We start from the raw sequence: 57,671 nt of genomic DNA, 5'->3' as shown, positions 1-57,671 counted from the left end.
GGGTCCGGGAACTGCTGCGCAGCGTCCGGGAGAGCCCCGCGCTGGAAGGGGCCCTGCTCCCGGTGGGCGACGGCCTGCTCTGCGCGGTCCGGCGCTGATCCCGCGCCCCGGCGGGGGCGGCGGTCGGCCCGGTCGGCCCGGACAGCCTGGACGGTGCCGGCGTCAGCGCAGCAGCGCGAAGGTGAGCGCGGTCGTGGCGCCGAGCACGGTGCCGGCCAGGACCTGGGCGGGCGTGTGGGCCTTGAGGACCAGTCGGGACCAGCCCACGGCCGCGGCGGCGGGCGCCGCGAGGAGGAGCGGGGTCCCGAAGGCCAGCACCAGGACCATGACGGTCCCGCCGGCCACCGACATGTGGACCGATATCTGCCAGCCGAGGGTGACCAGCAGGGACGAGACCAGCCCGACGAGCAGGGCGACGACCAGCGCGAACACCTCGCGCGGTGCCCCGAGGACATGGCCGAGGGCCATCGCCGCGGCCACCGAGACCAGGCTCAGCACCATCGGCACGACCCGCTGGCGGCGCACCCGGATGTGCTGGTCGGTCAGGGCGCCGCGCTTCACGCCGAGCCGGATGATCCCGATCGGCACCACCCCGCAGAACAGGGCGGCGAGCAGCCCCCAGCCGAGCCCGGACCACGAGCCGGTGCTGTGCCAGCCGACGGCCAGCAGCAGGGCGACGACGAGGTTGGCCGGGGCCAGGACGTCGGTGAGGACCCGGGCCGCCTTCTGGCGGGGGGTGCAGTCGGCGAAGGCGGGCGGGGCGGGGGCGGTGAAGGTCACGGCACGGCTCTCGGCTGGCGGCAGCCCCCGCGCCGCGCTGCGGACGGCGGGAGCGCGGACGGAAGAGGAAAGAAGGGAAGGAAGATCAGCAGGCGCAGGAAGCCCGGGAAGCCCGCCCAGAAGGCCCAGGAACCGCCGGAGGCTCAGGAGGGCAGGACGGGCGGGAACGGCAGGTCGACGGAACCGCTCACGCGGGGCGACCGGCACAACGCTGCCCCGGCCGCGGATCGCGGCGGCCGGGGCAGCGCAGAGTATGCAGAGTGTGCAGGTGGTGCCGACGGGTCAGCCGACGACCTTCTTCAGGGCGTCACCCAGGGCGTCCGCCTCGTCCGGGGTCAGCTCGACGACCAGCCGACCGCCGCCCTCGAGCGGTACGCGCATGACGATGCCCCGCCCCTCCTTGGTGACCTCGAGCGGGCCGTCGCCCGTTCGCGGCTTCATGGCCGCCATGCTCGTTCCCCTTCCTGAAACCAGCTCATCGTCAGCCGACGGCCCCCATTCAGGCGCCTGGAAGCCGGCATCGAACACATTGCTTCCCGGCCATTATCCCGCATGTCAGGACCCGATGACCAACATCGGCCGGGAACGCTTGCGCAACGCGCTCGGCCAAAACCACTCATTTCGGGGACCTGCCTGCGATACTGCGCCCGCTCTGCGGCGGCCCGCCGTCCGCTTTCTTTGACACACATCACATGCCCTGGAGCGGTCCGGTCCGCCATGCTGACCTTGTACCGGCCAGTACCGATCCGCTGGCCGGGTCCGCGACGGAGGGGACACCACCTGCCATGGCCGACACCGTGCTGTACGACGTGACCGACGGGCTCGCCACGATCACGCTCAACCGCCCGGATGCGATGAACTCGCTGAACACGGAGCTGAAGGTCGCCCTGCGGGACACCCTGCAGGCGGCGGGCGCCGACCCGGGCGTGCGGGCGGTCCTGCTGACCGCCACCGGGCGGGCCTTCTGCGTGGGCCAGGACCTGAAGGAGCACGTCGGGAACCTGGAGGCTGCCCGGCAGTCCGGCTCGGGCAACGCGCTGAGCACCGTGAGCGAGCACTACAACCCGATCGTGCGGGCGATCACGGAGATGCCGAAGCCGGTGGTCGCCGGGGTCAACGGCGTCGCCGCCGGGGCGGGCTTCGGCTTCGCGCTGGCCGCGGACTACCGGGTGGTCGCCGACACCGCGAGCTTCACCACCGCCTTCGCCGGGGTCGGGCTGTCCGCCGACTCCGGGCTGTCCTGGACCCTGCCGCGGCTGGTCGGCCCCAGCCGGGCCGCGGACCTGCTGCTGTTCCCGCGGTCGATCTCCGCGCAGGAGGCGGCGGACCTCGGCCTGGTGAACCGGCTCGTGACGGCGGCCGAGCTCGCGGACACCGCCGCCGAGGTCGCGCGGCGGCTGGCGGACGGGCCGACCGTCGCCTACGCCGGTCTGAAGGAGGCGCTGGCGTACGGGGCGGGGCGGTCGCTCGCCGAGGCGCTGGAGAAGGAGGACGAGCTCCAGACGCGGGCGGGTGCCTCCGAGGACCACGCGATCGCGGTCGCCGCCTTCCTGGCCAAGGAGAAGCCGAAGTACACCGGGCGCTAAGCGGGCCTCCCCGAGGCCGCTTAGCCCGTACGGGGCGGTGGCCGCGCCGGCCGGCCCGCCGCCGCCCGCCCCCGTCAGACGGCGGGGGTACGGGCCGTGCAGGCGGCCAGGTGGTCGTTGACCAGGCCGCAGGCCTGCATCAGGGCGTAGGCGGTGGTGGGTCCGACGAAGCGGATGCCGGCCTTCTTCAGGGCCTTGGCCAGGGCGGTGGACTCGGTCGTCACGGCCGGGACCTCGGAGATGTCCTCCGGGGCCGCGCGGCCCGGCTCCGGGGCGTGGGACCAGATCAGGGCGTCGAGCTCGCCGGGCTCCCACGCCGCGAGGACCTTGGCGTTGGCGAGGGCCGCCTCGATCTTGGCCCGGTTGCGGATGATCCGCTCGTCGGCGAGCAGGCGGGCGGCGTCCTGCGCGTCGAACCGGGCGACGGCCGCGATCTCGAAGTCGGCGAAGGCCTTCCGGAAGCCCTCCCGCCGCCGCAGGATGGTCAGCCAGGACAGCCCCGACTGGAAGGCCTCCAGGCACAGCCGCTCGTACAGGGCGTCGTCCCCGTGCACCGGGCGGCCCCACTCGGTGTCGTGGTACGCGATGTAGTCCTCGGTGGACAGCGCCCACGGGCAGCGCAGGCCCCCGTCGGGCCCGGCGAGGGCGGTCACCGGGCGTCCTTGGACAGGTCGACGGCCTTCGGCTCCGTCGGCCGGTCGTCGGTCGCGGCGGCGGCATTGGCTGTGGCAGCAGCGACGGCAGTGGCAGCAGTGGCGTTCGAGGCGGTGGCGGCCGCGGCCGGGGCGGCGCCGTGCGCAGCCGCGGCCGTCAGTTCGCCGATCCGCGCGTCGCGCTCGGCGAGCTCGGCCGAGAGCCGCTCCAGCACGTCGTCCACCTCGGCCATCCGGTAGCCGCGGGGCGCCACGGGCAGCCGCAGCGCGTCGATGTCGGCGGGCACCACCGGGCGGCTCTCGGGCAGCGCGTCGGCCACGCGGTCCGGCTCCGCCTCGGGCAGTACGGGCTCCGAGCCGCCGCCCACCACCGCCAGGGTGACCGCGGCGACGACCACGACCAGCGCGATCAGCAAGAACCAGAACACGATCGACTCCCTGAGAGACTCTGGGGGCACCTCCCAGCGGCAGCTGGGGACCACTCCGATCACCAGGTTAAGGTCACAGGCGCGGCGCACGGGCCGCCAGAGGAGGAAAGAACGGGATGCTGCGACTGGGCAGGCGCGAGTTCGACACCCACGAGCCGGTGATCATGGCGATCGTGAACCGCACGCCGGACTCCTTCTACGACCAGGGCGCGACGTTCCGTGACGAGCCCGCCCTGGACCGGGTGGAGCAGGCGGTGGCCGAGGGCGCGGCGATCATCGACGTCGGCGGGGTCAAGGCCGGTCCGGGCGAGCACGTGGACGCGGCCGAGGAGGCCCGGCGCACGGTCGGCTTCGTGGCCGAGGTCCGGCGCCGCCACCCGGACGTGGTGATCAGCGTCGACACCTGGCGGCACGAGGTCGGCGAGGCCGTCTGCGAGGCGGGCGCGGACCTGCTCAACGACGCCTGGGGCGGGGTGGATCCGAAGCTCGCGGAGGTCGCCGCCCGGTACGGCGCCGGCCTGGTCTGCACCCATGCCGGCGGTGTCGAGCCGCGGACCCGGCCGCACCGGACCGGGTACGGGGACGTCATGGCGGACATCCTGCGGATCACGGTGGGCCTGGCCGAGCGGGCCGCGGCGCTCGGCGTCCGGCGGGACGCGATCATGATCGACCCGGGCCACGACTTCGGGAAGAACACCCGGCACTCGCTGGAGGCCACCCGGCGCCTGGCGGAGATGACGGAGACGGGCTGGCCGGTGCTGGTCTCCCTGTCGAACAAGGACTTCGTCGGCGAGACCCTCGACCGGCCGGTCAAGGAGCGCCTGCTCGGCACGCTGGCCACGACGGCGGTCTCGGCCTGGCTGGGCGCGCAGGTCTACCGCGTCCACGAGGTCGCCGAGACCCGGCAGGTCCTGGAGATGGTCCGCTCGATCCAGGGCCTGCGGGAGCCGGCGGTGGCCCGCCGGGGACTGGCCTGAGCCGGCCCCCGGTCGGGCGGCCGGCCGCGCGGGTCCCCGCCGGGGCGGCGGCGGGCTCCGCTACTTGCCGACTTCCTTCGTCACGAGGCTGATCGCCTCTTCCACGTCGTCCGTGACGTGGAAGAGGTGGAGGTCCCGCTCGGAGGCCTTGCCCTGCGCGACCACCGTCTTGCGCAGCCAGTCGACCAGGCCGCTCCAGTACTCCGTGCCGAACAGCACGATCGGGAACCGGGTGATCTTCTGGGTCTGGACCAGGGTCAGGGCTTCGAACAGCTCGTCCAGCGTGCCGAGTCCGCCCGGCAGGACCACGAACCCCTGGCTGTACTTCACAAACATCGTCTTGCGGACGAAGAAGTACCGGAAGTTCAGCCCGAGATCGACGTGCGCGTTGAGCCCCTGCTCGAAGGGCAGCTCGATGCCCAGGCCGACGGAGATGCCATTGGCCTCCCGCGCGCCCTTGTTCGCCGCCTCCATCGCGCCCGGGCCGCCGCCCGTGATCACCGCGAAGCCGGCCTCGACGAGCGCGCTGCCGATCCGGACTGCGGCCTCGTACTCCGGCGAGCCGGCCGGAGTGCGCGCCGAGCCGAACACGCTGATCGCGGGCGGCAGCTCCGCCAGTGTGCCGAAGCCCTCGATGAACTCCGACTGGATGCGCAGGACCCGCCAGGGATCGGTGTGCACCCACTCGGTGGGACCGGCCGAGTCCAGCAGCCGCTGGTCCGTCGTGCTGCCGGCCTGCACCTGCCCCCGCCGGCGCAGTACCGGCCCGAGCTGCTGCTCCTCGGGACGTGGGCGAGCGAACCCGTCGGAATTGCGGTGGTTGCCCATGGTGTGCTCCCTCCTGCTGATCGTTGGCCCAGCCTAGGCGTACGAAGGTGAAGGGAAGCGGAATTCAGGAGGTCAGCCAGGCGCGGAGTCGTTCCTCGCAGTGCAGGATCGCCTTGGTCTCCACCCGCTCGTCGACCTTGTGCGCCAGCAGGGCGTCGCCCGGGCCGTAGTTGACCGCCGGGACGCCGAGCGCGCTGAAGCGGGAGACGTCCGTCCAGCCGAACTTGGGCATCGCGCGACCGCCGACCGCCGCCATGAAGGCGACCGCCGCAGGGTGGGAGAGGCCGGGCAGGGCGCCGCCGGAGGAGTCGTCGACGACGAACTCGGCGATGCCGCAGTCCGCGAAGACCTCCTTGACGTGGGCGAGGGCCTCGGCCTCGCTGCGGTCGGGGGCGTAGCGGAAGTTGACGGTCACCGTGCACGCGTCGGGGATGACGTTGTTGGCGACGCCGCCCTCGATGCGGACCGCGTTGAGGCCCTCGTGGTACTGGAGGCCGTCGATGACGGGCCTGCGGGGCTCGTACGCGGCGAGCCGGGCCAGGACGGGGGCCGCCGCGTGGACGGCGTTGGAGCCCATCCAGCTGCGGGCGGAGTGGGCGCGCTCTCCGACGGTGCGCAGCAGCACCCGCAGGGTGCCCTGGCAGCCGCCCTCGACCTCGGCGTTCGACGGCTCCAGCAGGACGGCGAAGTCGCCGGCGAGCCATTCGGGGTGGGCGGCGGCGACCTTGCCCAGGCCGTTGAGGTCGGCGGCGACCTCCTCCTGGTCGTAGAAGACGAAGGTGAGGTCGCGGTTGGGCTCGGGCACGGTGGCCGCGATGCGCAGCTGCACGGCGATGCCGGACTTCATGTCGGTCGTGCCGCAGCCCCACAGGACGCCGTTCTCGTCGAGGCGGGACGGGACGTTGCCGGCGATCGGCACGGTGTCGAGGTGGCCGGCGAGTACGACGCGCTCGGCCCGGCCGAGGTGCGTGCGGGCCACGACGTTGTTGCCGTACCGGTCGACCGTGAGGTGCGGGAGGCCGCGCAGGGCGTGCTCCACCAGGTCGGCGAGGACCTTCTCGTCGCCGCTCACGGACGGGATGTCGACCAGTCGGGCGGTCAGCTCGGCTGCGTCCAGGGTGAGGTCCAGCTCGGATTCGGACATGTCCCGACCCTAACCCGGGCGGCTGCGGCGAACGTCTCACGTCCGCTCACTGGACGCAGCACGTGGCTCAAGTACGGTGGGCCGCGTGTCCCAGAGCGATCTTCCCCGCCCCCGCCGCCGCCGTCGGCTCCGTACGGCCGCCGGCCTGTGCGTCCTGCTTGCGCTCGTCGGCTACCTCGTCGTGCGGTTCGAGTCGATGGGGGGCGGCGGAGCGCCGCACTGCACGGCCTCGGACGTGGCCGGGGACGCTCCCGGCGGGGACTCCCGCCGTACGTACGACATGACCCCGGAACAGGCGGCGAACGCGGCGACGATAGCCGCCGTCGGCGTCTCCAAGGGGCTGCCGGACCGGGCGGTCACCATCGCCCTGGCGACCGCCATGCAGGAGTCGGCCCTGCGCAACCTCGACCACGGCGACCGGGACTCCCTGGGGCTGTTCCAGCAGCGGCCCTCGCAGGGCTGGGGCACGCCCCAGCAGATCACGGACCCGGTCTACTCGGCGGGGATCTTCTACGACCGGCTGGTCCAGGTGAAGGGGTACTCGCGGCTGCCGCTGACGGAGGCGGCGCAGAAGGTGCAGCTGAGCGGGTACCCGCAGGCGTACGCGAAGCACGAGCCGGACGCGACCGTCCTGACGGCCGCCTTCGCCGGCGCCGGGGAGCTGACCTGCGGCGGGCCGGCACCGACGGATCCGGGCGACCCGCAGAAGGTCCAGGCCGAGCTGAACCGGATCTTCGCCAAGGCCGGACTGCACCGCAGCCCGGCGGAGCCCTCCCGGACCGGGGAGGGGCGGGGCGGGATCACGGAGCCCGAGGTCACCGTCGTCGAGAAGCAGGACGGCGGCGAGCCGGCGGTGCGCGGCAGCCGGGCGATAGCGGGCTGGGCGGTGGCCAACGCCCGCGGGATGGGCATCGTGCGCGTCTCCTACGGCCACCGGGGCTGGATCGCCGGGCAGAAGAAGGGCCGGTGGCAGGAGAAGGGCGGCGTCGGGAAGTCGGGCGACGGCGATCCGCACAACGCGTCGGACGGCGAGATCCGCATCTTCGTGAAGGGCTGAGCGGTCCCCGAGACCGCTGACACGCCGGGCCGGCGCCTCGTCCGTGCGTACGGGGCGTCACTCGCGCGGGGGTGAACCGAGAGGCCCCGCCGAGGGCCCCGGCAGGCACGGAATCCCTGGTCGGCGCACATCCAATGAGCTTGTCCCGGAAGCCGATTAAACGATGCGTTACCGATCCTTTACCAACCGGGTCCGCAACCCGCCCCGCCCCGGGAGCGGTTGTAGGGGCGTACTCAGCCGCTACCGCTTAGGAGCAACATGTCCCTCCCCCTGACCCGCCGGATCGCCCGTTCCGCGCTGCTGCTCGCGGCCGGGGCCGCTCCCGTGGTCGGTGCGGCCGGCGCGGCCAGCGCCGCGGGCCTGGACTCGGCCGTGCCGCAGCTGGGCGCGCTCACCGCCCCGGAGACCCTTGACGCGACCGCCACCGCGAACGACGTGGTCGGCACCGGCGGAGCCGCCGCGGCCTCGGCCGCGGACAGCGCCACCCAGGCCCTGCCCGGCGCTCCCACCGAGGTGGCGGGCACCGCGGGCGCCCTGCTCGGCGGGCTCCCGGCCAAGGGCCTGCCGACCGACGCGGTACCGGCAGGCCAGCTCACCGACGCGGTACCGGCCGGCCAGCTCACCGAGGCGGTACCGGCCGGCCAGCTCACCGGCGCAGTGCCGACCGACGCGGTGGGCGCCCTGCCGCTGCAGGGGCTGCCGCTGGGCGCCTGACCACCGCCCTGAAAGGCCCGAGGGGGCCGGGAGTTCGCACTCCCGGCCCCCTCGGGCTGTCTGCGGTCCCGCGCCGCCCGCGCGACGCCGCGGCCGCGTCGGGCGAGCCGCCCGAAGGCCGTCAGGCGAGCCGCTTGACGGCCGCCTCGACGCGCTCGTCCGTGGCCGTGAACGCGACCCGGACGTGCTGCCCGCCCGCCTCGCCGTAGAAGTCGCCGGGCGCGACGAGGATGCCGAGCTCGGCGAGGTGGGCGACGGTGTCCCAGCAGGGCTCGCCGCGGGTCACCCACAGGTAGAGGCTGGCCTCGCTGTGGTCGACCCGGAAGCCGTGCGCCTCGAGCGCCGTGCGCAGCGCCGCGCGCCGCGCGGCGTAGCGCGCGCGCTGCTCCTCGACGTGCGCGTCGTCGCCGAGCGCCGCCACCGTGGCCGCCTGCACCGGGGCGGGGGTCATCATGCCGCCGTGCTTGCGGATCTCCAGCAGCTCGCCGAGGACGTCCGCGTCGCCGGCGATGAACGCGGCCCGGTAGCCGGCCAGGTTGGAGCGCTTGGACAGGGAGTGGACGGCGACGAGGCCCTCGTACGAACCGCCGCACACGTCGTCGTGGAGGACCGAGACGGGCTCGGCCTCCCAGCCCAGCTCCAGGTAGCACTCGTCGCTGAAGACCAGGATCCCGTGCTCGCGCGCCCAGGCCACGATCCGGATCAGCTCGCCCTTCGGGATGACCTTCCCGGTGGGGTTGGACGGGGAGTTCAGCCACAGCAGCTTGATCCCGGCCGGGTCGAGCTCGGTCGGGTCGTCGTAGACGACGGCCTCGGCCCCGCACAGCCGCGCCCCGACCTCGTACGTCGGGTAGGCGAGCCGCGGGTAGGCGACCTTGTCCCCGGCGCCCAGGCCCAGCTGCGTCGGCAGCCAGGCCACCAGCTCCTTGGAGCCGACGACCGGCAGGACGTTGCGGTGTCCGGCGGCGCCGGCGCCGAGCCGGCCGCGCAGCCAGCCGGTGATCGCGTCGCGCAGCGCGGGCGTGCCCCACACGGTGGGGTAGCCCGGCGAGTCGGCGGCCGCGACCAGGGCGCTCTGGATCAGCTGCGGCACCGGGTCCACGGGGGTGCCGACCGACAGGTCGACGATGCCGTCCGGGTGCGCCGCGGCCGTCGCCTTGTACGGCTCCAGCTTGTCCCAGGGAAAGACGGGAAGACGTGCGGATACTGCGGCCACGGTGCTCTCTGCTCTCTCGTGCGTGCCGGACTGCGTGCCGGGACTGGGACAAACGGCTCGGTCCCGCCCGGCACGGGGGCCGTACGGGACCGAGAGTCGCGTTCCGCCGTGAGCGGCGGCCGTCAGTGGCCTTCGCCCATGGGCGGCAGCGCGGCGATGAAGGGGTGATCCCGCTCGATCAGGCCCAGCTTGGAGGCACCACCGGGCGAACCGAGCTCGTCGAAGAACTCGACGTTCGCCTTGTAGTACTCCTTCCACTCCTCCGGAGTGTCGTCCTCGTAGAAGATGGCCTCCACGGGGCAGACCGGCTCACAGGCACCACAGTCGACGCACTCGTCCGGGTGGATGTACAAGGACCGCTGGCCCTCGTAGATGCAGTCGACGGGGCACTCTTCGATGCATGCCTTGTCCTTGACGTCGACACAAGGCTCCGCGATGACGTAGGTCACGCTCTCGTTCCTCCTCGGTAGGGCTGTCCATATCGCGCGGGAGCGCGGCGTCGTCGATGCCCACGCCTAGTATCTCCGTTCCCGGGCACGATCCGAACAGGAGGGGCGGACAGAGCTGTGGAAATCGCGGCAGGCGGGCTGCTGGAGATTCGTATTACCCCGGCTGACGTGGGTAAACGAGTCTCTGTACGACGGGTGGAAGGCGACTCGAGCGCCTCGCCCGCGTTCACCGATACGGTAGGGGTTCTCACATCGTGGGAACAGGGTGTGCTGACGATCACACGAAAGAGCGGCGAGACCGTCCGCATCGCGGAATCGTCGCTGGTGGCGGGCAAGGTGGTGCCCGCCACGCCGGCCCGCAGGCGGGGCCCCGCGGCCTCGTTCGAGGAGCTGGCGCGGGTCGGGGCGCGGTCCTGGCAGCCGCTGGAGAGCGAGCCGCTGGGCGGCTGGACGCTGCGCGCGGCCGCCGGATTCACCCGGCGGGCCAATTCGGTGCTGCCGCTCGGCGACCCGGGGATACCGCTGGACGAAGCACTCGCGCGGGTGACGGCCTGGTACGCGGAACGAGGACTTCCGGCGTATGTGCAGGCCGCGACGGGGGCCGCCGGCACGCAGGAGATGCTGTGCGCCGACCTCGAGCGGCGGGGCTGGGTCCGCGAGGTGTCGGCCGAGGTCCGCGTCGCGGCCCTGGCGCCGCTCGCGGACACGGCCGCGGACACCGCGCAGGTCCTGCTGTCCCGCACCCCCGACGAGGAGTGGCTCGGACGGTACGGGCGGGTGGCCGACCCGGAGGTGGCCCGCCGGGTGCTGACCGCCGGGCCGTCGGTCTGGTTCGCGACGCTGCCCGGGCGGGCGATCGGCCGGCTCGTGGCCGACGGCCGGTGGGCCGCTTTCGCGGCCGTCGAGGTCGACCCGGCGCACCGGCGCACGGGCCTGGCGACGGCGGTGATGGCGGCGCTGGCGGCGCGGGCCCTCGAGGAGGGCGCCTCGGCGGCCTGGCTCCAGGTGGAGACGGACAACGCGGCGGCCCGGGCTCTGTACGACGGGATGGGCTTCGCGCCGCACCACACCTACCACCACTACCGGGCCGCGCGATGAGCGCACGGAACCGGGAGCTGTTCGCCGAGGAGGCCCGCTCGGAGCGGCCCGACCTGGCGGTGCTGTGCCTGCTGGTGGCGGCCGAGGCGGACCCGGAGCTCGACGAACGGGCCATGGACTGGGCGCAGATCGAGCTGGACCGGCTGGCGGGCATGCTGCCGTACGGGCTGCACGGCGCCCGGGCCTGGGCCTCGGCGGTGACCGAGCTCCTGGGCGGGCGGCTGGGCTTCCACGGCACGCCCGCGGACTACGGGAAGCTGTCCTCCTCGCTGCTGCACGAGGTGCTGCGGCGCCGCCGGGGCCTGCCGATCCTGCTGTCCGTGGTCTGGATGGAGGTCGCGCGGCGGGCGGGCGCCCATGTGTACGGGCTCGGGCTGCCCGGGCACTTCGTGGTGGGCTTCGGGGATCCGGAGGAGGGCGTCGTGGTGGACCCCTTCGCCGGCGGCGCGTCGCCGGGCACGGGTCCGGCGGAGCTCGCGGACGGCCCGCGCACCCCGGCCGGGACGCTGGAGATCGTCCTGCGGATCCTGAACAACATCCGGGCCTGGGCCTCGGCGCGGCCCGAGCAGTCGGCGGTCGCGCTGTGGTCGCTGGACCTGTCGCTGCTGCTGCCCTCGCACCCGGCGTCGCTGCGCTACGAGCGGGCCCGGCTGCTCGTGGAGCGCGGGGAGTTCCGGACGGGCGCGGCGGAGCTGGAGGCGTACGCCGAGGTGGTCGCGGCGGTGGACGCCGAGGCCGCGGCGCGGATCCGGTCTGAGGCCCTCTCGGCCCGCGCCCTGCTCAACTGACGGCCCGCGCGGTCCGGGCCGGCGCGGAGGCCGGCCACGCGCGCGGCCCCCGTCCCGGGTCGGAACGGGGGCGGGCCGCGGGCCGGCCGGGGAGCCCGGCCGGCCGGCCGTCAGCTGGGGTTGGTGTCGATCGTCGCGGTGCGCTCGGCGGCGGTCTTGCCGCGCAGGGCCTTGCCGAGGGCGCCGGCCACGTCCTGCGGGGTGACCGGGGTCTTGTCGCCGGTGCCGCGGGTGATCAGGACGCCGTCGAAGGTGTTGCCGTACGTGGTCTTGAGCGCTTCGAGGTCGTACTTCTCGACCAGGCGCCCCTCCACCACCTGCATGCTGAGGATCTTGGGCAGGGACTTGGGGCCGAAGGCGAGGGACTTGGGGCCCGCCTTGACGGTGGCGATGCCGGACATGGCCGGTTCGGCGAACTCCTTCATGGCCCGGTCCAGTTCGGCCTGGCCGACGGCCGGCTCCTTGTTGGTGGTGGGGAGTTCGACGGGGGCCGTCTTGCCGGTGGCGACCATCTCGCGGAAGGCCTTGGTGACGAGGTCGGCGGAGGCGCCCGCGTCGAGGGTGGTGCCGGCCTTGCCGGGGACGGCGACGGCCTTGCCCGTGTCGAACTTGATGGTGCCCTCGGTGACGGTGCCGGCGGTTCCGGCCAGCTCCTGGAGCGCGACCTGGAGCTTCTCCTCGTCGACGGGCAGCACGGGGTCGGCGACGCGCTGGTTGCCGAGGAGCGAGCCGATGACCGTGACGGGGTTGTAGTCGCTGCCGGCGGCGTTGCGGACGGTGGTCTGGGTGTCGAGGGACAGGCCGGCCTTCTCCGGCTTGAGCTCGACCTGCTTGCCGCCGACGGTGAGCTGGAGCGGGGCGGCGGCGCGGTTGCCGAAGGCCGTCTGGAGCTTGGCGACGGCCTCGTCGCGGCTGCCGCTGATGTCGACGCCGAGGACGGTGGTGCCCTTGGGGACGTCGGAGTGGTTCAGGAGCAGCCCGGCGCCGTAGGCGACGCCGAGCAGCGCGACGAAGCCGCCGCCGAGCAGGACCAGCTTGGAGCGGGCCTTGGTCACCTTGGTCGGCTTGGGGGCGGGCTTCGGCGCGGCCGGGCGCGCCGGGGCGGGCCGGGGGCTGCGCGGGGCGGAGGCGCCGGGCGCGCCCGGGCCCGGCGGGGGCACCGGCGCGGCCATCGGGTCGTCCATGCCCGGGCCGGGCCAGCGCGGGGCCTCGTCGGCGCGCGGGCCGCTCAGCGGAGTGCTGCCCAGGGCGGGGCCGCCGGTGGGGCCGGCCGGGCCTGCGGGGCCGCCGCGGCCCGCGGGGGCGTCGAAGGCGGGGAACGGCTCGGTGGCGGGTCCGCCGTCTCCGGGGAAGGCCGGGAAGCCCTGGGTGGCGTCGGCCACGGGACCGCCGGGCGCGCCGGGGCCGTCGAAGCCCGGACGGTCGAAGCCCGGGCGGTCGAAGCCGGGGCCCGCGGGGCCGGCCGGGGCGGGTGCCGGCCGGGCCGCGAAGTCCTGCGGCGGGGCGCTGGTGCGCGGGCCGGGGACGGCGGGCGCGCCCGGGGCGAAGCCGGCCGCCGGGGCGCCGACGCGCACGTCGGCGCCGGGCCGGGCCGGCGGGGCGGGCGTGCGGATCGGGAGCGGGGCCGGGGCGGGCCCGGGCGCGGCCGGGGTGCGGGTCGGCAGCGGCGCGGCCGGGGCGGGAGCGGCCGCCTTCGACTTGCGGGGGGCGAACCAGTTGCTCGCCGCGTCCTCCGGCTCGGCGGATGCCGCGGGCCCGTCCGGCGCGGCGGACGCGGCCGGGGCGGCGGGCAGCGCGCGGGGCGACGCGGGCGCCGACGCGCGCGCGGGCGCGGCCTCCGGCTCGGCCTGTGCGTCCCGGTCCTTGTCCGCCTCGGCGGCGACCGGCTTGCGTACGACCACCGGCGGGATCGGCCGCGAACCCGGGATGTTGATCCGGATCCGGGTGGTCAGGGTGGTCTCGGTCTTCGGCCCGTCGGTGTCGGGCGTGGACGGGTTCGAGGTCACAGAGTTCTCCTCCGAGGCAGTCGCAGTCGCCGCTGTGTCCGCGGACGGGTGCTGGCCGGTTCCGTACGGCTGGGTACCCGAGGGGTATGCGGCTCCTCCGCGCCCCTGGGGTCCGGAGGGCGGACTGTCGGTTTCACGACTCAAGGCAGGTTTCTCCCGGTTGGCTCCGCCGCCCGTCATACCGTGCGCGGGCAGCTCGGCGGCCCGACCACCATACTGGCCGCGGCCCGGACGCAACTGACCTAGGGGAATCCAAGGTTCCCCTTCGCCTCCTCCAAGCCCCCGGCGCGCACCGGGTGCAGCGGGCCCCAACCCCCGGCGGCGGGCACCCCGCCCGAGTTCAACGGCCTGTCACTTGGCGGGCGGGGCGGCCGAAACGGGCCGGTCGAACGGGTTTCTCAGGGTGGCGCACATCACAGCCGCGACGGTTCCACCCAAAAGGTAGACGTACATGCCGATTCCGGACGAACTCAGCAGGAAGTCGCCCTCGGGACGCGGAGTACCGAGGGCGACGTACGCCAGGAACCAGCCGGCCGCGGCCGCACCCACCCCGATGCCCGTCCCGGTCGCGATCCGGCCGCCGAGGAACAGCCCGAAGAGCGCGAGCAGCGCCAGCGCCACCCCGGCGGGGAACCAGAGGTCGACGACCGCCCAGCCGGCCAGGCCGGTCAGCAAGCCGACCGCCAGCAGGCCGAGGAGGACGGCGATCCGCCCCGCGGTCCATTCCCGGGTCATGCCCCGACCCCCGCGAACAGGTCCCGCTCGCGCTCCCCGGCGGGGGCGCCGGGGCGGCCCCGGACCAGCTCGTAGTACTCGCGGGCGAACAGGGGCTGCGCCAGGTCGTTGGAGAGGGCGAAGAAGGGCCCGTCCACGGCGATCTGGGTGGCGTGCGCCCGCATGGCGGCCGCCTTGGCCGCCACGACCGACTCGTCGGCGGCGATCTCCGCGGTGATGAGCCCGTCGTCGACGACGCCGGGCACGTCGTCCGGCGAAGCCAGCCCCGGGAAGGGGGTCTTGACGCCGGCCGCGCGCAGCCGGGCGAAGCCCTCCTCGACCACCGAGCGCGGCACCCGGTTCCAGTAGACCTTCCCGATCTGGTGCGGGTCGCCGAGGTCGCGCCGGTACGCGGGCTCGGCGGCCAGCTCCGCGGCGCGCATGGCGACCCGGTGGGCCTGGATGTGGTCGGGGTGCCCGTAGCCGCCGTTCGGGTCGTAGGTCACGAGGACCTGCGGGCGCAGCTCGCGGATGACCTCGACGAGGTACGCGGCGGCCTCGTCGACGTCGGCCGACCAGAAGGAGCCGGGGCGGCGGTTCTGCTCGACGCCCATCATCCCGGAGTCGCGGAAGCGGCCGGGGCCGCCGAGGAACCGGTGGTCGGTGACCCCGAGTTCCGCCATGGCCGCGGCCAGCTCGCCGATGCGGTGGGTGCCGAGGGTGTCGTCGCGGTCGGCCGCCAGGTGGGCGAGCCCGGGCGGGATGACCTCACCCTCCTCGCCGAGGGTGCAGGTCACCAGCGCGACGTGGGCGCCCTCGGCCGCGTACCTGGCCATGGTGACGCCGTTGTTGATCGACTCGTCGTCCGGGTGTGCGTGCACGAAGAGCAGACGACGGGCGGGAAGACCGTTCATGGGGCAAGACTAACGAGCAACGGCCTACAACTTGAGGCCACTGATCATGCTCGCCACATTCGTGGTCAGCTGGGTGAGCGTCGGCGCGATGGTCGAGCTCGCGAGATAGAAACCGAGGAGCACACAGACAGCGGCGTGTCCCGCCTTCAGGCCCGACCGGCGGACCAGCAGGAAGACGACGATCGCCAGCAGCACCACGGCCGAGATCGAGAGTGCCACGGCGTTTCACCTCCACGACGAGCGGACATCGGTACGCGTACTCGTACTCAGTGCTCGGCGGAGTCATACCCACCGTGCGCTACGGATCATAACTATCCGTACCAGCGCATCGATCGAATTCCGGCAGCACGAGGGGCGCACGCCGCGCATGCACAGGGTCACGGGGGTGGCCGGCCGGGGGGACACGGATGCCTCCCCGGCCGGTTGTCGGCACCCGCACGGCCGCACACAACCCAGGCTGCCGGGTCCATATCTCCGGACAGAAACGGTCAAGTTGCCTGCATGTAAACCCGGTTGGTCCGACAGCGGGCCGCGGGCGGCACCCTCGGAGCACGGGCGGCCGCCACGCGATGGAATCACCGCGCTGGCCGGAAATAACCGGTGGCGCGGGACTCCGCCGGTCGTGTCGCGCCGAATGCGTCAGAACGGGACGGGTTCGACGGATCGGATTCCGGCCCTCCGGACGGCGGCGCGATTCGCTCGCTCGTGCGCCCCGAACTGCGCCCCTGCGCCGGTCGATGCGCTCCGCCATTCGATCTTGGCCCTGTTCTACTGCCGTGCATGACCGAACAACTGCGCTGCACGGTCGTCCGGACCGGCAGCTACGAGGGAGTCCAGGGCGGCCGCTTCGGGGCGGGCATCAGCGCCCAGTCGGCCGGGGCCAAGGGGCTGTGCCTGCACCGGCTGGTGATGCCCGCGGGCAGCCGCGGCCGGCCGCACCTGCACGCCGGCCACGAGTCCGCCATCTTCGTCCAGTCGGGCCAGGTCGAGGTCTGGCACGGCGAGGACCTGGCCGAGCACGTCCTGCTCCGGGCCGGCGACTACATCCACATCCCGCCGGACACCCCGCACCTGCCGGTGAACACCGGCCACGAGGACATGGTCTGCGTGGTGGCCCGCACCGACCCGGACGAGCAGGAGGGCGTACGGCTGCTGGACCTGCCCGGCTGGCTGGAGTCCCGGGTCGGCGCGCTCCCGGTCGGCGCCGGCTGAGCCGCCGAGCCGCTACTCCGCCTCCGGCCGGGTCGGGGCGCCCGGCGGGGCGGGCGGCGGCGGCAGGTCGCCGGGCTGCGGCACCACCTGCTTCTCGGCCGCGAAGTGGCAGGCCGAGGGGTGGGCTGCGGGCCCCGAGGGGAAGACCGCCGGGACCGCCAGCAGCGGGACCTCGTCGGTGCAGCGGCGCTGGGCCTTCCAGCAGCGGGTGCGGAACGGGCAGCCCGACGGCGGGTTGGCGGGCGAGGGGACGTCCCCGGTGAGGATGATCCGCTCCCGGTGGGCCCGCGCCTCGGGGTCCGGGACCGGGACGGCCGACAGCAGCGCCTGGGTGTACGGGTGGGTGGGGTGGTCGTAGATCTGGGTGTCGGTGCCGATCTCCACCACCCGGCCCAGGTACATCACCCCGACCCGGTCGGAGATGTGCCGGACGATCGACAGGTCGTGCGCGATGAACACGTAACTCAGGTCGAACTCGCTCTGCAGCCGCTCCATCAGGTTGATCACCTGCGCCTGCACCGACACGTCGAGCGCCGAGACCGGCTCGTCCGCCACGATGACCTCCGGCCGCAGGGCGAGCCCGCGGGCGATGCCGATGCGCTGGCGCTGGCCGCCGGAGAACTGGTGCGGGTAGCGGTTGATGTACTCGGGGTTCAGGCCGACGACGTCCAGGAGCTCCCGGACCCGCCGGCGCCGGTCGCCCTTCGGGGCGGCCTCCGGGTGGATCTCGTACGGCTCGCCGATGATGTCGCCGACCGTCATGCGCGGGTTCAGCGAGGTGTACGGGTCCTGGAACACCATCTGGATGTTGCGGCGCACGGCCTTCAGGGCCCGGCCGGACAGTTTCGTGATGTCCTCGCCCTTGTACGTGATGGCGCCCGCGGTGGGGCGTTCCAGGTTGACCAGCATCCTGGCCACGGTGGACTTGCCGCACCCCGACTCCCCGACGATGCCCAGGGTCTCGCCGCGGCCGAGTTCGAAGGAGACGCCGTCGACCGCCTTGACCGCGCCGACCTGCTTCCTGAACAGGATCCCCTGGGTCAGCGGGTAGTGCTTGACCAGGCCGCGGACCCGGAGGACGGGCTCAGCCACCGAGGCACTCCTTCCAGAAGTGGCAGGCGCTCGCGCGCGGCGCGGGCGAGCCGGTGACCGGGTACAGCGGGGGCTCGTCGCTGCGGCACACCGGCTGTGCCATCGGGCAGCGGGGGTGGAAGGCGCAGCCGCGCGGGATGGCGAGCAGGCTGGGCGGCAGGCCCTTGATCGCGTACAGCTCCTGGCCCTTCTGGTCCAGGCGCGGGATCGAGTCGAGCAGGCCGCGCGTGTACGGGTGGGCGGGGCGCTTGTAGATGTCGTGGACGGGAGCCGTCTCGACGATCCGGCCCGCGTACATCACGGCGATCCTGTCCGCGACGTCGGCGACCACGCCCAGGTCGTGGGTGATCAGGATGAGCCCCATGTCCAGCTCCCGCCGGAGCTCGGCGAGCAGGTCCATCACCTGGGCCTGGACGGTGACGTCGAGGGCCGTCGTCGGCTCGTCGGCGATGATCAGGGAGGGCTCCAGGGCCAGCGCCATCGCGATCATGATGCGCTGGCGCATGCCGCCGGAGAACTGGTGCGGGTAGTCCCCCACCCGCTGCCTCGCCGCGGGGATCTTCACCCGGTCCATCAGCTCGACGGCCCTGGCCCGCGCGTCCTTGCGCGACATCCCGCGGTGGATCTCGTACATCTCGCCGAGCTGCGCGCCCACGCTGAGCACCGGGTTCAGCGCGGACAGCGCATCCTGGAAGATCATCGCCATCTCGGCGCCGCGGATCCTGCGCCGCTCGTCCTCCTTCATCCTCAGCAGGTCCTTGCCCTTGAAGAGGATCTCGCCGCCCGCGATCCGGCCCGGCGGCACGTCGAGGATGCCCATCACGGCCTGGGCGGTCACCGACTTGCCGGAGCCGGACTCGCCGAGCACGGCGAGCGTCTCGCCGGCGTCCACCGAGTAGTTCACGCCGTTGACGGCCTTGGCGACCCCGTCGCGGGTGCGGAACTCCACCTGGAGGTCCCGGACTTCGAGCAGCATGGGCCGGCTCCTCAGCGCAGCTTGGGGTCGAGGGCGTCGCGCACCGCGTCGCCGAGCATGATGAACGCGAGCACGGTCAGGCTCAGCGCACCGGCCGGCCAGAGCAGCATGTGCGGGGCGTTGCGGATCTGGGGGGCCGCGTTGGAGATGTCGATGCCCCAGGAGACCGTGGGCGGGCGCAGGCCCACGCCGAGGAAGGACAGGGTGGCCTCCAGGGCGATGTACGTGCCGAGCGCGATCGTGGCGACGACGATGACGGGGGCGACGGCATTGGGCCCCACGTGCCGCAGCAGCAGCCGGGAGTGGCCGGCGCCCAGCGCCCGGGCGGCCTGGACGTAGTCGTTCTGCTTGGCGGTGATGACGGATCCGCGGGCGATGCGGGCCACCTGCGGCCAGCCCAGCAGCACGATGAAGCCGACCACCGGCCAGACGGTGTCGCCGGTGACGACGGACAGGAAGACGAGGCCGCCCAGGACGACCGGGATGCCGAAGAAGATGTCGGCGACGCGGGAGAGGAGCGCGTCGCTCCAGCCGCCGAAGAACCCGGCGAGCCCGCCGAGCAGCGAGCCGAGCAGCGCCGCCCCGAGGGTGGCGCACACGCCGACGGTGATCGAGGCGCGCGCCCCGTACACGGTGCGGGTGTACACGTCGCAGCCCTGGGTGTCGTAGCCGAAGGGGTGGCCGGGCTCGGAGCCGGCTTGCGATTTGGACAGGTCGCACTGGAGCGGGTCGCCGCTCGCGATGAGCTGCGGCCAGATGGCGATGAGGACGAGGAAGAGGATCAGGAGGGAGGAGATGACGAAGACGGGGTTGCGGCCCAGCTGGTGCCAGGCGTCGGACCACAGGGAGCGGGCCTTCTCGGCCGGCCCCTTCCGGCCCGGCTCGGGATCCAGGGGCTTCTCCAGGCTTTCCGCCTCGTCGAGTGCCAGGTCCATCTGTCCGCCCTGTCCTGTGGGTGCGATGGCCTCGTTGTCGCCGGGCTCCAGCGGGTCGTACGCCGGCTCAGGCATAGCGGATCCTCGGGTCCAGGACCGCGTAGAGCAGGTCGACGAGCAGGTTCGCCAGCAGGAAGACGATGACGAGGATGGTCACGAACCCGACCACGGTCGGGGAGTTGTTGCGCAGGATGCCCTGGTAGAGCTGGTAGCCGACGCCGTGGATGTTGAAGATCCGCTCGGTGACGATGGCGCCGCCCATGAGGGCGCCGATGTCGGTGCCGATGAAGGTGACGACGGGGATCAGCGAGTTGCGCAGCAGGTGGCGGGTGGTGACCCGGCGGCGCGGCAGGCCCTTGGCGACGGCGGTGCGGACGTAGTCGGCCCGGGCGTTCTCGGCGATGGAGGTGCGCGAGAGGCGGGTGACGTACGCGAGGGAGACCAGGGCGAGGACGATGCCGGGCAGGATCAGCTCGTTCAGGGGGGCGCTCGGGGAGACGGTGGGCCGGACCCAGCCCCACTGGACGCCGAAGAGGTACTGGAGCACGTAGCCGGTGACGAACGTCGGAATGGAGATCACGATCAGGGTGAGGACCAGCACCCCGGAGTCGACGGCCCGGCCGCGGCGCAGGCCGCTGATCACGCCGAGGGTGATGCCGACGATGATCTCGATGACGATCGCCACGCAGGTCAGGCGCAGGGTGACGGGGAAGGCCGAGGCCATCAGCTCGGTGACGGGCTGGCCGTTGAAGGCCGTGCCGAAGTCCCCCTGGAAAATCTGGCCCATGTAGTGCAGGTACTGCTCCCACAGGGGGCGGTCGAGGTAGAGGTCCTTGCGGATGCGCGCGGCGGTGGCGGGGTCGGGGGCCTTGTCGCCGAAGAGGGCGGCGACGGGGTCCCCGAGTGCGTACACCATGAAGAAGATCAGGAACGTGCTGCCGATGAACACCGGGATCATCTGGAGCAGCCGCCGGATCACATAACGTCCCACTGGAGCGCTCCGGGGTGTCGGCGGGCCTTGCGGCTGCGGGTCAGCTGACCTTGATCTGGTCGTAGACGGGCACGCTGAACTGGTTGAGCGCCACGTCGGAGAGGCGTTCGGCGTATCCGGCGCTGCCGTTCTGGTACCAGAGCGGGATGGCCGGCATCTGGGCGGCGAGGATCCGCTCGGCGTCCTGGAACTTCGCGATGGCCTGGGCGGGGTCGCTCTCCTGGTTGGCCTCGTCGACGAGCTTGTCGAACTGCGGGTCGCTGAACTTGCCGTAGTTGGAGGAGGCGTCGGTGTAGTAGAGCGGCTGCAGGAAGTTCTGGATCAGCGGGTAGTCGGCCTGCCAGCCGGAGCGGAAGGGCCCGGTCAGCTTGTAGGAGCTCTGCTGGTTGCGGAAGTCGGCGAAGGTGCCGACCGGGTTGACCGTGCAGACGGGGCCCTGGCCGAGGGCGTTGTTGATGCTGTTGCAGACGGCGTCCATCCAGGCGCGGTGGGATCCGGTGTCCACGTTGGAGGTGAGGGTCATCCTGCCGCCGGGCAGTCCGCCGCCTTCCTGGATGAGCTGCTTGGCGGCCGCCGGGTCGTACGTGCAGGCGTCACCGCACAGCGTCGGGTTGAAGCCGCCCTTCTCGCCGAGGGCCGGGGAGGTCCAGTCCTTGGCGGGGGTGCGGGTGTCGCGGAAGATCTGCTTGGTGATCTCGTCGCGGTTGATCGCCATGGAGATGCCGCGGCGGACCTTCTCCGTGCCCTCCTTGCCCCACCGGGGGTCGTAGAAGGGGAAGGTGAGGGTCTGGATGATGAGGGCCGGCTGGTTGATGTACCGGTCGCCGAGGTCGTTCTTGACGTTCTTCAGCTGCGACGCGGGCACGTCGTCGACCAGGTCGAGGTTTCCGGAGATCAGGTCCGTGTAGGCGGTGTTGTTGTCGGTGTAGACCTTGAGGTCCACGCCGCCGTTGACCGCCTTGTCCGCGCCCGGGTAGCCGTCCCACCTGCGCAGCTTCATCCCGGTGCCCTTGGTGTACGAGTCCACGGTGTACGGGCCGTTGCCGATCGGCTTGTCCAGCCAGGCGGTGTGGTCGGTGAAGAAGGCCTTGGGCAGCGGGGAGAAGGCCTGGTAGCCGAGGGTCTCGGGCCAGGTGGAGAACTTCTTGTCGAGGGCGACGGTGAAGGTCCGGGCATCCTTGACGACCAGCCCGGACATCGTCTTCGCCGTGGGCTCGCCGGATGCCGGGTGGACCTCGTCGTAGCCGACGATGTCGCCGAAGAACGGGGCGTTGTTCTGCTTCTTGGTGACGTCCGCGGCGTAGTTCCAGGCGTCCACGAAGGACTGGGCGGTGACCGGCTCGCCGTTGCTGAACGTCCAGCCGTCCTTCACGGTGATGGTGAAGTTCTGGTTGTCGGTGGTCTCGATGCTCTCGGCGAGCATGTTGGTGGCCGCGCCGGTCTTGGGGTCGTAGCGCTTGAGCCCGCGGAAGATCATGTCGAGGACCTTGCCGCCCTGCACCTCATTGGTGTTGGCCGGCTCCAGGGGGTTCTGCGGGTCGCCCCAGGAGGAGCTGACGATCCCGGACTCGCCGCCTCCGCCGCTGTCTCCCCCGCCTCCGCAGGCCGACGCCGCCAGGGCGACGGCCACCGCCCCTGCGGCCCACTTGGCGTGGGTGGCTGCGCGCATCGAGTGCCTCCTTACGGCTACCGGGACTCACTTGGGAGCCAATGTCACCCCTCGCGGGGCCCGGTGCACTGCCGGTTGGACCGATTGCACCCCTGCGCCGGGCGCCTGTCACCCATGTGAGTGCAAGGGCAGCTCCCAGGTGTCAACGGCGTAGTGGAGCTTCATCCCGTGGGCCTCGTACAACCCGAGTGCGCCGGTCTCGTTCCTGATGTCCACACCCAGGCCGACGAGGTCCCGGCCGCGGGCCGCGTAGGCGGCGAAGCCGTGGCGCAGCAGGAACCCGCCGATGCCCCGGCCGCGTACGTCGGACCGTACGCCCAGGTGGCTGACCCAGCCCATGCTGGTGCGGTCGTCGCGGGTGAGCAGCACTCCCACGTCGCCGTGGCCGGGCAGGCTCGCGATCCACACCAGGGACCAGTCGAGCGCGCGGGCGTCGATGTGGTCCAGCCAGGCCTCGTACGGGCGGTCGACGTGCCCGAAGTGGGCGGCGAAGGTGTCCTCCACCAGGGCGTGGGCGCGGCGCCGGTCGGCCTCGTCTGCCCCGCAGTGGCGCAGGGCGATCCCCTCGGGAGGGGCGGGCGGCAGGTCGGCGGCCGCGGAGACGGGGCGGGTCATCACCTGGTAGCGGCGCACGGTGCGGTAGCCGCGCCCGGACAGCAGGGAGAGGTCGAGGGTGGGCTCGATGTTGAGCTGGAGCCGCAGCCGGCCCTCCGGCGCCCCGTCGGCCATCTCGCGGGCCCGGGCCTCCAGCCGCTCCAGCAGGGCGAGGGCGGCCCCGTCGTGGCCGGGCAGCACGTAGTGGTCGCAGTCGACCCGGCCCGGCCCGGAGTCCGCCCACACCAGGGCGTACGCCACGAGCCGGCCGTCCTGGAAGGCGAGCCAGGAGTCGGTGGCGAGGTCGACGCCGGGGTGGGACAGGTCGGCCTCGACGGCGGCGAGGTCGGTCTCGGGCCGGCCAATCTCGATCAGGTCGACGGCGTTGAGGAGGGCGCAGATGTCGGACGCGTCGCCCGGGCCGGCCGGGCGGACGGTCATCACGTCGGTCATCCGGACACTGTCCGACGGCGCCGGGTACGGCCGCAACCGGCTTTTCCCGCGATCGGATCGGGGGTGTCCGGCACCTCCCCGGACCTCCCCGCCTCCCCGCCTCCTCCCCGCCTCCCCGCCTCCGCGCCCGGAAGGGTCCCGGAACGCGCCGGGGCGCCCGCCGCCGGAGGGATCCGGCACCGGGCGCCCTGGAGGACGTACGCGGGAGGGTCAGACGGCCAGGACGGCGCGCTCCTCCGCGAAGTGGCACGCCGACTCGTGCGCCGCGAGGGTGTTCTGGCCCTGGTAGCGCTCCGGGACCGCCAGCACCGGCTGCTCGGTGGCGCAGATGTCCTGCGCCTTCCAGCAGCGGGTGCGGAAGCGGCAGCCCGACGGCGGGTTGGCGGGCGAGGGGACGTCACCGGTGAGGATGATCCGCTCGCGGGCCTCGCGCGCCTCCGGGTCCGGGACCGGGACGGCCGACAGCAGCGCCTGGGTGTAGGGGTGCGTCGGGTGGTCGTAGATTTCGGCGTCGGTGCCGATCTCGGCCATCTTGCCGAGGTACATCACGCCCACGCGGTCGGAGATGTGCCGGACGATCGACAGGTCGTGCGCGATGAAGACGTAGGACAGGTCGAACTCGTCCTGCAGCTTCTCCATCAGGTTGACGACCTGCGCCTGCACCGACACGTCGAGCGCGGAGACCGGCTCGTCGCAGATGATGATCTCCGGGTTGAGCGCGAGGCCGCGGGCGATGCCGATGCGCTGGCGCTGGCCGCCGGAGAACTGGTGCGGGTAGCGGTTGATGTACTCGGGGTTCAGGCCGACCACGTCCAGGAGCTCCTGGACCTTGCGGCGCCGGTCGCCCTTCGGGGCCGCCTCGGGGTGGATCTCGAAGGGCTCGCCGATGATGTCGCCGACCGTCATGCGCGGGTTCAGCGAGGTGTACGGGTCCTGGAACACCATCTGGATGTTGCGGCGGACGGCCTTGAGGGCCTTGCCGGACAGCTTGGTGATGTCCTGGCCCTTGTAGAACACCTCGCCGGAGGTGGCCCGCTCCAGGCTCATCAGGAGCTTGGCGACGGTGGACTTGCCGCAGCCGGACTCGCCGACGATGCCGAGGGTCTCGCCCCGGTACAGGTCGAAGGAGACGCCGTCGACGGCCTTGACCGCGCCGACCTGCTTCTTGAACAGGATGCCCTGGGTCAGCGGGAAGTGCTTGACCAGGTTGCGCACCTGGAGGATCGGCTCGCGCTCGCCCTTGGTGAGGTCAGCCATGGATCTGCTCCTTCCAGAAGTGGCACGCGCTGCCGCGGCCGGGCAGCTCGGTGCCGTCCTGCTCGGTCACCTGGTGCAGGACGGGCACGTCGGTGCGGCAGATGTCCTGCGCCTTGGGGCAGCGCGGGTTGAAGGCGCAGCCCGAGGGGATGTTCAGCAGGTTGGGCGGCAGGCCCTTGATCGCGTAGAGCTCCTGGCCCTTCTGGTCCAGGCGCGGGATCGAGTCGAGCAGGCCGCGGGTGTACGGGTGCGCGGGGCGGCTGTAGATCTCGTGGACCGGGGCGGTCTCGACGATCCGGCCGCCGTACATGACGGCGATCTTGTCGGCGACGTCGGCGACGACGCCGAGGTCGTGGGTGATCAGGATCAGACCCATGTTCATCTCGCGCTGGAGTTCCGCGAGCAGGTCCATGACCTGGGCCTGGACCGTCACGTCGAGAGCCGTGGTGGGCTCGTCGGCGATGATCAGTTCCGGCTCCAGGGCCATCGCCATGGCGATCATGATGCGCTGGCGCATACCGCCGGAGAACTGGTGCGGGTAGTCGCCCACGCGCGCCTTGGCGGCGGGGATCTTCACCCGGTCCATCAGCTCGACGGCCTTGGCCAGGGAGTCCTTCTTGGACATCCCGCGGTGGACGCGGAACATCTCGCCGAGCTGGGCGCCGACGGTGTGCACCGGGTTCAGCGAGGAGAGCGCGTCCTGGAAGATCATGGCGATCTTCGAGCCGCGGATCTTGCGGTACTCGTCCGCCGGGAGCTTCAGCAGGTCCGTGCCCTGGAAGAGGATCTCACCGGAGGGGATCTTGCCGGGCGGCATGTCGAGGATGCCCATGATGGCCTGCGCCGTCACGGACTTGCCCGAGCCGGACTCGCCGAGGACGGCGAGGGTCTCGCCGGCGTCCACCGAGTACGAGACACCGTTGACGGCCTTGGCCACGCCGTCGCGGGTGTGGAACTCGACGTGCAGGTCGCGCACTTCGAGCAGCGGGGTGCCCTCCGGCGCCGATCGGGGCGCGGGGACGTTCGAGGTCTTGTCGATGATGGTCAACGTACGCCCTTCCTCAGCGCAGCTTCGGGTCGAGGGCGTCGCGCACCGCGTCGCCGACCATGATGAACGCGAGCACCGTGATGCTCAGCGCGCCGGCCGGGAACAGGAGCACGTGCGGAGCCTGGAGCCAGCGGACGGAGGCGTCGCTGACCATGAGGCCCCAGGAAATCTCCGGGGGCTGGACGCCGATGCCGAGGTAGGACAGGGCCGCCTCGGCGGAGATGTACACGCCCAGGCTGATCGCACCGACCACGATGACCGGGGCGATGGCGTTCGGCAGGATGTGCCGCAGCGTGATGCGCAGGGTGCCGGCGCCGAGGGCGCGGGCGGCGACCACGTAGTCGTTGTTCTTGTTCTGCAGCACCGAGGACCGCATGATGCGGAAGATCTGCGGCCAGCCGAGGATCGCGAGCACCAGCGAGACCGACCAGGCGTTGCCCGGCAGCGCGGACATGATCAGCATGCCGCCGAGCAGCAGCGGGATCGCGAAGAAGATCTCGGTGAAGCGGGACAGGAAGCTGTCGAGGATGCCGCCGGTCCAGCCGGCCAGCAGGCCGAGCGCACCGCCGACGATGACCACCAGCGAGGTGGTGACGATGCCGACGATGACCGAGTTGCGGGCGGCCCACACCGTGCGGGTGTAGACGTCGCAGCCCTGGATGTCGAAGCCGAACCAGTGGTCCGCGCTCGGGGTCTTGAGCGAGTCCTGCAGCTTGCACGCGTCGGACGCGAACGGGCTGCCGTCCGTGAACCACTGCGGGAACGCGGAGATGACGAGCATGCAGACGACGAGGAACGCGCCGATCAGGAAGACCGGGTTGCGGCGCAGGTCGGCCAGCGCGTCCGACCAGAGGCTCGCCTCGCGGTCCTTCTTCTTCTTTCCGCCGTCCTTCTTGACCGCGGCGCCGGCGGAGGGGGCGCCGGCGATCTGGGTGTCGGTCGTCATCGAGTCCTCCACCGTAGTTGTGTCACGCATAGCGGATCCTCGGGTCGAGCACGGCGTACAGCAGGTCCACGAGCAGGTTGCCGACCAGGTAGACGAGGACCAGGATGGTCACACCGCCGACCACGACCGCGCCCTGCTTGAGGTAGACGGACTGGGCGAGTAGACCGCCGACCCCGTGGATGTTGAAGATGCGCTCCGTGATGACCGCACCGCCCATGAGGGAGCCGAGGTCGGCGCCGAGGAAGGTGACGATCGGGATCATGGCGTTGCGCAGCGCGTGGTTCATGACGACGCGGCGGCGCGGCAGGCCCTTCGCGGTGGCGGTGCGGACGTAGTCCGCGCGCATCGTCTCCATCAGGCTGGTGCGCGTCAGGCGCGCGACGTACGCCAGCGAGGTGGAGGCGAGGACGAAGGCCGGCAGCAGGTAGGCGCGGAAGCCGTCCGACTCGTTGAACGAGACGGGGAAGAAGTCGATGCCCCAGTTGTTCTTCAGCTGCACGCCGAGCGTCAGCTGCAGCACGAAGCCGGTGACGAAGACGGGGATCGAGATGACCATCAGCGTGGAGATGAGCACGAGCTGGTCGAGGAACTTGCCGCGGCGCAGGGCGGCGAGGACACCGGCGAGGACACCGACGACGGCCTCGATGACGAAGGCGACGAGGGCGAGGTTCACGGTGTACGGGAACGCCTCGGCGAACAGGTCGGCGACCTTGCGGCCGGTGAGGGTCTCACCGAGGTCGCCCTGGAAGACGCCGCTGATGTAGTTCCAGTACTGGAGCAGGAACGGGTCGTCGAGGTGGTACTTCTCGCGCAGCATCGCCGTGACGATGGGGTCGGCCTTCTTCTCGCCGGCGAGCAGCTGGATCGGGTCAGCGCCCGGCATGGCGAACGTCAGCGCGTAGATCAGGAACGTGGCACCGAGCAGGACAGGGATCGCCTGTATGAGTCGGCGGATGAGGTAGCGGCCCATCAGACCTCCAACAAGAACAGGGGGAAAGGGCGGGCAGACGGAAACCTGATTCCGTCTGCCCGCCCCCTGGAATTCCCCTAAGTGAAGAGGGGTGTTAGTTGAGCTCGACGTTGGCCAGGTCCATGCGGCCCTGGGCGTCGACCTGAACGTTCTTCACGGACTTGGAGTAGGCCGAAGAAGACATGTACGTGAACACCGGGATGTACGGCAGGTCCTTGATGATGATGTCGTCGGCCTGCTGGTACAGCTTCAGACCCTCGGCCGGGTCCGTCGCCTTGTCGGCCTTGTCCATCAGGGCCTCGAACTCGTCGTTCTTGTAGTGGCCGTAGTTGGAGCCGTTCTCGATCGCGACCTTCGAGAAGATCGGACGGAGGTAGTTCTCGGCGGCGGGGTAGTCCATCGACCACGCCATGCGGAACGCGCCCTTGTACTTGGCGGCGCCCAGGTCGTCCAGCATGTCGCCGAACTTGGCGTACGGCTTGGCGGTGACCTCGAGGCCGAGGTTCGCCTTCAGCTGGTTGGCGACGGCCTCGATCCACTCCTTGTGGCCGCCGTCGGCGTTGTAGCCGAGCTCCAGCTTGTTGCCGGGGATGCCGCCGGCCTGGGTGTAGAGCTCCTTGGCCTTCTGCGGGTTGTAGGTGCCCGCCTCGCCGAGGGCGCCCTTGCGGTAGCCGGGGATGATCGGGCTGATGAAGTCGTCGGCCGGCTTGCGGGTGCCGTTGAAGATGGTCTTCGTGATGGCGTCCCGGTCGATGGCCATCGAGATCGCCTTGCGGATCTCGAGCTTGCCGAAGGCCTCCGGGTTGGTCTCCAGCGGCATGCCGAGGTAGCCGACGCCCGACTCCGGCTTGTAGATGTAGCGGTCGCCGAACTCCTGGGAGACGGTGGCCATCGCGGAGATCGGGAGCTTGTCGACGATCTGGATGGTGTCGGCGCGCAGGTCGTTGTACGCCGTGTCCAGGTTGTCGTAGATCTTGAAGGTGACGCCTTCGAGCTTCGCGCGGCCCTCGGCCGGGAACTTGTCGTACCTCTTGATCTTGATCTGCTTGTTGTGCTCCCAGGCGCCGTCCATCTGGAACGGACCGTTGCCGATCGGGGCCTCGCCGAACTTCTTCGGGTCGGCCTCGAACGCCTTGGGCAGCGGGTAGAAGGCGTTGTAGCCCAGCATGGTCTTGAACTGGGAGAACGGGTCCTTCAGCGTGACGGTGAAGGTCTTCTCGTCGACGACCTTCAGGCCCTTGAGCTCGGTGGCGGTGGGCTTCTTGTCCTTGCCCGGCGCCAGCTCCTCGGAGCCCTCGATCTTCGCGAAGAACGGCATGCCCTCGGCGGCGTTGTCCTGGTTGGCGCCCCAGTTCCAGGCGCGGACGAACGACTGCGCGTCGACCTTCTCGCCGTTGTGGAAGGTGTAGCCGTCCTTGATCTTGATCGTCCAGGTCTTCGAGTCGGTGGTCTCGATGGACTCGGCGACCGCGAGCTTCGGCTCGTTGGTCTTGTTGTCGTAGTCGACGAGGCCGACGAACAGGGCGTTGAGAACCTCGGCGCCCTCGGACTCGGCGGTGTTCTGACCGATCAGGCCGTGCTGCGGCTCGCCGAGCACCACGGTGATGTTGCCGCCGGACTTGCCGGCGTTCGAGTCCTTGCTGGTGCTGCATGCCGTAGCGGCCATCGCCACGACGACGGCTCCGGCGACCCACTTGGCGCTCGTTGCTCCGCGCATGGGTTATTGCCTCCTCAGGAGTCACGGTGGATACGTGAAGGACCCGGCTCCGCTGACACCCCTGACAGCGAAATCCGGCCCCATTCGTGTGCTCGTGAGTCGACGCTCCCCACAGCGTGTGACCCATTGACCCGAGCTCAATGGAGCCATCCTCAGGGACACCCCCGGGCGTAAACCACACCTGCGTGGTCTCGTTTTCACAACATCGATCCGCGGCAGAAACCCGAAATCCGGACAAAAGGATCAGAGACAGACACGTGCGAAACGGACGGTTAGCTCAACTTCCGGAGTGTCACGGTCGGTATGCGGACACAAGAACGCAACAATCCCCTTGACAGACGTGAAAAAACGAACAGCCCCTCCCCGCACGGAGATCCGTGCCGGGAGGGGCTGTACGTCGGGCTCGCCGGGGGGTACGGCGCCCGCCAACTGCCGTGTTACTTGGCGGCCTTGGCGCGCGAGGCGGTGCGCGAACGCTCCTTCTGGTCCAGGACGACCTTGCGGATGCGGACGGCCTCCGGGGTCACCTCGACGCACTCGTCGTCGCGGCAGAACTCCAGGGACTGCTCCAGGGAGAGCTTGCGCGGCGGAACGATCGCCTCGAACGAGTCGGCCGACGAGGACCGCATGTTCGTGAGCTTCTTCTCCTTGGTGATGTTCACGTCCATGTCGTCGGAGCGCGAGTTCTCGCCGACGATCATGCCCTCGTACACCTCGGTGCCGGGGTCGGTGAACAGGACGCCGCGCTCCTGGAGGTTGGTCATCGCGAACGCGGTGACCGCACCGGCGCGGTCGGCGACCAGCGAACCGTTGTTGCGGGTCTGCAGCGCGCCGAACCACGCCTCGTGGCCCTCGTGGATGGAGTGGGCGATACCCGTACCGCGCGTCTGGGTCAGGAACTCCGTACGGAAGCCGATGAGGCCGCGGGACGGGACGACGAACTCCATGCGGACCCAGCCGGAGCCGTGGTTGGACATGTTGTCCATGCGGCCCTTGCGGACGCCCATGAGCTGGGTGACGGCACCCATGTGCTCCTCGGGCACGTCGATCGTCATGCGCTCGACCGGCTCGTGGACCTTGCCGTCGACCTCCTTGGTGACGACCTGCGGCTTGCCGATGGTCAGCTCGAAGCCCTCGCGGCGCATCTGCTCGACCAGGATGGCGAGCGCGAGCTCACCGCGGCCCTGGACCTCCCAGGCATCCGGGCGGTCGGTGTCCAGGACGCGGAGCGAGACGTTGCCGATCAGCTCGCGGTCCAGGCGGTCCTTGACCTGGCGGGCGGTGACCTTGCGGTCCTTGACCGCGGCCTTCGCGTCGGCGCCCTTGCCGGAGCCGCCGCGGCCGACCAGCGGGGAGGTGTTGGTGCCGATGACCATGGAGATCGCCGGCTCGTCCACCGTGATCAGCGGGAGGGCGACCGGGTTCTCCGGGTCGGCCAGCGTCTCACCGATCATGATGTCGGGGATACCGGCGACGGCGCAGATGTCACCGGGTCCGGCCACCTCGGCCGGCTTGCGGGTGAGCGCCTCGGTCATCATCAGCTCGGTGATGCGGACGTTGGAGATCGAACCGTCGCGCTTGATCCACGCGACCGTCTGGCCCTTGCGCAGCTCGCCCTGCTCGACGCGGAGCAGCGCGATACGGCCGAGGAAGTTGTCGGCGTCGAGGTTGGTGACGTGGGCCTGGAGCGGCGCGTCCTCCTCGTACGTCGGGGCCGGGACGTGCTCCAGGATCGTGGAGAAGAACGGCTCCAGGTTGTCGCTGTCCGCGGGGACGGTGCCGTCCTGCGGCTTGGTCAGCGAGGCGATGCCGTCACGGCCGCAGGCGTAGACGATCGGGAACTCGATCTGGTCCTCGTCCGCGTCCAGGTCCAGGAACAGGTCGTACGTCTCGTTGACGACCTCGTCGATCCGGGAGTCCGGGCGGTCGGTCTTGTTGATGCAGAGGATGACGGGCATCCGCGCCTGGAGCGCCTTGCGCAGCACGAAGCGGGTCTGCGGCAGCGGACCCTCGGAGGCGTCCACCAGCAGGACGACGGCGTCGACCATCGACAGGCCGCGCTCGACCTCGCCGCCGAAGTCGGCGTGGCCGGGGGTGTCGATGATGTTGATCGTGATCGGGGCCCCGCCGTCCTTGGGGTGGTACTTCACCGCCGTGTTCTTGGCGAGGATCGTGATGCCCTTCTCACGCTCCAGGTCGTTCGAGTCCATCATGCGATCGTCGAGCTGCTGGTGGGCGGCGAAGGCACCGGCCTGCTTGAGCATGGCGTCGACGATGGTCGTCTTGCCGTGGTCGACGTGGGCGACGATGGCGACGTTTCGGATGTCATGGCGCGTGGGCACTGCGGCGCTTCTCCCGGGATCGTGGATGGCGTCGCGTACGGTCCGGCACGCGAGCCTGCCGGGCGGAAAACCTGCCACGGCCTTACCCCATGGTACTTCGCGTGGCGGGAAGTGGCCGCCGGGGGGTCTGTCAAGAGGCCGGACGGCTGAGGAACGGCCGGGATGCGGGTGGGGGTCCGGCCGTCGGTTCGCAGGGATCCTGCGCAGCTGCTGCGGTACCGCTGCGCTGCTGCTCCGCTGCTGGTAGGGGTGCTCGGGCGCCTGCTGCCGCGGGGCCCGGGCGGGTGGTGCTCCGGGTCAATGGGTATGCACGACCTTGCCCGCCGGAGGTCCGGCGGGCAAGAGACTTGAGTCACTTCTGAGCTTGTGATCCGCGGGTCAACCTGACTGGCCCCGCTTTGTCACTTGTTCTTCTCCTTTTCTTCCTTGGAGCCCGTTTCCCGGCGCTGTGGGGCCTTCTTCCAGCCGATGTCCTGGTAGCGCGGACTGCCCAGGCCGAAGGCTCCCGCGTTGGCCACACCCGGCTTCGCCGCCACCAGCTCGGGGCGCTGGTAGAGCGGGACGGAGCCGGCCGCGGCCCAGATGCGGGCGTCGGCCCTGCGCATCAGCTCCCGGGAGGCCTCCTCGTCCAGCTCGGCCACGGCCTGGTCGAAGAGCTGGTCGATGTGGTCGGTGCCGACCCGGGTGTAGTTCTGCTCGACGAGCAGCGAACCGTCGGCGGCCGGCTCCGGCTTGGCGAAGATCGGGCGGGCGTCGGTGGCCGGGTAGGCGGTGGCCGGCCAGGAGTACAGCGCCAGGTCGTACTGGCCCGAGGCGATGTGGTCCCTGAAGAAGCTCTCGTCGGCCACCTTCGTCAGCTCGGTGGCCACGCCGACCTTCCGGAGCATCTTCGCGATCCGCTCCCCGACGGTGCGCAGGGACTCCGAGCCGGGCCCGGACGGCAGGACGAAGCGCAGGCTGAGCGCCTTGCCGTCCTTGGCCAGCATGTTCCCGGAGGTCCGGGCGGGCTGGGCCGGAGCCGGCGCCGGGCTCGCGCTGGCGCCGGAAGATGCCGCGGGGGTGCTGTCCGAGGCCGCCTGCCCGTCGTCGGCCCCGGGGGCCTTGCCGTCGTCGGCGGTGGTGGCATCAGTGGTGGTGGTCGTACTGCCGTCCGAGGCGGCCAGGGCCGCGGCCTGGGCGAGGAGGGCCTCCTCCTGCTGCTCCGCGATCGCGGCGGCGGCCTGCGGAAGCGGGATCCGCCCCTTCGGGAGCAGGGCGGGGCGGAGCCCGGGCAGCCCCCGCTCCAGGGCGGCGGCGCGGACGTCGCCGTTGCGCTCGTCCTCCTCGCCCACGACGTACAGGCCGTCCTCGCCCGTGCCCGGGCCGGCCGGGGTCCCGCCGTCGTCCTGCTGCCCGGCCTGCGGCTCCTCCTGCTGCTGCTCCGCCTCCTGCTCCTCCTGCTGCTGCTCCGCCTCCGGGCCGGCCTCCGGGCCGGCCTTCGCGCCCGCCGGCTGCGTGAGCACACCGCCCCGGTGCCAGCCGGCATCCGCGAGCAGCGCCTGCGCGGCCTTGGTGTCCTGGCCGCCGAGCGCGTCGCTGTTGTCCGCGTACGTCCGCTGCCCGGCCAGCGCCAGGTGGCTGCCCACCGGCCGCGCCGGCAGCCCCAGCGGCTTGAGCACGATCTCGGCCAGCTCCCGGCGGTCGATCGCCCGGGCCACGGCCCGGCGGACCCGCTCGTCGGCCAGCGGGCCGGAGGCCCCGTTCAGGGCGAGCTGGGTGTACGCCGGCTCGAGGGACTTGCGGACGGTGAAGGCACGCAGCGCCTCGCTCTCCGCGGTGGCGGCCCCCTGGGCCGGGGCCGCGGCCCCGCCCGGCGAGCGGGTGGCGTCCCGGCGGGCCTGGGTGATCCGGTCCGCGACCGCCCGGTCGACCTCCGCCAGGTCGACCTTGTCCGCGGCCAGGGCCTTCGCCCGCTCGGCCCGGGGCACGGCGGTGAGGACCAGGCTGTCCAGCTTGGCCGGCCGGCCCCACCAGCGGGCGTTGCGGGTGAGCGCGGCGGTGCCCGTCCCCTTGTCGATGGCCCCGAGGTTGAACGGGCCGGCGGTGACCTTGAGGGCGCCGCGGGCCCCCTCGTTGAAGGCGTCGGGGCTGCCGGTGACCTGCTTGGGGTAGAGCGGGGAGAACAGGGAGCGCCAGTCCGTGTAGGGCTTGGCGAAGGTGACCCGGACCTCCAGGTCGTTCCGGCCGCGCTCGATCTTCTCGATTCGCTCGTAGCCGGCGTTGCGGGCGGTCCAGTACGCCGAGTCCCTGCCGCTCAGGGCCCGCCACTGGGCGACGAAGTCCGGGGCGCCGATCTCCCGGCCGTCGCTCCACACGGCCTGCTGGTTCAGCCTGTACAGGACGACCTGCTTGGGCTCCCGCTCGACGATCTCCGCCTTCTCCAGGAAGTCCGGATTGGCCGTCGGCCGCCCCTTGTCGTCCAGCGTGAACAGTTGGGGCAGCACCGCCCCGGCGATCCGGGTGGTGGTGGCGTCGGCATCGGCCTGGAAGACGTTCAGGGTCTCGGGGAGGCCGTCCACGGCCCACCGCAGGACGCCGCCGTCGGCAACCAGGTCGCGGGCGGTCGCCGCGATGTCCGGTCCGGCGGCCGCAGGGCCTCCCTCGTCTCCCGCACCGCAGCCCGCGAGCAGCGGCAGTACGAGGACTCCCGAGGTCAGGAGCGCCAAGGATCCGCGCCTTCTCTGGGACATGGGTGGTACCTCCGGGGCGGGGCGTGAAGGGGCGTAAAGGTCGTGCGAGGGGGCGCACGGGTGCGCGGCTTGATCACGTTCGGCGGTATTTGCGGCTGATCACACCGGGTGCAGAACCACACTGAAATCCACGGCCCGCCGTGCCCTCCGCAGCCGCCCTCCGCCACGCCGCGAAGCCCACCCGTGCGGACCAATCCCGGTTGCGGCCGGGACGCGCGTTCCCTCGGGGGAGGGATGAGAATGGACGCAGGGAGGGGCGCACAGATCGCGCCTGCGCGCCCGCATTCGCTGCACGTCCCTTCACAACCGGGGACGGGAGGCGCGACACTCGCAGGCGCACATGAGCGTTGCCACCGCAACCTGCGGAAGTGAGGGCAAGTCATGTCCCTGCAGGACGATTTGAACGCCGTACGGCGCAGCCTGGACGAGCTCACCCGCAAGGTCGAGCAGCTGGAGAAGCAGGCCTCGCGGCAGAAACCGGCGGGCGGCCGGCCGGCGGCCCCGGACTCGTCCCGGATGGTGACCATCCCGGACGTCCCGTACGACAGCGCACTGTGGACGGACACCGACGACGAGGGACTCGGCGCCCGCGACCGCCGGGCACCCTGACCCCCAGCAGTCGTACCCCCGTCATCCACCCCATCGGACCCGGCCCCGCACCCGCGGCGGCCGGGTCTCCTGGGCCACCCCGACCACTCCTCCCGGAGTCCCCTTTGGCCACAGGCACCGAACCACCCCGGCAGCTCACCGGCGTCCACGAAGCCTCCCGGGCCGCGATCCGCGCCCGCCACCTGCGCACCGACCGGTGGTGGCTGGCCCCCGCCGGCACCGCGGCCGGGCTGCTCGCCTTCGTCGTCTACTCGACCTGGCGGGCCTTCGCGAACGCCGACTACTACGCGGCCCCGTACGTCTCCCCGTTCTACTCGCCCTGCCTGGCGGCGAACTGCGAGGAGATGCGCGACGGCCCCAATCTGGACCTCTTCGGCAGCTGGTGGGGCCTGTCCCCCGCCCTGCTGGTCCTCGTCTTCCCGCTCGGCTTCCGGCTGACCTGCTACTACTACCGCAAGGCGTACTACCGCAGCTTCTGGGCCTCGCCTCCCGCCTGCGCCGTCGCCGAACCGCACAGCGCATACACGGGCGAGAGCCGCTTCCCGCTGATCCTTCAGAACGCGCACCGGTACTTCTTCTACACGGCCCTGCCGGTCGCGGCCGTCCTCACGTACGACACCGTGCTGACCTTCCGCAACGACCGGTACGAGTGGGGCCACATGGGCCTCGGGACGCTGCTGTTCGTCCTCAACATCGTGCTGATCTGGGGCTACACGCTGTCCTGCCACTCCTGCCGGCACATCATGGGCGGCCGGCTGAAGCACTTCTCCCGGCACCCGGTCCGCTACCGGCTGTGGGGCTGGGTGAGCCGCCTCAACGGCCGGCACATGCAGCTGGCGTGGGCCTCCCTGATCAGCGTCGCCGCATGCGACCTGTACGTGTACCTGCTCGCCACCGGCGCGATCACCGACCCGAGGATCTTCTGACATGGCTGAAGTCGACCGGCAGCAGTGGGACGTGGTCGTGGTCGGCGCCGGCGGCGCCGGGCTGCGGGCCGCCATCGAGGCCCGCGAGCGCGGCGCCCGTACGGCCGTGATCTGCAAGTCCCTGTTCGGCAAGGCCCACACGGTGATGGCGGAGGGCGGGATCGCCGCCGCCATGGGCAACGTCAACGAGCACGACAACTGGCAGGTGCACTTCCGCGACACCCTGCGCGGCGGCAAGTTCCTCAACCAGTGGCGGATGGCCGAACTGCACGCGAAGGAGGCACCCGACCGCGTCTGGGAACTGGAGACCTGGGGCGCACTCTTCGACCGCACGCCCGACGGGCGGATTTCCCAGCGCAACTTCGGCGGCCACGAGTACCCCCGCCTCGCACACGTGGGCGACCGCACCGGCCTCGAACTGATCCGCACCCTCCAACAGAAGATCGTCGCCCTCCAGCAGCAGGACTTCGAGGAGACCGGCGACCACGAGTCCCACCTGAAGGTCTTCCAGGAGTGCACGGTCACCCGCGTCCTCAAGGACGGACAGCGGGTCGCGGGCGCCTTCTGCTACGAGCGCGAGTCCGGCCGCTTCTTCGCCCTCGAAGCCCCTGCGGTGGTCCTGGCCACCGGCGGCATCGGCAAGTCCTTCAAGACCACCTCCAACTCCTGGGAGTACACCGGCGACGGCCACGCCCTGGCCCTGCTCGCCGGCGCCCCCCTGCTGAACATGGAGTTCGTCCAGTTCCACCCCACCGGCATGGTCTGGCCGCCCTCCGTGAAGGGCATCCTCGTCACCGAGTCCGTCCGCGGCGACGGCGGCGTGCTGCGCAACAGCGAGGGCAAGCGGTTCATGTTCGACTACGTCCCCGACGTCTTCAAGGAGAAGTACGCCGAAACGGAAGAAGAAGGCGACCGCTGGTACGAGGACCCGGACCACAACCGGCGCCCGCCCGAGCTGCTCCCCCGCGACGAGGTGGCCCGGGCCATCAACGCCGAGGTCAAGGCGGGCCGCGGCTCCCCGCACGGCGGCGTCTTCCTGGACGTCTCCACCCGCATGCCGGCCGAGAAGATCAAACGCCGGCTGCCCTCGATGTACCACCAGTTCAAGGAACTGGCGGACGTGGACATCACCGCCGAGCCGATGGAGGTCGGCCCCACCTGCCACTACGTGATGGGCGGGATCGCGGTCGACTCGGAGACCGCCGCGGCACAGGGCGTCCCCGGCCTCTTCGCGGCCGGCGAGGTCGCGGGCGGGATGCACGGCTCGAACCGGCTCGGCGGGAACTCCCTGTCCGACCTCCTCGTGTTCGGTCGGCGCGCCGGCCTGCACGCCGCCGGATACGCGGCGTCCGCCGGCGGCCGGCCGGCCATCCCCCGGGAACAGATCGACGCCGCGGCAGCGGAAGCCCTGGCCCCGTTCCACGCCGCGGACGGCGCGGAGAACCCGTACACCCTCCACCAGGAACTCCAGACGACCATGAACGACCTCGTCGGCATCATCCGCCGGGAGGGCGAGATGGCGGAGGCACTGCGCAAGCTGGCCTCCCTGCGTACCCGCGCCGCCCGCGCCGGCGTCGAGGGGCACCGGCAGTTCAACCCGGGCTGGCACCTCGCCCTGGACCTGCGGAACATGCTGCTGGTCAGCGAGTGCGTGGCCCGCGCCGCCCTGGAACGCACGGAGAGCCGCGGCGGGCACACCCGCGAGGACTGCCCCTCAATGGACCGGGCCTGGCGCCCGGTGAACCTCCTCTGCCGCCCGGTGGAGCCCGCCCCCGCGGACCCGGCGGCCGACCGGATCGTCCTGGAGCGGGCCCGTACCGAGCCCATCCGCTCCGACCTGTTGGCGCTCTTCGAGAAGGAAGAGCTGGTCAAGTACCTCGCCGAAGAGGAGCTCTACCAGTGAGCACATACGACGCCCGGTTCCGGATCTGGCGGGGCGACGCGGAGGGCGGGGACCTGCGCGACTTCACCGTCGAGGTGCACGACGGCGAGGTCGTCCTGGACATCGTCCACCGCCTCCAGGCGACCCAGGCCCCGGACCTCGCGGTGCGCTGGAACTGCAAGGCCGGCAAATGCGGTTCGTGCAGCGCGGAGATCAACGGCCGGCCGCGGCTGATGTGCATGACGCGGATGTCGGTCTTCGACCGGGCCGAAACGGTGACCGTCACCCCCCTGCGGGCCTTCCCGGTGGTCCGGGACCTGGTCACGGACGTGTCCTTCAACTACACGAAGGCACGGGAGGTGCCCGCCTTCGTACCACCGAAAGACCTGCCGGCCGGCGCGTACCGCATGCACCAAATGGACGTGGACCGCTCGCAGGAGTTCCGCAAGTGCATCGAGTGCTTCCTGTGCCAGGACACCTGCCACGTGGTCCGCGACCACGAGGAGAACAAACCGGCCTTCGCGGGCCCCCGCTTCCTGATGCGCGTGGCCGAACTGGACATGCACCCCCTGGACGCGGCGCAGGAGGCGGGCCTCGACCGCAAACGCGCCGCCCAGGAGGAGCACGGCCTCGGCTACTGCAACATCACCAAGTGCTGCACGGAGGTCTGCCCGGAGGACATCAGGATCACCGACAACGCCCTGATCCCGCTGAAGGAACGGGTCGTGGACCGCAAGTACGGCCCCCTGGTGTGGCTGGGCTCGAAGATCACCCGCCGCAAAAACCCCTGACGCACCCGCCCGAGCCCGCCCCCGATCCCCCCTCGCGGTCCGGGGGCGGCCCGGCGGCCCCTCGACGACGGGGTCCAGTCGCTGATCCGACAGGACCACGTAGCGATCCGATGCGCGCCGGATCGGGCCGGGCTGCAGGCACCTGATCCACTCCACTGCCTCGTTCCGGGGCCGGGCAGGGCCGCGGTCCCGCCTGCCGAAGGCGGCCCGATGCGGCCGCAGGTCCCTCCAGGCCGCCCTCCCCCCGGGGGCCGCCCGACAGTCCTTGTCGTTCCGGGACGGCCGCCGGGGTCAAGGGGGGCCGCCAGGCCATCGCGAAAGCGACGCGACCGCAGGGAGCGCCCTTGACGCCGGCGGCCGTCCCGGAAGGACGCTGGGACTGACGGGCAGCCCCCGGGCACCTCCCCGACCCCGTCCGGGCGAAACACCGCCAACCACCCCCGACGGGCCGGCACGACCGGATCCGCTGCCGTCCCGACACCCGGCCGTTCCCTTCCCTGGTACACAATGCCCCCTAAAAGAAGGCCGTGTGACGTGCTGTCAGGGGGCATCGGGGTGCGGGTGGGGGATCGGCTGGCCGGCCGGTACCGGCTGGACCGGCGACTTGGGCAGGGCGGCATGGGCGAGGTCTGGCGCGGGCACGACCTGACGCTGGACCGCCCGGTGGCGGTCAAGGTGCTACTGGACGCGGCCGGGGACACGGGAGCGGAGCTGGTCGCGCGGTTCCGGCGGGAGGCGACCATCGGGGCGCGGCTCCAGCACCCCGGCATCACCGTCGTGCACGACGTCGGGCAGGAGGACGGCCGGCTCTTCATCGTCATGGAGCTGCTGGCCGGGGAGGACCTGGCCACCGTGCTGGCGCGGGAGGGCGCGCTCCCGGTCGAGCTCGTGCTCGACCTGGGCGCCCAGACGGCGGAGGCGCTGGCCGCCGCCCATGAGCAGGCGGTGGTCCACCGGGACCTGAAACCGGCGAACCTGTTCCTGCTGCCCGGCGGCCGGCTCAAAATCTGCGACTTCGGGATCGCGCACTCCGCGGACGCCACCGCCGGGTGGACGGTCACCGGGAGGTCGTTCGGGACACCCGCGTACATGGCGCCGGAGCAGTGGCGGGGCGAGCGCGTCGGCGCGCGGTGCGACCTGTACGCGCTGGGGTGCGTGCTGTACGCGCTGCTGAGCGGGGAACCGCCGTTCGGGCAGGCCGAAGGGCCGTACGTGCTGATGCGGCGGCACATCGAGGAGGAACCGGTACCGCTGCGGCGCGCCGGCGTCCCGGTGGGCCCGGACCTGGAGCGCCTGGTCCAGTCCCTGCTGGCGAAGAACCCCGCGGACCGCCCGGAGTCGGCCCAGCGGGTCGGCAGAACCCTCCGCGGCCTCCGCCCCGGGGCGGGCTTCGGCCCACCCCCGCCGCGGGAGCCCGGGCCTCGGGCGGCAGGCGGACCGGGGCTCGGTTCCCGGCCCGGGGCGGAACCTGAGCCCGGCACCAAGGCCGAACCGTGGCCGTGGCCCGAGCCCGGGGCGGAACCGGGGCCGCAGGCGCATCACGAGCCGCGGGAACCCGCGCCCGGCCCCGGAACGGAGGCCGCACTCAACACCGGAACGGAGGCCGCACCCGGCCCCGGAACGGAGGCCGCGCCCGGCCCCGGGCCCCGGCCGGGACACGACACCGGAACGGAGGCCGCACTCAACACCGGAACGGAGGCCACGCTCGACACCGGAACGGAAGCCGCGCCCGGCCCCGGAACGGAAGCCGCGCCCGGCCCCGGGCCCCGGCCCGGACACGACAACGAGACCCGGCCCGGACACGACACCGGGCAGCCCGGCCCCAGCCCCGCGGCCGACCACCCGACGACCACCACCGCAGCGGACGCCCGGCCCAGCGTCGGCCCCAAGGCCGATCCCCGAGCCCGAGCCGGGGCCGGGGCCGGGCTCGGCCGCACACCCGGAAGCGTGCCGGGGAACGGCAACCGGCCCGGAGCCGTGCCCCAAGCCGGGGTCCCCGCCACGGCCGAAGCCCGGACCGCGGCCGGAAGCGATACACCGGCCGCCACCGGAACCGGGCTGCTGGACCGCCCCGAGGACGGGACCCGGCCCCCGGGCGGCGAACACGCCCGGACGGGATCCGGCACGGGAGCCGGACCGCTCACCGACGACGGGCTCCGGACGGGGGACGCACCCACAGACCCGGCCGACGACGCGGCCGGAAGCCGACCCGACGAAGCCAACGCGGCCAACACGACCAAGTCAGCCAGAGGCCAGGCCAACGCAGCCAGAGGCCGAGCCGACGGGGCTGGCCCCTGGTGGGGCCCCGGCGGCGGGGGTGTGCCCGCCGAGGTCGGGGAGTTCGTACGGGGGCTGCTGCGCGAGGCGGAGGCCGTGCTGCCCGCGGCCGGGGACGCCCGTCCCCAGGTGCTGGCCGCAGCCGCGGACGCCGCCGCCCGCTTCGACGCGGGCCTCGCGCTCCGCCTGCTCGCGGATGCCGAGCACGCGGCCTGGACCGCCGGCGCGGGCGGCGGGGCCCGGGTGGCCCGGCTGTTGACCGGCCTGGCCCACGGCACGGCCCCGCACGCCCCGGCGCGGGCCCGCCGCCTGCTGACCGACGCCCAGCAGGCCCTGTTCACCGTCGCCGGCGCCGACCGCCTCGGCCCGCTGCGCGCGGTGGCCGAGGAGTTGGCCGCCGTCGCGCCCGAGCAGGCCGCGCAGATCGCCGCGTACCACTTCGCGGGCGGCCCGGCGTTCGGCCGGCTCCGGGCCCGCATCGACAGCGCCCTCGCCGCGGCCGACCCGCGCCGGGCCGAGCGGGACCTGGACCGGATCGGGGACCCGGCCCGCCGGGCCGCTGCCACCTACGACCTGGTGGTGGCCCTCGCCCCGCGGGACCTCGGGGCCGCGCTGCGGCTCAGCGAGCGGATCGGGTCCGCCGGGGGCCGGCTGCTCGCCCTGTGCCAGCTGACGCAGGACCGCGCCGCCGCCGGTGACGCGGCCGGCGCCGCCCGGGCCCTCGCGCAGGCCGAGGAGTGGCTGCCGCACGTCCTGGAGGAGCGGGCGGCCTGGCTGCGGGAGGAAGCCGCCGGGCTCGCCCGGCTCGGGCAGCCCGTGGAGGCGGAGCGGCTGCGCAACCGGGCCGACGGCCTGCTCCGCGGCCGCTTGGAGGCGGGCGGTGACGAGAAGGCCGGCCACGCCCTGGCCTGGCTGGAGGCGGCCCGGACCCGTGTCGCGGAGAGCAGCCGGGCTCCCCTGGACCCGGCGCGGGCGCGCGAGTCTGCGGACCGGGCCCGCAGCCTGCCCGATCCGGCAGAGCAGGCCGGGGAGTTGGCCCGGATCGCGCGTGCGTGCGTGGCCGCGGGGCGGCTGCCCTGGCTGCCGCAGGCGGCGGCCGAGGCCGGCGCCACGCCGGCGTCCGCGGTGGCGGCCGCGTCCCGCCCGGAGCCTCCGGCCGCCGCCCGGCCGCGCCCGACGGCGGCCGGCGAGCCCGTCTGGTCGACCGGGGCCCGGCCGCAGTGGCTGGCCCGGTCCGGGGACGGTGTGGTGTGGCGGGACGGCGCCGAGGTGGGCCGGGTGACCGGCCGAACGGGTGCCACGCGCTGGACGGCGTACGCCGACGAGGGCACGCCCGCGCCCGCGCAAGCGCCCGCCGCCCGCGTCTCGGTGGACTGCCTGGCGGACGCGGGCACAGGCACGGGCACGGGCACGGGCACAGGCACAGGCGCAGACGCAGACGCGGACGCAGGCACAGACGCGGACGCAGGCACGGGCACGGACGCAGGCACGGACGCAGGCACGGGCGCGGACGGGGACGCAGGCACGGTCTGCGTCCTGGTCCGCCGCGACGACGCGCCCGGCGTACGGCTGCTGGCGCGCGAGCCGCGCGACGGGCGGGTGCGCTGGTGGCGCGACCTGCCCCCGGTGGAGCTGCACCACCTCGCCGGGGAGCTGCTCGTCCTGCACACCGCTGACGGCCCGACCGCCCTGTACGCGGCAACGGGTGACACCGCGTGGGAGGACCGCACGCCGAGGGCCGCGCCGGACAGGCTCCACGCCGCGGACGACCTGATGGTCGTCGCGGACGACCTGATGGTCATGGTGGACGGCTCCCGGCTGCGGGCGCTCCGGACGGCCGACGGCACGGTGGCCTGGGACCGCAGGCGCGTCGGCCCCGGCGGCGGGCCGGCACGCGCGACGGCGCCGCTCCGGCCCGGCGAACGGCTCGTCCACGTCGTGGACGGGGGCGTCCTGCGGGCCCTGACCCGGCGCGCCGGGCTGGAGGCGTGGCAGTTCGAACTGGGCTTCCCGACCCGGCGGGTACTGGCGGACGGCGGCCTGCTCTACGCGGCGGCGCACCTGCCGGACCAGGGGCGGGACGTGGTGTTCTGCCTGGATGCGGCGACCGGCCGACCGCTCTGGCAGCGGCCGCTGGCCCGGCGCAGGGCATCGTTCTGCGGCCTGCACCTGCTGGGCGTGCGCTCGGGCGCGCTGTACGTACGGGTCGCGCAGGCGGGCCAGCGCGGGCTGTTGCACCGGGGCAAGGAGGCCGAGCCGTTCGTCGCCGCCCTGGACACCCGCACCGGCCGGATCCGCGAACAGTGGGCGGACCCGGCCCTGAGCCGCGTCAGCCCCCTCATCCTGGACGACCTCCTGATCCTCCCCCGCCCGGAACTGACGGCGTTGCCCCTGGCCTGAGCCGGCTCACCGGCCGCGGCACACGTCGGCGCCCGAGTTCGAGAGCACACGTCTACGGGGTGGGGGTGGGGGTGGGGGTGGGATGCGGTGTGGTGCGGTGGGGTGTGGTGAGAGGCGGGTCGGGGATGGGGCGGTGGGGCATCGCAGAGCGTGATCGGACTCCGGTCGCGACGGCGCGAAAGCACCCATACGCTCCCAAGTGTGATGCCGCCGAAGAGGAGACCCCACACCGGGACAGCCGGCTGGGGCCTCAAGGGTGCGCTCGCACTCGCCGCCGCACTGCTCGGGGCCGCCACCCTCCCACAGGCCGCCGCCACCACCCCACAGGCCGCCGTCACGACCACGCAGGCGGCCGCCGCCGTGCCGCGGGCGTTCGCCCTGCCCGCCGAGGATCCCGTCACCCTGTCCGAACAGGGCCGGATCACCGACCGCGTGGGTGCCCTCGGCGATCGAGCGGACGACGTCGCCGCCGCGCTGGACCGGCTGTACCGCGATCACGGGATCCAGCTCTTCGTGGCGTACGTGAACGACTTCTCCGGCCGCTCGGCGCAGAGCTGGGCGGACGCCACCGCCCAGAAGAACGGCCTCGGCCCGGACGACCTGCTGCTCGCCGTGGCGACCGGCTCCCGCACGCACGCCCATTCGGCCGACGTCGGCTCCGGTTTCACCGAGGAGCAGCTCGCCGCGGTCGACCGCACGGCGATCGAGCCCGCCCTGCGGGAGAACGACTGGGCGGGCGCCGCGATCGGGGCGGCGGACGGCTACGGCGCCGTCCTCGCCGGCCAGCCGGTCCCGGTGCCGGCGATCACCCCCGGCGAGCCCGACCCGGGCGGCGGCGGGGGCGGCGGGGGCGGGGAGAGCGGCGCCGGGGACTTCGTGCTGCCGGTGGTCGCCGTGGGCGCGGCGGGGGCGCTCGCCGCGTACGCGTTCTCCCGGCGCAAGCGCAAGGGTTCCGCGCCGGGCGGCCGCCCGCGCACCACGACCGGCTGGGGTGACCGGCCGGCGACCACGACGGCCCTGCCGCTGCCCGACCTGGACGCCAAGGCCAGGGCTCTGCTGGTGGACACCGACGACGCGGTCCGCACCAGCACCGAGGAGCTCGGCGTCGCCTCCGCGCAGTTCGGCGACGCGGCGGTGGCCGCCTTCACCCGGGCCGTGGCCTACGCGAACGGCGAGCTGACGGCGGCGTTCCGGCTGCGCCAGCAGCTGGACGACGCCTACCCGGAGGACGACGCCGCCCGGCGGCGGATGCTGGACGAGATCGTGGCCCGGTGCAGCGAGGCGAACAGGCGGCTCGACGCCGAGGCCGCGGACTTCGACCGACTGCGGGACCTGGAGCGCAACGCCCCGCAGGCCCTGGCGGAGCTGGAGGCCCGCGTACGCGATCTGACGGGCCGTACGGTGACGGCGGCGGCGACCCTGACCGCGCTGCGCGGGCGGTACGCGGACTCGGCGTCGGCTCCGGTGGCCGCCCACGCCGAACGGGCGGAGGACCGGCTGCGGTTCGCGATGGACCACGCCGCCCGGGCGCGGGAGGCGGTCGGCGGCGGCGACAACGGGGCGGCGGCCGTGCACGTACGGGCGGCGGAGGGCGCGGTGGACCAGACGGCGACCCTGGTGGACGCGGTGGAGCGGCGGGCGCAGGAGCTGGCGGAGGCGGCGGGCAAGCTGCCGGGCGCCCGCAATGAGACGGAAGCGGACCTGGCCGACGCCCGCGGGCTGCTGTCCGGGACCGCTGAGGGGGCGCCGACGGCGGATCTGCGGGGGCGGATCGGCCGGGCGGAGGCGGTGGTGTCCGCCGTACGGCAGGAGGTGGCGGCCGGCCGGTACGACCCGATCGACGCCCTGCGCCGGGTCGAGGAGGCCGATGCGGCCCTGGACGAGGCCCTGTCGGCGGCGCGGGAGCAGGAGCCGGGCCGGCGGCGGGCGGCGGCCCTGCTGGACCAGGCGCTGCTGTCGGCGCGGAGTGCGGCGGCCGCGGCGGCGGACTACATCACGACCAGCCGGGGCGCGGTCGGCAGCCGGGCCCGTACCCGGCTGGCGGAGGCGCAGCGGCATCTGGAGCGGTCGCGGTCGCTGGCGGAGTCGGACGCGCCGGCCGCGCTGGCGGAGGCGCAGCGGGCGGACGGGCTGGCGCGGGAGGCGCAGCAGCTGGCCGAGGAGGACGTACGGGGCTTCGGGGACCCGTTCGGCGGCGCCGGACAAGGCCGGGGCGGCGGCGGTGGCACGGGCGGTGCGGTGCTCGGCGGGATCCTCCTCGGCGGGATCCTCCGCGCCGGCCGCGGCGGCGGCTTCGCCGGTCCCGGAGCGGGCGGGTTCGGCGGGGGCACCGGAGGCGGTGGCTCGGCGGGCGGCGGGGGCCTCGGACCGGGCTCCTTCGGCGGCGGCGGGACCCGCGGCCGCCTGGGCGGCGCCGACCGCTCCTGACTGCCCTCCCCTCACGCGTACGCCGCGGCGGCACGGCCGGAGCAGCGCGTACGCCCCGGCGGCACGGCCGGAGCGGGCGAGCAGCCGGGCGAAGGCGGCCAGTGCCGGGCGAAGGCGGCCAGTGCCGGGCGCTCCCCGCGCTCCGCGGCCGGGCGCTCCCCGCGCTCCGCGGCCGGGCGCTCCCCGCGCTCCGCGGCCGGGCTCAGGGCCTCGGCCGCCTCGTCCGGGCGGCCCGCGGCCTCGTGCTGCTCGGCGGTTCGGTGGCGGCGTACGGGGCAGACTGCGCCAGGGCCTCGCCGTGGCACCAGCCGGTGGCGGCGTACGGGGCGGCCCGCGCCAGAACCCCACCCCGCCGTGGCGCCGGCCGCCGGCGGCGGGGCTCCGCAGCCGGCAACGGCGCTGGGGTCCGGCCGGGGCACCCGTCCACGCTTCAGCCGCCGTACATGTTCAGCAGCTGTTCCGCCGACAGTTCCGGCGCCGGGTCCCCCTCCGCGCCCGGGAGCGGCAGCTCGAACCAGACGGTTTTGCCGCGGTGGGTACGCCGGGTGCCCCAGCCGGCCGACAGCATGCCGACCAGTTGGAGGCCGCGTCCTCCCTCGTCGGTGTCGCGTGCCCGGCGCCGCCGCGGCTGGACGAGGTTGCCGTCCCACACCTCGCACACCAGGGTGCGGTCCAGCAGCAGCCGCAGCCGGATCTCGCCCTCGCCGTACCGCAGGGCGTTGGTGACGAGTTCGCTGACGAGCAGTTCGGTGGTGTCGAGGAGCCCCTCCAGGCCCCAGGCGGGCAGTTTCGTCCGGGCCAGTTCGCGGGCCCGGCCCACGGAGCGGGCTTCGCGGGGCAGGTGCCAGTCCCCGACGGCGTCCACGGGGAGCCCTTGGACCCGGGCCATCAGCAGGGCGATGTCGTCCTCGCCGTGCCGGGTGTCGAGGGTGCCCAGGACGTGGTCGCAGACGTCCTCGAGCGGCCGTACGGGGTCGGCGAGCGCTTCGCGCAGCCCGCGCAGCCCCTCCTCCAGCGGGTGGTCGCGGGATTCCACGAGCCCGTCGGTGTACAGGGCGAGCAGGGCTCCCTCGGGGAGGTCGACCTCGACCTCCTCGAACGGTTCGCCGCCCACGCCGAGCGGCATGCCGGGCGGCACCTCCAGGAGCAGGGCGGGCCGCGGCGGGGCGCCCGGCTCGGGCGGTTCGACGAGGACGGGCGGCATGTGGCCGGCGTTGGCGATGGTGCAGCGCCGGGTCACGGGGTCGTAGACGGCGTACACGCAGGTGGCGAGGTACACCTCGGAGCGGTCGGCGTCGCGTGCTTGCAGGGCTGCCCGGGAGGCCTGCTGGGAGCCTCCGGGGGCGCCGAGGCCGCGGGCGATCTCGTCGAGGGCGGCGAGTACCTCGGCCGGCTCGAGGTCGAGCAGGGCCAGGGTGCGTACGGCGGTGCGCAGTTCGCCCATGGCGACGGCGGCCCGCAGTCCGCGGCCCATGACGTCGCCGACGACGAGGGCGGTGCGGTGGCCGGGGAGTTCGATGACGTCGAACCAGTCGCCGCCGACCTCGGTGGCGGCGTTGCCGGGCAGGTAGCGGCAGGCGATGTCGAGGCCGGCCGCCTCGGGGTCGCCGGGCGGCAGGAGGCTGCGCTGCAGGATCAGGGCCCTTTCGTGTTCGCGCCGGTAGAGGCGGGCGTTGTCGATGCAGACGGCGGCGCGGGCGGCGAGTTCGACGGCGACGGCACGGTCCCGTTCCCCGAAGGGTTCGCTGCCCTTGGTGCGGGAGAACTGGGCGAGTCCGACGACGGTGTCGTGCGCGACCATCGGTACGACGAGCGTGGACTGGACGAGGTCGTCGGTCCCGCCGCCCTCGATGATCCGCGGCCGTGCGGTGCGCAGGGCCAGTGCGCCGGGGGAGGCGGCCGGGTAGCGGTGGGTCTCCCCGACGGCGACGGCCGCGCCGGCACCGGACAGGGGGGCGTCGGACACGGCGGAGGCGAAGGCGACCCGCCGCAGCGGTGCGGAGGGGGCGCGTCCGTTGCGCCGGCCGGGGGGCAGGGAGGGCACGCCGGGGCCCTGGGGGCGGGCGGGCCGGTCGTCGTCGCCGAGCAGCAGCCCCTGGTAGAGGTCGACGGCGGCGAGGTCGCAGAAGCCGGGGACGGTGACGTCGAGGAGTTCGCGGGCGGTGGTTTCCAGGTCGAGGGAGTTGCCGATGCGGTGCCCGGCCTCGTTGAGGAGGGCGAGATTGCGCCGTACGCCGGCGGCTTCGCGGGCGGCGAGGTGGCGGCGGGTGACGTCGGTGCCGATGCCGGCGACGCCGACGGGGCGGCCGCTGGCGCCGTGGACGCGGTAGAGGTTGATGGACCAGTGGCGGTTCTCCCGCCGGCCGGGGGCGGCGCCGGTGATCTGCAGGTCGGTGACGGCTTCGCCGGTCTCCAGGACCCGGCGCAGGGCCTCTGTCATCCGGTCGGCCTCCTGCGGCGGGAGGTAGTCGTGGACGGTGCGGCCGCGGTGTTCCTCGACGGCGCCGCCGAAGACGGTCGCGAAGCGGCGGTTGGCCCGCTGGACGGTGAGGTCGGTGCCGAAGAGCAGGAAGCCGAAGGGAGATTGGCCGAATATGGCCTGTGAGGCGGCGAGGTCGGACTCGATGCTTCGCAGGGCGCGGACGTCGACGACGACGCAGAGTGCGGCCCACTCGGCAGCTTCGGTCTGGGTGGGCATCACGTAAATCTCGGCCACGCCGTGGGCGCCGTTCCCGCCGGGGACGCGGAAGGGGACGAGGCCCGTCCATTCCTTGCCGTCAAGGATCTCGGCCACCCGCCGGCGGCCGCCCTCGCGCAGTTCCGGCGGCATGAAGGCGTCGACGGGGTCGCGTCCCACGACCTGTGCAGCGGTCAGTCCGAACAGTTCCTCGGCGCGCAGGCTCCACTGGTCGACGAGGCCGTCCGGTCCGATCGAGAACGATGCGACCTTGATGTAGTCATATATCGAGCCAGGCGGGCTGCTGTGCCACAGGGAGTCGTGCCATGCCCCCCCGGGCACACGGGCCTGATGTGCCTGCGCAGGTATCTCGCTCACGCGACCGTCCCCTCCAGCTCACCGCAACCGGACCGGCCATGACCGAAGTATTCAGCACCACGGCCCCGGACGGCACGGCGTTCCCGATCACGAAAAGGTCCCGACTGTTTCGAGCCATACCGGGTGATCGTCGGCCACCCTTCACCTTGTTACTCACCAGGAAGAGCCAACTCGAACCACACCGTCTTGCCCGACTTGCCGTGACGTGTCCCCCAGCGCTGTGCCGAGGCAGCCACCAGGTGCAGCCCCCGGCCGCCCTCGTCGTCGGCCTTCGCGACGCGTTCGCGGGGCGGATCCGGAAGCGGATCGGATACCTCCACCAGGAGGGCGCCTCCTTCCGCGGGGCCCTCCGGCGGGCTCTCGCCGGGCTGCTCGCGCCGTTCCAGCCGGACCCCGATCGGGCCCGAGGCGTAGCGCAGGGAGTTGGTGACCAGCTCGCTGACCAGCAGGACGGTCACATCGCCGACGGAATCGAGGCCCCAGGAGCGGAGCTGGCCGCGCACGGCGTGGCGTGCGGTGCGGACGGCGCCGGGCTCGGCGGGGAAGGCCCACTCGGCCCATTCGCCGTCTGTGTCGATCACGCCGATCACTTCCCGGGCCGGCAGCGGCCCCCGTCCGGTTCAGCAGGGAGAGAGCCTCTTGGGTCGGTACACGATTAGGGACTAATAGCGACATACCCGATATTCGAGGCGTCGTACCACGCGTCCCCCGGGTACCGGCGCACTGTGGCACGGACGGACGGGAACGCGGGCCTCATGCGCCCCGGTGCGCCCCGGTGTGCGCGGCGCGCAGCCGGCGCCCGACCTCGGCCACCGCGGGCCGGTCCTGGTCGAGCCAGTCCACCGAGTCCAGTTCCCCGGCTCCGAGCCAGCGCAGCTCGTCGTGGTCCTCCAGGGGGGCGGGCTCTCCGGAGAGGAGGCGTGCGGTCCACACGTGCAGGACGAGTCCGGGCTTCAGCGGCCACTCCCCCGGGATGCGCTCCTCCGGCTCGGTCTCCACGCCGAGCTCCTCGCGCAGTTCGCGGACCAGCGCCTCGGGGTCGGTTTCGCCGGGTTCGGCCTTGCCTCCGGGCAGCTCCCAGCGGCCGGCCAGCTCCGGGGGCGCGCTGCGCCGGGCGGCCAGCAGGCGGCCCTCATGGCAAAGGGCTCCGCCCACGACCACACGTTCCGTCATGGGGCGGAGCCTATGCCAATGCCGCGATGCTCAGTTCGTCGTGGTGGTCCGGCCGATCCGCTCGACCCAGTAGAGCTGCTTGTGTCCGCGGTCGTCGAGGCTGTCGACCACCTTCTGCGCCTCGGCGCGGGTGGGGTAACGGCCCACCCGGTAGCGGTTGCCGTTGTCGTCCTGACGTATGACCAGCCACGGGAGCAGGGCACCGCTGTCGTTCATCGCGTCTCACCCTCCGCCGATCCACCTGCCCGGGAAACCCCGTTGCGCATATGCCCGAGCTTACGCCCGACCTTTACTGAGCGGATACGGTTTTTTACGAAGAGGAACCTCCGCGGCGTACGCATCCGGCCATGGGCACGGGTGAGCCGCGCACGCCGGTCCGGACCCGGCGCACCACGGGGCGGGCGGACTCCCGTACGCGCCCTCCGGCCGGGCCGCCCCGGCACTCCGGCCCTGGCCGGAGGCCCGTGCCCGGCCCCCGCCCCTCGGCGGGCGCCCCGGCGCAGGGGGCCCGGCGGGGGGCGTGCGGAGCGCGGCGGCGCAGGCGCGGGCGAGGGGGCGCGCAGCAGGGCCCGGCGCAACGACGCAGGCCCGCAGCGAACCGGAGCCACCGGCGCCGGTCGGGATCGCGCCGAAACCCGCCGGTAGGTTTACCGGACGGGAAGGTGGTAGGCGAGGCGGTAGCGGTCCGCCGGGACCACCACGTCGGCGGTCTCGACGGCCCGGCCGGAGGCGAAGTAGGTCCGGCCGATCACCAGCACCACATGTCCGGGGACGCCGCCCAGCAGCGCGAGCTCCTCGGCGAGGCCCGGCCGCGCCCCGACCTCCTCCACCACGTTGTCGACGACGACGTCGATCGCGGCCATCCGGTCGACGACCCCGGAGCCGCCCAGGGGCCCCTCCTCCGGCAGCATCACCGGGGTCCGGCCGGTCAGGGCCAGCGGCTCCCACGAGGTGGACAGCATCATCACCTCGCCCGCGTCGCGGAAGACGTACCGCGTCCGCATGACGCGCTCGCCCGGCTCGATGCCGAGCCGCTGCGCGATCGCCGCGGGGGCGGCGGCCTGCTCGCTGCCGGACTCCCAGGTGCCGCGGGCGCTCGCCTCCGCCTGCTCCTGGCGGAACGGCGTCGACGGCCCGCCCGTGCGGTACCCCGAGCGGGCGACCCGCCTCGGCACCGGCTGCTCCCGTACGTACGTGCCCGAGCCGGAGCGGCCCTCGACCAGGCCTTCCGCCATGAGGACCTTGCGCGCCTCCAGCGCCACGGTGTCGGAGACCCCGTACTCCTCGCGGATCCGGGCCTGCGAGGGGAGCCGGGCGTGCGGGGGCAGGGACCCATCGACGATCTTCCGCCGCAGATCCCCGGCGACGCGCAGATAGGCCGGCTGCTCACCGAAAGCCACTGAGGCCCTCCCATCAGGTTGACAGACAGCCACACCCTCGCAACGGTCGGTTGCGCGCCGCAAGCGAGGGCCAGGGTTTCACTCGAAGTGATGAAGGCTGGTCACTCAAACCCCGTTACCGCGCGTTACCCGCCACGGTCTCAGGCGGGCGCCGCCGGGGACCTCGCACCCGGCCGCCCGCCGGACCCGCCGCCCGTCCCCCCGCCGGATCCGCCTCCCGTCGCGCCGCCGGACCCGCTGCCCGGAGCCTCGTCCGCCCCGCCGTCCGCCCCGTCCTCGGACAGCCATTCCGGCACCGTCGTCGACAGGCCGTAGGCCCCGCGCAGCGCCTTCTCCGTGGCCGGCGTCAGCGCGGCCGACGCCCGGTCCCAGGCGTCCTGGAAGTCGGCCGGCCGGACCGCCGCGCCCGCCCGCTGCCACGCCTGGCGCGCCGCCGCGACCTCCTTCAGCTGCGCCCGCGCCGGCCCCGCCAGGTCCGGCCGGCGCGCCGCCGCCTCCTCCAGCACCCGGGACTCCGCGGCCAGCGCCCGGTCCACCTCGCGGGCCCACTCGCGGTACGCCGGCAGCGCCTCGTCGAGGTCCTCGTCGGGCGCGTGCCCCAGCGCCAGGTCGGCCTCGTTCATCGCGTGCAGGAAGGTCACCTGGTCCGGCTTCAGCATCCCGGCGTCGCGGCGCAGGCTGCCGCGGTGCTCCTCCCCGGCCGTGCCGATCACGCACAACAGCCGCCGCTCGCCGCCGCCCGCCCCCTCGCGCGGGGGCGCGAACCAGAACAGCTCCGCGTACGCCGGCAGGGCCCAGGAGTCCATGGCGTAGGCGTCCTGGGCCCGCCAACAGGCCTCCGTGGCCGCCCGCTTCATCTGCCGGCCGCCGCGGAACTGCGCCGGGTCGAAGCGGGTCGAGGAGGTGACCTCCCCGTGGTGCACCTCCGTGCAGGCGACCCGGTAGAACAGCGGGTCCTCGTCGAGCAGGTCCCCGTCGGGGACGTTGAAGCAGTCCCCCGCGCGCAGCTCGTCGATGTCGGTGACCTCCCCCGCGACCTCCTCGTACGGTGAGATTCCGTCGAGGCGGGAGAACAGCGGCTCGGCGGCCCGGTCCACGGCCAGGAACAGCAGCACGGTCGTCACGAGCGACACCGCCAGGCCGGTGATCGCCAGCGGCCTGCCCCGCTCCCCCTTCCCGGCGATCTGGACGAGGGCCACGATCCCGAAGACGATGCCGAGCGGCGGCAGGCACAGCAGCCCGACCAGCAGCGACGCCAGCGCGAAACCGTTGAGTGCCGGTTCCCCGTACTCCTGCCGGGGGGACGGAGCCGGCCAGTGGGGCGGCGGCTGGGTGCTCACGGGGTGCGGACTCCATCGCAGGGTGTCGCGAACGAATGCGCGAAACAGTACACAGCGGGGGCGACCGTGGTATCGGTCGCCCCCGCCGGTTCCGGTACACCGGACTGATGTCAGGACCGGACATCAGGACCGGACGTCAGGACCGGCGTCCGGGGCCCTGGCTCAGAACTGCAGCGCCCACGCGTCGATCTTGCCGGTGTCGATGTCGGCGTTGTCGTTCACCCGCAGCTTCCAGACGCCGCCCGCGGCCTCCGAGGAGGCGTTGACGGAGTAGGTCTGGAGGATGTTGTCGGCGCTGCCGCCACCGCGGTTGTGCAGGGTGTAGACGGAGCCGTCGGGGGCGACGAGGTCGACCTTCAGGTCACCGATGTACGTGTGCTTGATGTCGACCGAGACGCCCAGCGTGGCCGGGGCGTTGCCGGAGACTCCGCTGACGGTCAGCGGGGACTCGACGGTCGAGTTGTCGTTGATGGCGTAGTCGGCGGTGTTCTCGAAGCGCGGCCCGCCCGGCGGGGTGGTGCCGCCGCCGACGAACAGCAGGCGGTTCGGGGAGCCGGTGCCGGGGCTGGTCACCACGTTCGGGGTGGCCGCGGCCACCAGGGCCGAGGCGACCTGGGCCGGGGTGTTCGACGGGTTCTGCGAGAGGTGCAGGGCGGCCGCGCCGGCGACGTGCGGCGTGGCCATCGAGGTGCCGGAGATGGTGTTGGTGGCGGTGTCGCCGGTGCCCCAGGCGGAGGTGATGGAGGAGCCGGGGGCGAAGAGGTCGAGGATGGTGCCGTAGTTGGAGAAGCCGGACTTCGCGTCGCTGCTGGTGGTCGAGCCGACCGTGATGGCCTCGGCGACGCGGGCCGGGGACTTGGTGCCGGCGTTGGTGGACTCGTTGCCCGCCGCGACCGCGTACGTGACGCCGGAGGCTATGGAGTTGCGGACGGCCGTGTCGAGCGCGGAGTCGGCCCCGCCGCCGAGGGACATGTTGGCCACGGCCGGCTTGACCGCGTTCCGGGTCACCCAGTCGATGCCGGCGACGACCTGGGCCGTCGTACCGGAGCCGTTGTTGTCCAGGACGCGGACGGCGACGATCTTCGCCTTCTTGGCGACGCCGTAGCTCGTGCCGGCGACGGTGCCGGCGACGTGCGTGCCGTGGCCGTGGCCGTCCTGGGCGGTGTTGTCGTTGTCGATGGCGTCGTAGCCGTAGGAGGCGCGGCCGCCGAAGTCGGTGTGGGTGATGCGCACGCCGGTGTCGATGATGTACGCGGTCACGCCCTCGCCGGCCTTGTCGGGGTACGTGTAGCTGCTGTTCAGCGGCAGCGCGCGCTGGTCGATGCGGTCCAGGCCCCAGGACGGCGGGCTGGGCTGGGTGCCCTGGGCGGCGTCGACCGTGAAGACGCGGTTCTGCACCACGGACTTGACGGCCGGGTCCGCGGCGAGCTTTCTGGCCTGTGCATCGGAGACCTCGACGGAGTAGCCGTTGAGGGCGGCGCTGTAGGTGCGGTCGATCCGGGCGCCGTACTTCTCGGCCACGGCCTTGCCGCCGGCCTCGGTCGAACGGGTGGAGTCCTTCAGGGTCACGATGTAGCTGCCGGCCACGGAGCCGGGGGCGCCGGCGTTCTCGATGACGCCCTGCGCGCCGCTGTCGGCCGCGGAGGCGGGGAGCGCGGCGGCCGCGCCGAGCACGAGGGCCAGGGCGGCGGCCGCGCTGAGCCCGGCGGCCTTCCGGCGGGTGTGACGCATGGACATGTGGGGGGTCCTCCTCGTCGGTGGTGCGCTTCGGGGATCGGGCAGGAGCGCAGGCGTCACGCGGGGTGGGGCCGGGCCGTGCCCATGACGGATGGGCACATAGACATGACCATGACAATTCGCGGAGAGGCTGCCGCGCTGCCGCCTCCGAAAGGTTGGCGCAGCCTCGCCGCATCCCACAAGGGGAAGGCGAACGCGTAACATCCGTGCCATACGACGGCCATGAATGAGCAAGGGTGCTCCGCACATGACGCACGCAATCCCCGGATACGTCTGCCCCGACGACGGCACGCGCGCGGATGCCCGGACGGCGCCCTGGTGCTGCCCCGTCTGCGGCGGCCCGTGGGACCTCGATTTCACACCGGATCCGGCCACCGAGCTCAGCCCCTCCGCCGGACCCAACTCGCTCTGGCGGTACGGCTCCGCACTGCCGCTGCCGGGCGCTTTCTCCGTCACCCTCTCGGAGGGGAACACTCCGCTGGTCCCGCTCACGGAGCGGATTCACGCCAAGCTCGACTTCCTGATGCCGACGGGTTCGTTCAAGGACCGGGGCGCGGTGATGCTCGTGGAACTGGCCCGGCGGCTGGGCCCGGAGCGGGTGATCGCGGACAGCAGCGGCAACGCGGGAACGGCCGTGGCCGCGTACTGCGCACGCGCCGGGCTGAGTTGTGAAATTTTCGTGCCCGAGGGCACCTCGGCGAAGAAGACCGAGCAGATGCGGGCCCACGGCGCCGCCGTACGCGTCGTCCCGGGCGGCCGGGAGGCCACCGCCGAGGCGGCGCGCGCCGAGGCCGAGCGCCCCGGCGTCTTCTACGCGAGCCACGTCTTCAACCCGTACTTCCTGCACGGCACCAAGACGTACGTGTACGAGGTGTGGGAGGGGCTCGGCGGACGGCTGCCCCAGGCCCTCGTCGTCCCCGTCGGCAACGGCACCCTGCTGCTGGGCGCGGCGCTGGCGGTGGAGGAGCTGGCCCGGCGCGGGGTGCGCCCGCCGGCGCTGATCGCGGTGCAGGCGGCGGCCGTGTCCCCGCTGGCCGCGGCGTTCGAGGCCGGCGCGGAGGACGCGGAAGCGGTGGAGCAGCGGCCCACGCTGGCCGAGGGGATCGCGATCCCGGCCCCGCCGCGGGCCCGGCAGATCCTGGCGGCGGTCCGCAAGTCCGGCGGCACCTTCCTGACCGTGTCCGAGGAGGCCCTGCGCGCCGCGCAGCGCGACCTGGCCGGGCGGGGGCTCTTCGTGGAGCCGACGGCGGCGGCCTGCTGGGCGGCGGTGGGCCCGTCGGCCCCGTCGGACCCCCTGGGCGGCCGCACGGCGGTGGTCCCGCTGTGCGGTACGGGCCTGAAGGCGGGCCTGGCTCCCTGAGCCCGGGCCGCGCGGGCGGCGCGGCGGCCGGACGGTGCGGAGGCCGGGCAACGCGGGGCCGGAGGATGCCGCGGCCCGGCGGTGCGGAGGATTCGGTTCCGGGAGCGGCGGACGTAGATGTCGCAAAATCGCCGGTCAGGGGCCGGGGCCGTCTGCTGGACTGGCCCCATGACCAACCGTGTTGACCTTGCGCGCCGCTTCGCCGCCCTGCACACCCCCGCCGCCCCGCTCGCCCTGGCCAACGCCTGGGACGTGGTGAGCGCCCGACTCGTCGAGGCCGCCGGCGCCCCGGCCGTCGCCACCACCAGTGCCGGGGTCGCCTGGTCCCTCGGCGCCCCCGACGGGGACTCCCTGGCCCGGGACCGCGCGCTCGACCTCGTCGCCCGTGTGGCCGGCGCCGTCTCCGTCCCTGTCACCGCCGACGTCGAGGGCGGCTTCGGCGCCGACCCGGCCGGGGTCGGGGAGACCGTCGCCGGGGTCGTCGCCGCCGGCGCGGTCGGCATCAACATCGAGGACGGCACCCGCGAGCCCGCCGACCACGCGGAGCGCCTGGCCGCTGCCCGCGCCGCGGCCGACGCCGCCGGGGTCCCGCTGTACGTCAACGCGCGGATCGACACGTACCTCTTCGGCCTCGGCGACCCGGCGGGCCGGCTCGACGAGACCCTGTCCCGGGCCGCCGCCTACCTGCGGGCGGGCGCCTCGGGCATCTTCGTGCCCGGGGTCACCGACCCGGCCGTGGTCGCCGAGCTCGCCCGCGGCATCGGGGCCCCGCTGAACGTCCTGGCCCGGCCCGGCGCCCCGTCCGTGGCCGAGTTCGGCAAGCTGGGCGTGGCCCGCGTCAGCCTCGGGTCCTGGGTCGCGGAGGCCGCGTACGGCGTGGTGCGCCGCGCTGCCGAGGAGCTCCTCGCGGACGGCACGTACACCGCGGTCACCGACGCCCTCGCGTACGGGGAGCTGAACGGCCTCCTGAAGGACTGAACGCGGCAACCGACCGCTGCGGGCCGATCCCCGCACCCGACCCCAGCGGCGAATCCCTGTGGCCGGTCCCCGCAGCCGGTCCCCGCGGGCCCGGGCGTCCGCCCGTCAGTCCGCGGCCGCCTGCTCGTACAGGGCCCTGGCCCGCTCGTCGAACAGCGCGGCCGTGGAGTCCACGTCCGTGTCCCCGCCGCTCAGCACGCCGATCAGCCGGCCGGGGCTGCCCGGTCCGCCCCGGTCGGCGATGAAGGGGCTGCCGCTGGTGCCCGTCCAGAACCCGGCGCAGCTGATGTACAGCATGGCCGGGTCGTCCTCGTCGTGGGTGGTCTGCGTGGTGCAGGAGACGGGTTTGTTCTGCGGGTTGCGGCCGGATTCGGGGTAGCCGACCACCGTCACGTCCCGCTCGTAGCCGGAGGTCCACTCGGGCGCCGGGGCCTCGCCGGCGCCGACCGCCTGCTGGACGGTCATGCCGTCCTCGTCCGGCTCGATGCTGAGGAACGCGTAGTCGGCGGTGCCCTCGCCCCACTTCGTCCACCGCTCGTCCACGTGGACCGCGCGGACCTTCCACGCGCCGAGCGGCTGCCTGCCCGCGCCCTCTCCCGAGAAGGCGGGGGCGAAGGACAGCTCGCCGATCTCCCGGCCGTCGTGGGCGACCTCGCCGGGCTCGCCGTTCTCGCCGGCCGGGGCCACGCAGTGCGCGGCGGTCGCGACGACGGTGCCCTTGGGGCTGTCGACGACGCTCGCCGTGCACCAGTGCTCCCCGTTCGCCGTGAGCACGCCGACGCCCGGGAAGGGGTGCACGGCGCCCGCGTCCTCGTCCGTCGCCTTGACGAAGCCGACGGCGAGGACGGCCGCCACACCGGCGGCGGCCGCCGCGGAGGCCCCCTTCACGACCGCGTTCAGCGCACGGCGGGATCGGGGGTCGGTGCCAACATCACCTTGCTGATCCACTCCAGGGAGCCCTCCCTCATGCCGCGAACATACGACTTTCCGTTGTGCTCACCATCCTGGATCACCTGCAGCCGGGTGTGCACGG

51 protein-coding genes (2 of these 51 only partly in view) are annotated in these 57,671 nt (G+C 73.1%); 16 read left to right on the top strand and 35 right to left on the bottom strand.

Going from position 1 to position 57,671, the window contains the following annotated elements; genetic code table 11:
• A protein-coding gene (locus AC068A_RS04940) for an O-methyltransferase (RefSeq protein WP_478580793.1) crosses the window boundary here: on the top strand, nt 1–98 show its 3' portion. Its footprint begins 565 nt before the window's first position; the window shows 98 of its 663 coding nt (coding positions 566–663); its start codon lies beyond the left edge, outside the window; the stop codon is at nt 96–98.
• Between the two features lie 64 nt (nt 99–162).
• On the opposite strand, the gene AC068A_RS04935 is transcribed toward AC068A_RS04940, so the two are convergent.
• Nucleotides 163–780, bottom strand: coding sequence for a hypothetical protein (locus AC068A_RS04935; RefSeq protein WP_478580791.1), 618 nt, complete (start codon nt 778–780; stop codon nt 163–165).
• A gap of 282 nt (nt 781–1,062) precedes the next feature.
• The gene (locus AC068A_RS04930; RefSeq protein WP_003966491.1) at nt 1,063–1,230 is read right to left on the bottom strand and encodes a DUF3117 domain-containing protein; all 168 of its coding nucleotides are present in this window, start codon (nt 1,228–1,230) and stop codon (nt 1,063–1,065) included.
• Between the two features lie 335 nt (nt 1,231–1,565).
• On the opposite strand from AC068A_RS04930, the gene chcB reads away from it, so the two are divergent.
• Complete coding sequence (chcB, locus tag AC068A_RS04925; RefSeq protein ID WP_478580790.1) at nt 1,566–2,366, top strand: 2-cyclohexenylcarbonyl CoA isomerase; 801 nt, start codon at nt 1,566–1,568, stop codon at nt 2,364–2,366.
• A gap of 74 nt (nt 2,367–2,440) precedes the next feature.
• Here chcB and AC068A_RS04920 read toward each other — a convergent pair whose 3' ends face one another.
• A complete protein-coding gene (locus tag AC068A_RS04920; protein WP_478580789.1) occupies nt 2,441–3,019 on the bottom strand; it encodes a DNA-3-methyladenine glycosylase I in 579 nt (192 codons plus the stop codon).
• Nucleotides 3,016–3,447: a DivIVA domain-containing protein gene (locus tag AC068A_RS04915; RefSeq protein ID WP_478580787.1), complete on the bottom strand. Its 432-nt coding sequence runs from the start codon at nt 3,445–3,447 to the stop codon at nt 3,016–3,018. Before AC068A_RS04915 ends, AC068A_RS04920 begins: the two co-directional genes overlap by 4 nt.
• Before the next feature lie 116 nt (nt 3,448–3,563).
• On the opposite strand from AC068A_RS04915, the gene folP reads away from it, so the two are divergent.
• A complete protein-coding gene (folP, locus tag AC068A_RS04910) occupies nt 3,564–4,424 on the top strand; it encodes a dihydropteroate synthase (RefSeq protein WP_478580784.1) in 861 nt (286 codons plus the stop codon).
• Between the two features lie 60 nt (nt 4,425–4,484).
• Here folP and AC068A_RS04905 read toward each other — a convergent pair whose 3' ends face one another.
• Complete coding sequence (locus AC068A_RS04905) at nt 4,485–5,252, bottom strand: LOG family protein (protein WP_478580782.1); 768 nt, start codon at nt 5,250–5,252, stop codon at nt 4,485–4,487.
• Nucleotides 5,253–5,316: 64 nt separating this feature from the next.
• Nucleotides 5,317–6,396, bottom strand: a complete 1,080-nt coding sequence (dapE, locus tag AC068A_RS04900; RefSeq protein WP_478580780.1) for a succinyl-diaminopimelate desuccinylase — start codon at nt 6,394–6,396, stop codon at nt 5,317–5,319.
• Nucleotides 6,397–6,481: 85 nt separating this feature from the next.
• Here dapE and AC068A_RS04895 point away from each other — a divergent pair, with 85 nt between their 5' ends.
• Both AC068A_RS04895 and AC068A_RS04890 read left to right on the top strand, forming a co-directional pair.
• Nucleotides 6,482–7,453: a hypothetical protein gene (locus tag AC068A_RS04895; RefSeq protein ID WP_478580778.1), complete on the top strand. Its 972-nt coding sequence runs from the start codon at nt 6,482–6,484 to the stop codon at nt 7,451–7,453.
• A 258-nt stretch (nt 7,454–7,711) separates the two neighbouring features.
• Nucleotides 7,712–8,167, top strand: coding sequence for an ATP-binding protein (locus AC068A_RS04890; RefSeq protein WP_478580775.1), 456 nt, complete (start codon nt 7,712–7,714; stop codon nt 8,165–8,167).
• A 121-nt stretch (nt 8,168–8,288) separates the two neighbouring features.
• Here AC068A_RS04890 and dapC read toward each other — a convergent pair whose 3' ends face one another.
• Nucleotides 8,289–9,383 carry a succinyldiaminopimelate transaminase gene (dapC, locus tag AC068A_RS04885; RefSeq protein ID WP_478580773.1) on the bottom strand — a complete coding sequence of 365 codons (1,095 nt, stop codon included), beginning with the start codon at nt 9,381–9,383 and terminating at the stop codon, nt 8,289–8,291.
• Nucleotides 9,384–9,505: 122 nt separating this feature from the next.
• Complete coding sequence (gene fdxA / locus AC068A_RS04880) at nt 9,506–9,832, bottom strand: ferredoxin (protein WP_114054017.1); 327 nt, start codon at nt 9,830–9,832, stop codon at nt 9,506–9,508.
• Nucleotides 9,833–9,949: 117 nt separating this feature from the next.
• Between fdxA and AC068A_RS04875 the strand changes: the two genes are divergently transcribed.
• Together AC068A_RS04875 and AC068A_RS04870 are read left to right on the top strand one after the other, a co-directional pair.
• Nucleotides 9,950–10,930, top strand: coding sequence for a GNAT family N-acetyltransferase (locus AC068A_RS04875; protein ID WP_478580769.1), 981 nt, complete (start codon nt 9,950–9,952; stop codon nt 10,928–10,930).
• On the top strand, nt 10,927–11,718 hold the full coding sequence (locus tag AC068A_RS04870; protein WP_478580766.1) for a transglutaminase family protein: 792 nt from the start codon (nt 10,927–10,929) through the stop codon (nt 11,716–11,718). The genes AC068A_RS04875 and AC068A_RS04870 overlap by 4 nt, the downstream gene beginning before the upstream one ends.
• A 110-nt stretch (nt 11,719–11,828) precedes the next feature.
• On the opposite strand, the gene AC068A_RS04865 is transcribed toward AC068A_RS04870, so the two are convergent.
• The 4 genes from AC068A_RS04865 to AC068A_RS04850 all read right to left on the bottom strand — a co-directional run bounded on the left by AC068A_RS04865 (nt 11,829) and on the right by AC068A_RS04850 (nt 15,571).
• Nucleotides 11,829–13,868, bottom strand: a complete 2,040-nt coding sequence (locus AC068A_RS04865) for a peptidoglycan binding domain-containing protein (protein ID WP_478580763.1) — start codon at nt 13,866–13,868, stop codon at nt 11,829–11,831.
• A 207-nt stretch (nt 13,869–14,075) separates the two neighbouring features.
• Nucleotides 14,076–14,459, bottom strand: a complete 384-nt coding sequence (locus tag AC068A_RS04860) for a DUF6113 family protein (protein WP_478580760.1) — start codon at nt 14,457–14,459, stop codon at nt 14,076–14,078.
• Nucleotides 14,456–15,352, bottom strand: coding sequence for an N-acetyl-1-D-myo-inositol-2-amino-2-deoxy-alpha-D-glucopyranoside deacetylase (gene mshB / locus AC068A_RS04855; protein WP_478580757.1), 897 nt, complete (start codon nt 15,350–15,352; stop codon nt 14,456–14,458). The genes AC068A_RS04860 and mshB overlap by 4 nt, the downstream gene beginning before the upstream one ends.
• 24 nt (nt 15,353–15,376) lie before the next feature.
• Complete coding sequence (locus tag AC068A_RS04850) at nt 15,377–15,571, bottom strand: hypothetical protein (RefSeq protein WP_360635407.1); 195 nt, start codon at nt 15,569–15,571, stop codon at nt 15,377–15,379.
• Nucleotides 15,572–16,132: 561 nt separating this feature from the next.
• Here AC068A_RS04850 and AC068A_RS04845 point away from each other — a divergent pair.
• Entirely contained in the window at nt 16,133–16,564 is a 432-nt protein-coding gene (locus AC068A_RS04845) for a cupin domain-containing protein (protein WP_478580752.1), read from the top strand.
• A 12-nt stretch (nt 16,565–16,576) separates the two neighbouring features.
• Here the strand turns inward: AC068A_RS04845 and AC068A_RS04840 are convergent, their stop codons facing one another.
• From AC068A_RS04840 to AC068A_RS04780, 13 genes are all read right to left on the bottom strand, one after another.
• On the bottom strand, nt 16,577–17,656 hold the full coding sequence (locus tag AC068A_RS04840) for an ABC transporter ATP-binding protein (protein ID WP_478580749.1): 1,080 nt from the start codon (nt 17,654–17,656) through the stop codon (nt 16,577–16,579).
• The gene (locus AC068A_RS04835; RefSeq protein ID WP_478580746.1) at nt 17,649–18,632 is read right to left on the bottom strand and encodes an ABC transporter ATP-binding protein; all 984 of its coding nucleotides are present in this window, start codon (nt 18,630–18,632) and stop codon (nt 17,649–17,651) included. Before AC068A_RS04835 ends, AC068A_RS04840 begins: the two co-directional genes overlap by 8 nt.
• 11 nt (nt 18,633–18,643) lie before the next feature.
• A complete protein-coding gene (locus AC068A_RS04830; RefSeq protein ID WP_478580743.1) occupies nt 18,644–19,642 on the bottom strand; it encodes an ABC transporter permease in 999 nt (332 codons plus the stop codon).
• Nucleotides 19,635–20,558 (bottom strand): ABC transporter permease, encoded by a 924-nt coding sequence (locus tag AC068A_RS04825; RefSeq protein ID WP_478580740.1) that lies wholly within the window; start codon nt 20,556–20,558, stop codon nt 19,635–19,637. Before AC068A_RS04825 ends, AC068A_RS04830 begins: the two co-directional genes overlap by 8 nt.
• A 40-nt stretch (nt 20,559–20,598) precedes the next feature.
• The gene (locus AC068A_RS04820; RefSeq protein ID WP_478580737.1) at nt 20,599–22,227 is read right to left on the bottom strand and encodes a peptide ABC transporter substrate-binding protein; all 1,629 of its coding nucleotides are present in this window, start codon (nt 22,225–22,227) and stop codon (nt 20,599–20,601) included.
• Nucleotides 22,228–22,335: 108 nt separating this feature from the next.
• A complete protein-coding gene (locus AC068A_RS04815; RefSeq protein ID WP_478580735.1) occupies nt 22,336–23,274 on the bottom strand; it encodes a GNAT family N-acetyltransferase in 939 nt (312 codons plus the stop codon).
• Between the two features lie 210 nt (nt 23,275–23,484).
• Nucleotides 23,485–24,531: an ABC transporter ATP-binding protein gene (locus AC068A_RS04810; protein ID WP_478580733.1), complete on the bottom strand. Its 1,047-nt coding sequence runs from the start codon at nt 24,529–24,531 to the stop codon at nt 23,485–23,487.
• Nucleotides 24,524–25,579 carry an ABC transporter ATP-binding protein gene (locus tag AC068A_RS04805; RefSeq protein WP_478580730.1) on the bottom strand — a complete coding sequence of 352 codons (1,056 nt, stop codon included), beginning with the start codon at nt 25,577–25,579 and terminating at the stop codon, nt 24,524–24,526. The genes AC068A_RS04810 and AC068A_RS04805 overlap by 8 nt, the downstream gene beginning before the upstream one ends.
• Nucleotides 25,580–25,592: 13 nt before the next feature.
• Nucleotides 25,593–26,555, bottom strand: coding sequence for an ABC transporter permease (locus tag AC068A_RS04800; RefSeq protein WP_478580727.1), 963 nt, complete (start codon nt 26,553–26,555; stop codon nt 25,593–25,595).
• On the bottom strand, nt 26,548–27,495 hold the full coding sequence (locus tag AC068A_RS04795; RefSeq protein ID WP_478580724.1) for an ABC transporter permease: 948 nt from the start codon (nt 27,493–27,495) through the stop codon (nt 26,548–26,550). Before AC068A_RS04795 ends, AC068A_RS04800 begins: the two co-directional genes overlap by 8 nt.
• 94 nt (nt 27,496–27,589) lie before the next feature.
• Nucleotides 27,590–29,212 (bottom strand): peptide ABC transporter substrate-binding protein, encoded by a 1,623-nt coding sequence (locus AC068A_RS04790; protein ID WP_478580722.1) that lies wholly within the window; start codon nt 29,210–29,212, stop codon nt 27,590–27,592.
• A gap of 437 nt (nt 29,213–29,649) precedes the next feature.
• On the bottom strand, nt 29,650–31,554 hold the full coding sequence (typA, locus tag AC068A_RS04785) for a translational GTPase TypA (protein ID WP_478580719.1): 1,905 nt from the start codon (nt 31,552–31,554) through the stop codon (nt 29,650–29,652).
• 401 nt (nt 31,555–31,955) lie between these two features.
• A complete protein-coding gene (locus AC068A_RS04780; protein ID WP_478580716.1) occupies nt 31,956–34,283 on the bottom strand; it encodes an ABC transporter family substrate-binding protein in 2,328 nt (775 codons plus the stop codon).
• A gap of 381 nt (nt 34,284–34,664) precedes the next feature.
• Between AC068A_RS04780 and AC068A_RS04775 the strand changes: the two genes are divergently transcribed.
• From AC068A_RS04775 to AC068A_RS04750, 6 genes are all read left to right on the top strand, one after another.
• Nucleotides 34,665–34,892 (top strand): hypothetical protein, encoded by a 228-nt coding sequence (locus AC068A_RS04775; RefSeq protein ID WP_478580713.1) that lies wholly within the window; start codon nt 34,665–34,667, stop codon nt 34,890–34,892.
• Between the two features lie 104 nt (nt 34,893–34,996).
• Nucleotides 34,997–35,818: a hypothetical protein gene (locus tag AC068A_RS04770; RefSeq protein WP_478580710.1), complete on the top strand. Its 822-nt coding sequence runs from the start codon at nt 34,997–34,999 to the stop codon at nt 35,816–35,818.
• Between the two features lies 1 nt (nt 35,819).
• The gene (locus AC068A_RS04765; RefSeq protein WP_478580707.1) at nt 35,820–37,721 is read left to right on the top strand and encodes a fumarate reductase/succinate dehydrogenase flavoprotein subunit; all 1,902 of its coding nucleotides are present in this window, start codon (nt 35,820–35,822) and stop codon (nt 37,719–37,721) included.
• On the top strand, nt 37,718–38,491 hold the full coding sequence (locus AC068A_RS04760) for a succinate dehydrogenase/fumarate reductase iron-sulfur subunit (RefSeq protein ID WP_478580704.1): 774 nt from the start codon (nt 37,718–37,720) through the stop codon (nt 38,489–38,491). The genes AC068A_RS04765 and AC068A_RS04760 overlap by 4 nt, the downstream gene beginning before the upstream one ends.
• Nucleotides 38,492–39,025: 534 nt before the next feature.
• Entirely contained in the window at nt 39,026–43,168 is a 4,143-nt protein-coding gene (locus AC068A_RS04755) for a protein kinase domain-containing protein (protein WP_478580702.1), read from the top strand.
• A gap of 204 nt (nt 43,169–43,372) precedes the next feature.
• The gene (locus AC068A_RS04750) at nt 43,373–45,595 is read left to right on the top strand and encodes a TPM domain-containing protein (RefSeq protein ID WP_478580873.1); all 2,223 of its coding nucleotides are present in this window, start codon (nt 43,373–43,375) and stop codon (nt 45,593–45,595) included.
• Nucleotides 45,596–45,606: 11 nt separating this feature from the next.
• Here AC068A_RS04750 and AC068A_RS04745 read toward each other — a convergent pair whose 3' ends face one another.
• The 8 genes from AC068A_RS04745 to AC068A_RS04710 all read right to left on the bottom strand — a co-directional run bounded on the left by AC068A_RS04745 (nt 45,607) and on the right by AC068A_RS04710 (nt 54,294).
• The gene (locus tag AC068A_RS04745) at nt 45,607–45,900 is read right to left on the bottom strand and encodes a hypothetical protein (RefSeq protein ID WP_478580699.1); all 294 of its coding nucleotides are present in this window, start codon (nt 45,898–45,900) and stop codon (nt 45,607–45,609) included.
• 125 nt (nt 45,901–46,025) lie between these two features.
• A complete protein-coding gene (locus tag AC068A_RS04740) occupies nt 46,026–48,650 on the bottom strand; it encodes a SpoIIE family protein phosphatase (RefSeq protein ID WP_478580697.1) in 2,625 nt (874 codons plus the stop codon).
• Nucleotides 48,651–48,799: 149 nt separating this feature from the next.
• Entirely contained in the window at nt 48,800–49,240 is a 441-nt protein-coding gene (locus tag AC068A_RS04735) for an ATP-binding protein (RefSeq protein ID WP_478580694.1), read from the bottom strand.
• Nucleotides 49,241–49,403: 163 nt separating this feature from the next.
• Nucleotides 49,404–49,823, bottom strand: coding sequence for a (deoxy)nucleoside triphosphate pyrophosphohydrolase (locus AC068A_RS04730; protein ID WP_478580691.1), 420 nt, complete (start codon nt 49,821–49,823; stop codon nt 49,404–49,406).
• A 30-nt stretch (nt 49,824–49,853) separates the two neighbouring features.
• Nucleotides 49,854–50,039, bottom strand: a complete 186-nt coding sequence (locus AC068A_RS04725) for an SPOR domain-containing protein (RefSeq protein ID WP_478580688.1) — start codon at nt 50,037–50,039, stop codon at nt 49,854–49,856.
• Between the two features lie 431 nt (nt 50,040–50,470).
• Nucleotides 50,471–51,223 (bottom strand): GntR family transcriptional regulator, encoded by a 753-nt coding sequence (locus tag AC068A_RS04720; protein WP_478580686.1) that lies wholly within the window; start codon nt 51,221–51,223, stop codon nt 50,471–50,473.
• A 140-nt stretch (nt 51,224–51,363) separates the two neighbouring features.
• Complete coding sequence (locus AC068A_RS04715; protein ID WP_478580684.1) at nt 51,364–52,563, bottom strand: DUF4190 domain-containing protein; 1,200 nt, start codon at nt 52,561–52,563, stop codon at nt 51,364–51,366.
• 162 nt (nt 52,564–52,725) lie between these two features.
• Nucleotides 52,726–54,294 (bottom strand): S8 family peptidase, encoded by a 1,569-nt coding sequence (locus AC068A_RS04710; protein WP_478580870.1) that lies wholly within the window; start codon nt 54,292–54,294, stop codon nt 52,726–52,728.
• Between the two features lie 253 nt (nt 54,295–54,547).
• Here AC068A_RS04710 and AC068A_RS04705 point away from each other — a divergent pair, with 253 nt between their 5' ends.
• Together AC068A_RS04705 and AC068A_RS04700 are read left to right on the top strand one after the other, a co-directional pair.
• A complete protein-coding gene (locus tag AC068A_RS04705) occupies nt 54,548–55,660 on the top strand; it encodes a pyridoxal-phosphate dependent enzyme (protein WP_478580682.1) in 1,113 nt (370 codons plus the stop codon).
• A gap of 168 nt (nt 55,661–55,828) precedes the next feature.
• Nucleotides 55,829–56,638, top strand: coding sequence for an isocitrate lyase/PEP mutase family protein (locus tag AC068A_RS04700; protein WP_478580679.1), 810 nt, complete (start codon nt 55,829–55,831; stop codon nt 56,636–56,638).
• A gap of 105 nt (nt 56,639–56,743) precedes the next feature.
• Here AC068A_RS04700 and AC068A_RS04695 read toward each other — a convergent pair whose 3' ends face one another.
• Nucleotides 56,744–57,526: a trypsin-like serine peptidase gene (locus tag AC068A_RS04695; protein ID WP_478580678.1), complete on the bottom strand. Its 783-nt coding sequence runs from the start codon at nt 57,524–57,526 to the stop codon at nt 56,744–56,746.
• Between the two features lie 8 nt (nt 57,527–57,534).
• A protein-coding gene (locus AC068A_RS04690; protein WP_478580675.1) for an alpha/beta hydrolase crosses the window boundary here: on the bottom strand, nt 57,535–57,671 show its 3' portion. Its footprint extends 970 nt past the window's final position; 137 of the gene's 1,107 nt are visible here — the last part of the coding sequence; its start codon lies off the right edge, out of view — the gene reads right to left on this strand; its stop codon occupies nt 57,535–57,537.

The organism is Streptomyces sp. NPDC043854, from assembly GCF_056436005.1.
Note: the sequence above shows the minus strand (reverse complement) of the source record. Positions and strands in the feature narration are given on the sequence as shown.

Coding starts and splice junctions, on each gene's coding strand:
- AC068A_RS04815 (WP_478580735.1), bottom strand. CDS start 23,274: ATGACCGACGTGATGACCGTCCGCCCGGCCGGCCCGGGCGACGCGTCC.
- AC068A_RS04835 (WP_478580746.1), bottom strand. CDS start 18,632: ATGCTGCTCGAAGTCCGGGACCTCCAGGTGGAGTTCCGCACCCGCGAC.
- dapE (WP_478580780.1), bottom strand. CDS start 6,396: ATGTCCGAATCCGAGCTGGACCTCACCCTGGACGCAGCCGAGCTGACC.
- AC068A_RS04705 (WP_478580682.1), top strand. CDS start 54,548: ATGACGCACGCAATCCCCGGATACGTCTGCCCCGACGACGGCACGCGC.
- AC068A_RS04890 (WP_478580775.1), top strand. CDS start 7,712: ATGTCCCTCCCCCTGACCCGCCGGATCGCCCGTTCCGCGCTGCTGCTC.
- AC068A_RS04795 (WP_478580724.1), bottom strand. CDS start 27,495: ATGGGCCGCTACCTCATCCGCCGACTCATACAGGCGATCCCTGTCCTG.
- mshB (WP_478580757.1), bottom strand. CDS start 15,352: ATGAACGGTCTTCCCGCCCGTCGTCTGCTCTTCGTGCACGCACACCCG.
- AC068A_RS04730 (WP_478580691.1), bottom strand. CDS start 49,823: ATGACGGAACGTGTGGTCGTGGGCGGAGCCCTTTGCCATGAGGGCCGC.
- folP (WP_478580784.1), top strand. CDS start 3,564: ATGCTGCGACTGGGCAGGCGCGAGTTCGACACCCACGAGCCGGTGATC.
- AC068A_RS04765 (WP_478580707.1), top strand. CDS start 35,820: ATGGCTGAAGTCGACCGGCAGCAGTGGGACGTGGTCGTGGTCGGCGCC.
- AC068A_RS04725 (WP_478580688.1), bottom strand. CDS start 50,039: ATGAACGACAGCGGTGCCCTGCTCCCGTGGCTGGTCATACGTCAGGAC.
- AC068A_RS04830 (WP_478580743.1), bottom strand. CDS start 19,642: ATGCCTGAGCCGGCGTACGACCCGCTGGAGCCCGGCGACAACGAGGCC.
- AC068A_RS04930 (WP_003966491.1), bottom strand. CDS start 1,230: ATGGCGGCCATGAAGCCGCGAACGGGCGACGGCCCGCTCGAGGTCACC.
- AC068A_RS04860 (WP_478580760.1), bottom strand. CDS start 14,459: ATGACCCGGGAATGGACCGCGGGGCGGATCGCCGTCCTCCTCGGCCTG.
- AC068A_RS04845 (WP_478580752.1), top strand. CDS start 16,133: ATGACCGAACAACTGCGCTGCACGGTCGTCCGGACCGGCAGCTACGAG.
- AC068A_RS04905 (WP_478580782.1), bottom strand. CDS start 5,252: ATGGGCAACCACCGCAATTCCGACGGGTTCGCTCGCCCACGTCCCGAG.
- AC068A_RS04820 (WP_478580737.1), bottom strand. CDS start 22,227: ATGCGCGCAGCCACCCACGCCAAGTGGGCCGCAGGGGCGGTGGCCGTC.
- AC068A_RS04810 (WP_478580733.1), bottom strand. CDS start 24,531: ATGGCTGACCTCACCAAGGGCGAGCGCGAGCCGATCCTCCAGGTGCGC.
- AC068A_RS04775 (WP_478580713.1), top strand. CDS start 34,665: ATGTCCCTGCAGGACGATTTGAACGCCGTACGGCGCAGCCTGGACGAG.
- AC068A_RS04790 (WP_478580722.1), bottom strand. CDS start 29,212: ATGCGCGGAGCAACGAGCGCCAAGTGGGTCGCCGGAGCCGTCGTCGTG.
- AC068A_RS04700 (WP_478580679.1), top strand. CDS start 55,829: ATGACCAACCGTGTTGACCTTGCGCGCCGCTTCGCCGCCCTGCACACC.
- chcB (WP_478580790.1), top strand. CDS start 1,566: ATGGCCGACACCGTGCTGTACGACGTGACCGACGGGCTCGCCACGATC.
- AC068A_RS04710 (WP_478580870.1), bottom strand. CDS start 54,294: ATGCGTCACACCCGCCGGAAGGCCGCCGGGCTCAGCGCGGCCGCCGCC.
- AC068A_RS04780 (WP_478580716.1), bottom strand. CDS start 34,283: ATGTCCCAGAGAAGGCGCGGATCCTTGGCGCTCCTGACCTCGGGAGTC.
- AC068A_RS04870 (WP_478580766.1), top strand. CDS start 10,927: ATGAGCGCACGGAACCGGGAGCTGTTCGCCGAGGAGGCCCGCTCGGAG.
- AC068A_RS04750 (WP_478580873.1), top strand. CDS start 43,373: ATGCCGCCGAAGAGGAGACCCCACACCGGGACAGCCGGCTGGGGCCTC.
- AC068A_RS04800 (WP_478580727.1), bottom strand. CDS start 26,555: ATGCGTGACACAACTACGGTGGAGGACTCGATGACGACCGACACCCAG.